General features: G+C 60.3%; 51 protein-coding genes and 1 pseudogene (2 of these 52 running past the window's edge). 17 read left to right on the top strand and 35 right to left on the bottom strand.

The genetic code is table 11. The annotated features are described in order from the left end of the window. Positions 1–2196 carry the 3' portion of an autotransporter outer membrane beta-barrel domain-containing protein gene (locus tag D8U61_RS26935; RefSeq protein WP_130928009.1) on the top strand. It extends 42 nt beyond the left edge of the window, so the window shows 2196 of its 2238 coding nt (coding positions 43–2238); its start codon lies off the left edge, out of view; the stop codon is at positions 2194–2196. 211 nt (positions 2197–2407) lie between these two features. Here D8U61_RS26935 and oadA read toward each other — a convergent pair whose 3' ends face one another. Next, positions 2408–4216, bottom strand: a complete 1809-nt coding sequence (oadA, locus tag D8U61_RS26930) for a sodium-extruding oxaloacetate decarboxylase subunit alpha (RefSeq protein ID WP_125927738.1) — start codon at positions 4214–4216, stop codon at positions 2408–2410. A gap of 11 nt (positions 4217–4227) precedes the next feature. Further along, positions 4228–5643 (bottom strand): acetyl-CoA carboxylase biotin carboxylase subunit, encoded by a 1416-nt coding sequence (locus D8U61_RS26925; protein WP_024014853.1) that lies wholly within the window; start codon positions 5641–5643, stop codon positions 4228–4230. Between the two features lie 190 nt (positions 5644–5833). On the opposite strand from D8U61_RS26925, the gene D8U61_RS26920 reads away from it, so the two are divergent. After that, positions 5834–6796, top strand: coding sequence for a LysR family transcriptional regulator (locus D8U61_RS26920; RefSeq protein ID WP_125916903.1), 963 nt, complete (start codon positions 5834–5836; stop codon positions 6794–6796). Here the strand turns inward: D8U61_RS26920 and D8U61_RS26915 are convergent. The 3 genes from D8U61_RS26915 to D8U61_RS26905 form a co-directional block, all read right to left on the bottom strand. Then, a complete protein-coding gene (locus D8U61_RS26915; protein WP_125916905.1) occupies positions 6738–6941 on the bottom strand; it encodes a hypothetical protein in 204 nt (67 codons plus the stop codon). The two genes, D8U61_RS26920 and D8U61_RS26915, sit on opposite strands and share 59 nt — an antisense overlap. Before the next feature lie 233 nt (positions 6942–7174). Continuing rightward, the gene (gene hexR / locus D8U61_RS26910) at positions 7175–8041 is read right to left on the bottom strand and encodes a transcriptional regulator HexR (protein ID WP_007962240.1); all 867 of its coding nucleotides are present in this window, start codon (positions 8039–8041) and stop codon (positions 7175–7177) included. A gap of 127 nt (positions 8042–8168) precedes the next feature. Beyond that, positions 8169–11042, bottom strand: coding sequence for a GGDEF domain-containing phosphodiesterase (locus tag D8U61_RS26905; protein WP_130928008.1), 2874 nt, complete (start codon positions 11040–11042; stop codon positions 8169–8171). A 256-nt stretch (positions 11043–11298) separates the two neighbouring features. Between D8U61_RS26905 and uvrD the strand changes: the two genes are divergently transcribed. The 3 genes from uvrD to D8U61_RS26890 all read left to right on the top strand — a co-directional run bounded on the left by uvrD (position 11299) and on the right by D8U61_RS26890 (position 15141). Continuing rightward, entirely contained in the window at positions 11299–13482 is a 2184-nt protein-coding gene (uvrD, locus tag D8U61_RS26900) for a DNA helicase II (RefSeq protein WP_016772450.1), read from the top strand. 239 nt (positions 13483–13721) lie between these two features. Beyond that, complete coding sequence (locus D8U61_RS26895; protein ID WP_016772449.1) at positions 13722–14597, top strand: Tim44 domain-containing protein; 876 nt, start codon at positions 13722–13724, stop codon at positions 14595–14597. Between the two features lie 136 nt (positions 14598–14733). After that, the gene (locus D8U61_RS26890) at positions 14734–15141 is read left to right on the top strand and encodes an SMI1/KNR4 family protein (protein ID WP_007954245.1); all 408 of its coding nucleotides are present in this window, start codon (positions 14734–14736) and stop codon (positions 15139–15141) included. A 21-nt stretch (positions 15142–15162) separates the two neighbouring features. Here D8U61_RS26890 and D8U61_RS26885 read toward each other — a convergent pair whose 3' ends face one another. Continuing rightward, positions 15163–16926, bottom strand: coding sequence for a cation:proton antiporter (locus tag D8U61_RS26885; RefSeq protein WP_110599748.1), 1764 nt, complete (start codon positions 16924–16926; stop codon positions 15163–15165). A 278-nt stretch (positions 16927–17204) separates the two neighbouring features. Here D8U61_RS26885 and D8U61_RS26880 point away from each other — a divergent pair, with 278 nt between their 5' ends. Next, positions 17205–17687, top strand: a complete 483-nt coding sequence (locus D8U61_RS26880) for an acyl-CoA thioesterase (RefSeq protein ID WP_094469908.1) — start codon at positions 17205–17207, stop codon at positions 17685–17687. A gap of 115 nt (positions 17688–17802) precedes the next feature. Here the strand turns inward: D8U61_RS26880 and pdxY are convergent, their stop codons facing one another. Beyond that, positions 17803–18675, bottom strand: coding sequence for a pyridoxal kinase PdxY (gene pdxY, locus D8U61_RS26875; RefSeq protein ID WP_042608042.1), 873 nt, complete (start codon positions 18673–18675; stop codon positions 17803–17805). A 117-nt stretch (positions 18676–18792) separates the two neighbouring features. On the opposite strand from pdxY, the gene D8U61_RS26870 reads away from it, so the two are divergent. After that, positions 18793–19206, top strand: a complete 414-nt coding sequence (locus D8U61_RS26870) for a DUF3301 domain-containing protein (RefSeq protein WP_076564658.1) — start codon at positions 18793–18795, stop codon at positions 19204–19206. A gap of 6 nt (positions 19207–19212) precedes the next feature. On the opposite strand, the gene D8U61_RS26865 is transcribed toward D8U61_RS26870, so the two are convergent. Next, positions 19213–20178: a CobW family GTP-binding protein gene (locus D8U61_RS26865; RefSeq protein WP_130928007.1), complete on the bottom strand. Its 966-nt coding sequence runs from the start codon at positions 20176–20178 to the stop codon at positions 19213–19215. A 41-nt stretch (positions 20179–20219) separates the two neighbouring features. Between D8U61_RS26865 and D8U61_RS26860 the strand changes: the two genes are divergently transcribed. After that, on the top strand, positions 20220–20576 hold the full coding sequence (locus D8U61_RS26860; protein ID WP_016772443.1) for a hypothetical protein: 357 nt from the start codon (positions 20220–20222) through the stop codon (positions 20574–20576). Positions 20577–20580: 4 nt separating this feature from the next. Here the strand turns inward: D8U61_RS26860 and D8U61_RS26855 are convergent, their stop codons facing one another. Both D8U61_RS26855 and zigA read right to left on the bottom strand, forming a co-directional pair. Further along, complete coding sequence (locus D8U61_RS26855; RefSeq protein WP_130928006.1) at positions 20581–21231, bottom strand: DUF1826 domain-containing protein; 651 nt, start codon at positions 21229–21231, stop codon at positions 20581–20583. Continuing rightward, positions 21231–22436 (bottom strand): zinc metallochaperone GTPase ZigA, encoded by a 1206-nt coding sequence (gene zigA / locus D8U61_RS26850; RefSeq protein WP_130928005.1) that lies wholly within the window; start codon positions 22434–22436, stop codon positions 21231–21233. The genes D8U61_RS26855 and zigA overlap by 1 nt, the downstream gene beginning before the upstream one ends. A 209-nt stretch (positions 22437–22645) precedes the next feature. Here zigA and D8U61_RS26845 point away from each other — a divergent pair, with 209 nt between their 5' ends. From D8U61_RS26845 to D8U61_RS26825, 5 genes are all read left to right on the top strand, one after another. Then, the gene (locus D8U61_RS26845; RefSeq protein WP_130928004.1) at positions 22646–23023 is read left to right on the top strand and encodes a glutamine synthetase; all 378 of its coding nucleotides are present in this window, start codon (positions 22646–22648) and stop codon (positions 23021–23023) included. 83 nt (positions 23024–23106) lie between these two features. Next, complete coding sequence (gene folE2 / locus D8U61_RS26840; protein ID WP_130928003.1) at positions 23107–24003, top strand: GTP cyclohydrolase FolE2; 897 nt, start codon at positions 23107–23109, stop codon at positions 24001–24003. Then, positions 24000–24668, top strand: coding sequence for an ATP-binding cassette domain-containing protein (locus tag D8U61_RS26835; protein WP_122698756.1), 669 nt, complete (start codon positions 24000–24002; stop codon positions 24666–24668). The genes folE2 and D8U61_RS26835 overlap by 4 nt, the downstream gene beginning before the upstream one ends. Then, positions 24668–25537, top strand: a complete 870-nt coding sequence (locus tag D8U61_RS26830) for a metal ABC transporter permease (RefSeq protein ID WP_123441889.1) — start codon at positions 24668–24670, stop codon at positions 25535–25537. Before D8U61_RS26835 ends, D8U61_RS26830 begins: the two co-directional genes overlap by 1 nt. An 11-nt stretch (positions 25538–25548) precedes the next feature. Further along, positions 25549–26424 (top strand): metal ABC transporter substrate-binding protein, encoded by an 876-nt coding sequence (locus D8U61_RS26825; protein ID WP_130928002.1) that lies wholly within the window; start codon positions 25549–25551, stop codon positions 26422–26424. 81 nt (positions 26425–26505) lie between these two features. On the opposite strand, the gene D8U61_RS26820 is transcribed toward D8U61_RS26825, so the two are convergent. Then, positions 26506–27024, bottom strand: coding sequence for a DUF3617 domain-containing protein (locus D8U61_RS26820; protein ID WP_016772436.1), 519 nt, complete (start codon positions 27022–27024; stop codon positions 26506–26508). Between the two features lie 131 nt (positions 27025–27155). Here D8U61_RS26820 and cls point away from each other — a divergent pair, with 131 nt between their 5' ends. Beyond that, the gene (gene cls / locus D8U61_RS26815) at positions 27156–28595 is read left to right on the top strand and encodes a cardiolipin synthase (protein WP_024014864.1); all 1440 of its coding nucleotides are present in this window, start codon (positions 27156–27158) and stop codon (positions 28593–28595) included. A gap of 10 nt (positions 28596–28605) precedes the next feature. Here the strand turns inward: cls and cfaB are convergent, their stop codons facing one another. The 5 genes from cfaB to D8U61_RS26790 form a co-directional block, all read right to left on the bottom strand. Next, complete coding sequence (gene cfaB, locus D8U61_RS26810) at positions 28606–29793, bottom strand: C17 cyclopropane fatty acid synthase CfaB (protein WP_122612801.1); 1188 nt, start codon at positions 29791–29793, stop codon at positions 28606–28608. 186 nt (positions 29794–29979) lie between these two features. Beyond that, entirely contained in the window at positions 29980–31881 is a 1902-nt protein-coding gene (locus D8U61_RS26805; RefSeq protein WP_130928001.1) for a cation-translocating P-type ATPase, read from the bottom strand. Then, positions 31878–32927 (bottom strand): protease modulator HflK, encoded by a 1050-nt coding sequence (locus D8U61_RS26800; protein ID WP_130928000.1) that lies wholly within the window; start codon positions 32925–32927, stop codon positions 31878–31880. The genes D8U61_RS26805 and D8U61_RS26800 overlap by 4 nt, the downstream gene beginning before the upstream one ends. Beyond that, entirely contained in the window at positions 32924–33973 is a 1050-nt protein-coding gene (locus D8U61_RS26795) for a protease modulator HflC (protein ID WP_125927532.1), read from the bottom strand. The genes D8U61_RS26800 and D8U61_RS26795 overlap by 4 nt, the downstream gene beginning before the upstream one ends. Further along, entirely contained in the window at positions 33970–35931 is a 1962-nt protein-coding gene (locus D8U61_RS26790) for a protease modulator HflK (protein ID WP_130927999.1), read from the bottom strand. The genes D8U61_RS26795 and D8U61_RS26790 overlap by 4 nt, the downstream gene beginning before the upstream one ends. 210 nt (positions 35932–36141) lie before the next feature. Between D8U61_RS26790 and lpdA the strand changes: the two genes are divergently transcribed. Then, the gene (lpdA, locus tag D8U61_RS26785; RefSeq protein WP_130927998.1) at positions 36142–37542 is read left to right on the top strand and encodes a dihydrolipoyl dehydrogenase; all 1401 of its coding nucleotides are present in this window, start codon (positions 36142–36144) and stop codon (positions 37540–37542) included. 100 nt (positions 37543–37642) lie between these two features. On the opposite strand, the gene D8U61_RS26780 is transcribed toward lpdA, so the two are convergent. Next, positions 37643–38116 carry an Lrp/AsnC family transcriptional regulator gene (locus tag D8U61_RS26780; protein WP_024014870.1) on the bottom strand — a complete coding sequence of 158 codons (474 nt, stop codon included), beginning with the start codon at positions 38114–38116 and terminating at the stop codon, positions 37643–37645. Positions 38117–38261: 145 nt separating this feature from the next. Between D8U61_RS26780 and D8U61_RS26775 the strand changes: the two genes are divergently transcribed. After that, positions 38262–38891 carry a LysE family translocator gene (locus D8U61_RS26775; RefSeq protein WP_125927535.1) on the top strand — a complete coding sequence of 210 codons (630 nt, stop codon included), beginning with the start codon at positions 38262–38264 and terminating at the stop codon, positions 38889–38891. Here the strand turns inward: D8U61_RS26775 and D8U61_RS26770 are convergent. Next, positions 38888–41023 carry a hypothetical protein gene (locus D8U61_RS26770; protein WP_130927997.1) on the bottom strand — a complete coding sequence of 712 codons (2136 nt, stop codon included), beginning with the start codon at positions 41021–41023 and terminating at the stop codon, positions 38888–38890. The genes D8U61_RS26775 and D8U61_RS26770 overlap by 4 nt on opposite strands. Continuing rightward, on the bottom strand, positions 41010–42194 hold the full coding sequence (locus D8U61_RS26765) for a DUF3142 domain-containing protein (protein WP_125927537.1): 1185 nt from the start codon (positions 42192–42194) through the stop codon (positions 41010–41012). Before D8U61_RS26765 ends, D8U61_RS26770 begins: the two co-directional genes overlap by 14 nt. Before the next feature lie 101 nt (positions 42195–42295). Here D8U61_RS26765 and D8U61_RS26760 point away from each other — a divergent pair. Beyond that, positions 42296–42688 (top strand): annotated as a pseudogene (locus D8U61_RS26760) (glycosyltransferase); the annotation flags it as partial. A gap of 126 nt (positions 42689–42814) precedes the next feature. On the opposite strand, the gene D8U61_RS26755 reads toward D8U61_RS26760, so the two are convergent. The 16 genes from D8U61_RS26755 to D8U61_RS26680 all read right to left on the bottom strand — a co-directional run. Further along, the gene (locus D8U61_RS26755; protein ID WP_130888854.1) at positions 42815–43441 is read right to left on the bottom strand and encodes a glutathione S-transferase; all 627 of its coding nucleotides are present in this window, start codon (positions 43439–43441) and stop codon (positions 42815–42817) included. A gap of 104 nt (positions 43442–43545) precedes the next feature. After that, a complete protein-coding gene (locus D8U61_RS26750) occupies positions 43546–44472 on the bottom strand; it encodes a LysR family transcriptional regulator (protein WP_130927996.1) in 927 nt (308 codons plus the stop codon). A 75-nt stretch (positions 44473–44547) separates the two neighbouring features. Further along, positions 44548–46380 carry a glutamine--fructose-6-phosphate transaminase (isomerizing) gene (gene glmS / locus D8U61_RS26745; RefSeq protein ID WP_130927995.1) on the bottom strand — a complete coding sequence of 611 codons (1833 nt, stop codon included), beginning with the start codon at positions 46378–46380 and terminating at the stop codon, positions 44548–44550. Positions 46381–46382: 2 nt separating this feature from the next. Then, a complete protein-coding gene (locus D8U61_RS26740; protein ID WP_016772409.1) occupies positions 46383–47159 on the bottom strand; it encodes a DeoR family transcriptional regulator in 777 nt (258 codons plus the stop codon). 206 nt (positions 47160–47365) lie between these two features. After that, a complete protein-coding gene (gene glmU / locus D8U61_RS26735; protein WP_130927994.1) occupies positions 47366–48733 on the bottom strand; it encodes a bifunctional UDP-N-acetylglucosamine diphosphorylase/glucosamine-1-phosphate N-acetyltransferase GlmU in 1368 nt (455 codons plus the stop codon). A 118-nt stretch (positions 48734–48851) separates the two neighbouring features. Continuing rightward, on the bottom strand, positions 48852–49277 hold the full coding sequence (locus tag D8U61_RS26730) for a F0F1 ATP synthase subunit epsilon (RefSeq protein WP_016772407.1): 426 nt from the start codon (positions 49275–49277) through the stop codon (positions 48852–48854). A 45-nt stretch (positions 49278–49322) separates the two neighbouring features. Further along, complete coding sequence (atpD, locus tag D8U61_RS26725) at positions 49323–50702, bottom strand: F0F1 ATP synthase subunit beta (protein WP_016772406.1); 1380 nt, start codon at positions 50700–50702, stop codon at positions 49323–49325. A gap of 27 nt (positions 50703–50729) precedes the next feature. Beyond that, on the bottom strand, positions 50730–51590 hold the full coding sequence (gene atpG / locus D8U61_RS26720; RefSeq protein ID WP_007911960.1) for a F0F1 ATP synthase subunit gamma: 861 nt from the start codon (positions 51588–51590) through the stop codon (positions 50730–50732). Positions 51591–51640: 50 nt separating this feature from the next. Continuing rightward, the gene (atpA, locus tag D8U61_RS26715) at positions 51641–53185 is read right to left on the bottom strand and encodes a F0F1 ATP synthase subunit alpha (protein ID WP_016772405.1); all 1545 of its coding nucleotides are present in this window, start codon (positions 53183–53185) and stop codon (positions 51641–51643) included. 21 nt (positions 53186–53206) lie between these two features. Then, positions 53207–53743 (bottom strand): F0F1 ATP synthase subunit delta, encoded by a 537-nt coding sequence (locus D8U61_RS26710; RefSeq protein ID WP_016772404.1) that lies wholly within the window; start codon positions 53741–53743, stop codon positions 53207–53209. Positions 53744–53755: 12 nt separating this feature from the next. Then, positions 53756–54226 (bottom strand): F0F1 ATP synthase subunit B, encoded by a 471-nt coding sequence (locus D8U61_RS26705; protein ID WP_016772403.1) that lies wholly within the window; start codon positions 54224–54226, stop codon positions 53756–53758. A gap of 58 nt (positions 54227–54284) precedes the next feature. After that, on the bottom strand, positions 54285–54542 hold the full coding sequence (gene atpE, locus D8U61_RS26700) for a F0F1 ATP synthase subunit C (RefSeq protein ID WP_003097235.1): 258 nt from the start codon (positions 54540–54542) through the stop codon (positions 54285–54287). Between the two features lie 133 nt (positions 54543–54675). Further along, positions 54676–55545, bottom strand: coding sequence for a F0F1 ATP synthase subunit A (gene atpB, locus D8U61_RS26695; RefSeq protein ID WP_016772402.1), 870 nt, complete (start codon positions 55543–55545; stop codon positions 54676–54678). Positions 55546–55561: 16 nt separating this feature from the next. After that, a complete protein-coding gene (locus D8U61_RS26690) occupies positions 55562–55969 on the bottom strand; it encodes a F0F1 ATP synthase subunit I (protein WP_016772401.1) in 408 nt (135 codons plus the stop codon). Between the two features lie 148 nt (positions 55970–56117). Beyond that, on the bottom strand, positions 56118–56990 hold the full coding sequence (locus tag D8U61_RS26685; protein WP_007960777.1) for a ParB/RepB/Spo0J family partition protein: 873 nt from the start codon (positions 56988–56990) through the stop codon (positions 56118–56120). 9 nt (positions 56991–56999) lie between these two features. Then, a protein-coding gene (locus D8U61_RS26680; protein ID WP_016772400.1) for a ParA family protein crosses the window boundary here: on the bottom strand, positions 57000–57063 show its end. Its footprint extends 734 nt past the window's final position; the window shows 64 of its 798 coding nt (coding positions 735–798); its start codon lies off the right edge, out of view; it ends in the stop codon at positions 57000–57002.

Here is a 57063-nt window from a genome sequence, read left to right as displayed (position 1 = left end):
GCGATCGCGCTGACGATCGGATCTGCCGAGGCGTCCATCGAACAGCTGCCCGACGTCCAGGTTTCTGCGCAGATCAGCGAAGACAAAACCGCCAAGCCTCGAAAGAAGAAAACACCCACACCGAAAGTGGATCCTGATGACTTGTTTGCGATCAAGGAATTCATCGGCCCGCTGGAGCACACTTCTCCGTCGCCCACGCAGGCCTCTGACGCGCCTTCGGTCGATGCCGTACGCGCGACGGTTGCGATCGAGGATTTCAGTCCGGCCTTTTATGAAGGGCTGGAGTTTCCAGAGTTCGTAGTGGTGGAAACCGGCGATGAGGAATTCGATCTTGTCGACCCGTTTGAACGCGACATGTTGGCGATCACGACGCAGCGCTCTTTTGTCTCGAGCCCGCTCGAGAATATCGACGGCGTATCCCTGCAACTGGGCGATGGAGATGACCTGCTGGTGATCAATAAGGGCGCCCGTTGGGACGGTCGCCTGGACGGTGGCAAAGGTGCGAACGGGTTGCTGTTCAATGCCGTAGAAGGCGGCGAGATCGGTGAGACGCGCAATTTCTCAGCCATGCGTATCGCACGTGGACAGTGGACCCTGCGTCACGCTTTCGAGGGTGATGCTGACGTCAAAGCCGACGCCGTGCTGCTCAACTACGCATCGATCAATGGTGTCGATGTCGACCCGGGAGCGGTTTTTGGCGGTTATGGACACGTGACGGGGCTATATGTCGCAGGAACCCTGCTTGCCAGCCAGCAACACGGCTCTCCCAATATCAAAGGCAATCTGACGCTCCATGAGGACGCTGTGTTTTCTTACGCCGTATCTGCCGACCGCGGCTCAGATCCCGTGCATGTTCAGGGCACCGCGAGCCTGGGAGGTGCGCGTGTCGAGATTTATGGCGTACCGGGCGACTACGCTCGTACCAATGAGTATCGGCTGTTGTCTGCAAACGTCATTGATGGCGAGTTCGGTGAGGTCACCACCAATCTGGCCTACATGACACCAACGCTCTCCTATGAGCCAAGCGCGGTGAACCTGCACTACGTGCGCAACGATGTAGGGTTCGAACAACTGGCCCGAACACGCAGTGCTCGTTCGATTGCGCAGAGCTTGGATAATCGAGGGGCTTCCACTCAAGCTTTCGATATCGGCACCAACAGGGCCGTCGCCGCACTGCTGACCAGCGATAAAACCACCGCGCCCATCGCCCTCGATCAACTTGCCGCAGGCAGCAATGCCAACCTCGCCAAAGCCACGCTGAGCAGTATCACGCCGGTCAGTACGAGCATGCTCTCGGCGATGCGCCAACTGGACAACCGTTCCGGCTCTACTGACGGCTCGCGCAGTTCACCGCGTCAGGCCGCAGGCAGCGAAGACTCCGGGCGGGTGTGGATTCAGGCGTTGGGCCTCGGCGGCAAGGTTGATCGCGACGCTGACGGTATCCTCCAACATGCCACGCAAGGGCTGGTCGTGGGCGCTGACTGGCGACTCGACGAGCACTGGCATGTCGGCCTGATTGGCGGCAAATCGCAGACGAAATTCGATGCCCGCCAGTACGACGGCGATCTCGACAGCTCGCACCTCGGCGCCTACGCCATGCGTCAGGATGGCCCGCTGTCACTGCGCCTCGGCGCGACCTACGCCAGCCATGACGGCAGCAGCACACGGCGGGTCGCGTTCAAGAGTTTCAGCGATCGTCTCAAGGGTAACTACGACGCCCATACTCAACAGGCATTCGCCGAAGTCGGGTTCAATCTGGGCCGGGATAGCGTCACCCTCGAGCCCTACGCCAGCCTCGGCTATCAGCGTTATCAGCGCGACAGCTACAACGAAAAGGGCGGCGACGCGGCACTGAAAATCTACGGCCAGACCCGCGACAACTTCAGCAGCACCTTCGGTCTGCGTGTTGCGCAGGTCAATACGCTGGATAACGGCATGCATTTGACCCCGCGATTGAGCGCAGGCTGGAAACATACCTACGGTGACATCGACAGTGGCACCCGCCAGCAACTGCGCAAGGGCGGCAAGCGCTTTGAAGTGACCGGGGCGGCACTGGATCGGAACAGCCTCGCGGTGGATGCGGGGCTCGACCTTGATCTTTCGGCGGCGCACACACTGGGCGTGGGCTTAACGGGTGAGCTAGGTAATGACAGCCGAACGTATGGCGTAGCGGGTCAATGGCGCATGGCGTTCTGACGGATCAAGCACGCCTCCTGTGGGAGCGAGCCTGCTCGCGAAAGCTGTGGATCATGCAAAGATGCTATTGGCTGACCTGGCGCATTCGCGAGCAGGCTCGCTCCCATATGTGATCCCTGGCAATGACCTGACAAGGTCGGAAAATCACAGGCAAAAAAAAGGGGAGCACATGCTCCCCCGAGGTTTAAAGCGTTGGATCGCGACTGTTATGTCAGCCTTCGATCTCGATGAGGATTTCGCCCGGGTTGACCCGGTCGCCCTTGGCCACATGAATCGCGGTGACCTTGCCGGCAATGGCGGCCTGGACTTCGGTTTCCATCTTCATCGCTTCGGTGATCAGTACCGCCTGGCCAGCCTTGACGCTGTCGCCCTCCTTGACCAGCACATCGACGATGTTGCCGGGCATGGTGGTGCTGACATGGCCTGGTGCCGAGGCCTGTTTGCGTTTGCTGCTGCCGCCGCCAACGAATTCGTTGAGCGGCTCGAACACCACTTCTTCCGGCATGCCGTCGATGGACAGATAGAAGTGGCGCTTGCCTTCAGCCTTGACGCCGACACCGGTGATGTCGACGCGATAGGTTTCGCCGTGGACGTCGATGACGAACTCGGTCGGCACGCCTTCGCCGCCCGCCGAAGCAACGGCGCCCGCTTCCGGGATTGGCAACAGCACTTCCGGCGTGAGGGTGCCGGCGGCACGCTCTTCGAGGAACTTGCGGCCGATGTCCGGGAACATGGCGAAGGTCAGTACGTCTTCTTCGGACTTGGCCAGTGCACCGATATCGGCACGCAGCTTGGTCATTTCCGGCTTGAGCAGATCGGCCGGGCGCACGTCGATGACGTCTTCGCTGCCGATCGCCTGACGGCGCAGTTTTTCATTGACCACGCCCGGTGCCTTGCCGTAGCCGCCCTGCAGATACAGCTTCACTTCGTTGGTGATGGTCTTGTAGCGCTCGCCGGCCAGTACGTTGAAAAATGCCTGGGTGCCGACGATCTGCGAGGTTGGAGTCACCAGCGGCGGGAAGCCAAGGTCTTCACGCACGCGCGGGATTTCTGCGAGCACTTCGCTCATGCGGTTCAGAGCGCCCTGCTCTTTCAACTGGTTGGCGAGGTTGGAAATCATCCCGCCCGGCACCTGGTTGACCTGCACACGGGTATCGACGGCGGTGAATTCGCTTTCGAACTGGTGGTACTTCTTGCGCACGGCATAGAAGTACAGGCCGATTTCCTGGAGCAGCTCCAGATTCAGGCCGGTGTCGTACTCGGTGCCCTTGAGCGCAGCGACCATTGATTCGGTGCCCGGGTGGCTGGTGCCCGAGGCGAAGCTGGAGATCGCGGTGTCGATGTGGTCGGCACCGTTTTCGATCGCCTTCAGCTGGCACATGGCGGCCAGGCCAGCGGTGTCGTGGGAGTGGATGAACACCGGCAGCGACTGCTCGGCTTTCAACGCGCGCACCAGTTCACCGGTGGCGTATGGAGTCAGCAGACCGGCCATGTCCTTGATCGCCACCGAGTCGCAGCCCATGGATTCCATTTGCTTGGCCTGGGTGACGAAAGCCTCGATGGTGTGCACCGGGCTGGTGGTGTAGGCGATGGTGCCTTGCGCATGTTTGCCGGCAGCCTTCACTGCTTCAATGGCAACACGCAGGTTACGCACATCGTTCATCGCATCGAAAATGCGGAACACGTCGATGCCGTTCACCGCTGCTTTGGCGACGAAGGCTTTGACCACGTCGTCGCTGTAATGGCGATAGCCGAGCAGATTCTGCCCGCGCAGGAGCATTTGCAGACGGGTGTTGGGCAACGCCGCACGCAGTTGGCGCAGGCGCTCCCACGGGTCTTCCTTGAGAAAGCGCACACAGGCGTCGAACGTCGCGCCGCCCCAGCATTCCAGCGACCAGTAGCCGACCTTGTCGAGCTTGTCGCAGATCGGCAGCATGTCTTCGGTGCGCATGCGGGTGGCGAGCAGCGATTGGTGAGCGTCGCGCAGGATGGTGTCTGTTACGAAGATTTTCTTGCTCATTCTTGTATTCCTCACAGGCCTGCGTGGGCGGCGATGGCGGCGGCGATGGCCAGGGCCAGCTCTTCGGGTTTGCGCTTGATCGAGTAGTTGGTCAGTTCCGGGTGGCTTTCAACGAAGCTGGTGTTGAACTGGCCGCTACGGAATTCCGGGTTGCGCAGGATTTCCTGGTAGTACGCGGCGGTGGTCTTCACGCCCTGCAGACGCATGTCGTCCAGCGCCCGCAGACCACGGTCCATCGCCTCTTCCCAAGTCAGCGCCCAGACCACCAGTTTCAGGCACATCGAGTCGTAGAACGGCGGAATGGTGTAGCCGGTGTAGATTGCCGTGTCGGTGCGCACGCCCGGGCCGCCGGGGGCGTAGTAACGGGTGATCTTGCCGAAGCTCGGCAGGAAGTTGTTCTTCGGGTCTTCGGCGTTGATACGGAACTGCAACGCAAAGCCACGGTGCTGAATGTCTTCCTGCTTTACCGAAAGTGGCAGGCCGGAAGCGATGCGAATCTGTTCGCGGACGATGTCGATGCCGGTGATTTCTTCGGTGATGGTGTGTTCCACCTGAACCCGCGTGTTCATCTCCATGAAGTACACCTCGCCCTCGGCGAGCAGGAACTCCACGGTGCCGGCATTCTCGTAACCCACTGCCTTGGCCGCACGGACCGACAGGTCGCCGATGTAGGCGCGCTGTTCCGGGGTCAGCTGCGGGCTCGGCGCGATCTCGATCAGCTTCTGATTGCGGCGCTGGATCGAGCAGTCACGCTCGAACAGATGCACGACGTTGCCGAAGCTGTCGCCAAGGATCTGCGCTTCGATGTGCTTGGGATTGACGATGCATTTTTCCAGGAACACTTCCGCCGAACCGAACGCCTTGGTGGCTTCGGAGATGACCCGGGGGAAGTTCTGTTCGAGTTCTTCGCGGCTGTTGCAGCGACGGATACCGCGACCGCCACCACCGGAGGTGGCCTTGAGCATTACCGGGTAACCGATGCGGTCGCCCTCAACCAAGGCTTCTTCGATGCCGGAGACGTTGCCCTCGGTACCGGGCGTCACCGGTACGCCGGCCTTGATCATGCTGCGCCGCGCTTCGGTCTTGTCGCCCATGCGCCGGATGACTTCCGCCGACGGGCCGATGAATTTGATGCCGCGCTCAGCGCAGATTTCCGCCAGCTCGGCGTTTTCCGACAGGAAACCGTAGCCGGGGTGCAGCGCATCGCAGCCGGTTTCCACGGCGAGGTTCACCAGCTTGCGCGGGTTCAGGTAACCGGCTAGTGGCTCGGCACCGACGCTGTGGGCCTCGTCCGCACGCTTTACATGCAAGGCATGGCGATCGGCATCGGAGAAAATCGCAACCGAGCGAATGCCCATTTCGGCGCAGGCTCGTACGATGCGTACGGCGATCTCACCACGGTTGGCGATCAGGATCTTTTTTATCACTTGGAGGTTCCCTTGAGCCGGTGGCACCACGACCTGCTGGAGCTAGGTCGACGCGTGACCAAATGTTTCAATTCAGTCGCAGGTCCACACTAGCGCTGCTGAGGGATTAACAAAAATGAATAAAAATTGGGTCAGGCATAAGTAAACACTTATAGTCAAAGTATCCGTGTTCCGTGAGAGCCTGAATAAAATGCGTAAGTCATTGATGCGTATGACATTGCGTCAGTTGCAGATCTTCAATGAGGTGTGTGATTTACGCTCCTACAGCCGCGCCGCCGAGGAAATGTCCCTCACACAACCAGCCGTGAGCCTACAGATTCGTCAGCTGGAAGAGCTGATTGGCCAGCCGCTGTTCGACTATGTCGGCAAAAAACTCTACATGACCGAGGCGGCCGAAGCCCTTCAACGCGCCAGCCGCGACATTTTCGGACGACTGGAAAACCTCGATATGCAACTGTCGGACATGCAGGGTTCGCTGCAGGGTCAGCTGAAACTGGCAGTGGAATCGAGCGCGAAATATTTCGTGCCGCATCTGTTTGCTGCGTTCAAGCGCCAGCATCCGGAAGTCAATTTGCAGCTGACTGTGGTCAACCGTGGCCAGGTCATTCGCCGCCTCTCGGACAATCGCGATGATCTGGTGATCATGTCGATGGTGCCGCAGGACATGGGCCTGGAATTTCTGCCGTTTCTCAACAATCCGATTGTCGCCGTGGCGCGCCCGGATCACCCGCTGGCGCACATGGGCCCGCTGCGCTTGCAGGATCTGGAGCCGTATACGCTGCTGATCCGCGAGCCGGGCTCGGGCACGCGTCTGGCCTGCGAAGAATATTTCAAGGAAAAGCGCGTGCATTTCACCCAGACCCAGGAAGTAGCGTCCGCCGAAGCCCAGCGCGAATGCGTGGTGGCGGGTCTGGGCCTGGCGCTGCTGACGCGCCACGCCCTGAACCTGGAGCTGGCGACCGGCGGCCTGGTCGAGCTGCCGGTCGAAGAGTTGCCGCTGCTGCGCAGCTGGTGTCTGGTGCAGGCCAAAGCCAAGCGGCTGTCACCGGTGGCGCACGCCTTTCTGGCGTTCATCCGCAGCGAGCGGGCGCAGATTATTGCGATGGTTGAGCGTTTCGACGGGAAGCTGCAGGCGTCGCCTGCCAGTGCGTGATCTCGGGAAAATCGCCGATCTCAGCCTGAAGCTGGCGAAGTTCGAAGCGATCTTCGATTGCGCGGCGAAATTCCATGCGGCGCTGGTCTTCCTGCTGACGACGGGTTTTCGCGGCGCTGTTGCGTTCTTCGTAGGGCTGAGCCATTTCGAGTCTCCCAGGGCGAGTACGGGAGTTTCACGATAGGCGTGGGGGATGACGATTTGGCTGCGCGGGGATGACAATGTGATGAAATGTGCGCAGGGATGTGCTGTTGTTGAAGACGCTTTCGCGAGCAGGCTCGCTCCCACATTTGATTCCGTTATGACCCAGAATTTATGTTCTCAGGAGATCTCCTGTGGGAGCGAGCCTGCTCGCGAACAAGGTCGGAACGACCTTGCTCAATCATCCAGGGCTTTCACGGCTTTCGGAGACAAACGCAAACTGCGCAGACTGCGCTTCACGCTTTTGAGGTGATTGACCAGGCTCGGCCCGCGCGCCATGGCCACGCCCATTGCCAGCACGTCGATCACCACCAGGTGGGCGATTCGCGAGGTCAGCGGCGTGTAGATCTCGGTGTCTTCGTGCACATCGATCGCCAGATTGACGGTCGACAGTTCGGCCAACGGCGTCTGGCTCGGGCACAGGGTGATCAACGACGCCCCGCTTTCGCGAACGAGGTTAGCGGTGATCAGCAAATCCTTGGAGCGCCCCGACTGGGAAATACAGATCGCCACATCGGTAGGCTTCAGCGTCACAGCCGACATCGCCTGCATATGCGGATCGGAATACGCCGCTGCGGTCAGCAGCAAACGGAAGAACTTGTGCTGTGCATCCGCGGCCACCGCACCGGAAGCACCGAAGCCGTAGAACTCGACACGCTGCGCCTGGGACATCAGCGTCACCGCGCGCTGCAGCTCCACCGGATCGAGCTTCTCGCGCACTTCCATCAAGGTGTGCAGCGTGGTGTCAAAAATCTTCAGGCTGTAGTCGGCGACGGAGTCGTCTTCGTGAATCGCGAACTGGCCGAAGCTGGCGCCGGCGGCCAGGCTTTGCGCCAGTTTCAGTTTGAGATCCTGAAAGCCGGAACAACCGATCGCGCGGCAGAAGCGCACGATGGTCGGCTCGCTGATACCGACGCTGTGAGCCAGGTCGGCCATGGAACTGTGCATCACTGCCGCAGGGTCAAGCAGCACGTGGTCGGCGACCTTGAGCTCCGACTTGCGTAACAGGTGACGTGACTGGGCGATGTGTTGCAGCAGATTCAAGGGGCTGGACTCTTCTTGTGGGCAAGGATGTAGCAAGCTTGTAGTTATACTACATGAATGGGCATTTTGCCTGCTCAAAGCGTAACTCGATGTCCCGGCATCAGGCACGCTGAGGAGCATGTAGCCCTTACTGCGGATTTTTCTGATCACGCAAAAGCCCGGCCAGACAAGCAGCGTCTACCGGCCGGCTGATCAGATAACCCTGCACTTCATCGCAGTGTTCGGCGCGCAGAAATGCCAGTTGATCCTCACGTTCGACGCCCTCGGCCACGACTTTCAGGGCCAGCCCGTGGGCCATGGCGATGATCGCGCGAGTGATCGCCGCGTCCGCACTGCCCTCGCTCAAGCCGCGAATGAACGCCTGATCGATCTTCACGTAATCCACCGGAATGCGCTTGAGGTAACTCAACGACGAATAACCGGTACCGAAATCATCGATCGCCAGTTTCACTCCCAGATCGCGCAGTTGCTGGAACGTCGCAATGATGTGTTCGACGCTGTCGAGCAAATGACTTTCGGTCAGCTCCAGCTCGAGGCAGTGCGGCGCCAGCCCGGTTTCTTCCAGCACTTGCCGGACCAGACTGACCAGCTTGCCCTGGCGCAGCTGATGCACCGACAGGTTCACCGACACGCGGATCGGCGCCAGGCCCTGGCGCTGCCATTCGCACGCTTGCCAGCACGCCTGACGCAAAACGAATTCGCCGATCGGCCCGATCAGACCGGTCTCTTCGGCCAGGCCAATGAAGTCCGCCGGCGGCACCTGGCCCATGCTCGGATGATCCCAGCGCACCAGCGCTTCAGCGGCATTCATGCGGCCGGTTTGCAGGCACAGTTTCGGTTGGTAGAACACCGTCAGTTGCTGTTCTTCAATGGCCCTGCGCAAGTGGTTTTCCAGCTGCAAACGCTCGAGTGTACTGGCTTGCAGACTGTCGGTGAAGAACTGGAAATTGTTGCCGCCCAGATGTTTGGCATGCTGCATGGCCATGTTCGACTGGCTGACCAGCGCCGAGATCTCACGCGCGTTGTCCGGCAACAGGCTGATGCCCATCGAAGCGCTGACCACCAGTTCATGCCCGTCAACGCTCAGCGGCAAACGCAGCTTGGCCGACAACCGCGTCGCTACCCGTGCCAGGCTCGACAGATTGCCGTAGGCATCGAACAGCACGGCAAATTCGTCACCGGACAAGCGCGCAATGGTGTCGGCTTCCGGCAAGGCATTGACCAGCCGCCGGGCCATCTTCTGCAGGAGCTGATCGGCGACTTCATGGCCGAGACTGTCATTGAGCAATTTGAAGCGATCGAGATTGATGTGCAGCAACGCCAGACTGCGGCGCCCGCCCTGGCGCACGCGCTGATGGGCTTCGTGCAGGCGTTCGCGGAACAGCGAACGGTTGGCCAGGCCGGTGAGCTCGTCGTAATGGGTCAGATAGCGCAGGCGTTCTTCCGAGGCCCGCCGCGCCGAGAGATCGGCGAAGAAGCCGACGATGTGGCTGACATTGCCACGGCTATCACGCACGGCATTGAGTTGCAGCCACTGCGGATACAGCTCGCCGTTCTTGCGGGTTTCCACGAGTTCGCCCTGCCAACTGCCGTACTGCTCCAGCGCATGACGGATCGCCACATAGTGACGACGGGCATCGCGGCTGCACGGCAACTCGACGACGTTGCGCCCGAGCATGTCGTCTATCTCGTAACCGGTAACCCGGCTGAAAGCCTGGTTGATCGCGATCAGCGCGTATTCCGGGTCCAGAATCACGATGCCTTCGCTGGCCGCTTCGAACACCGTCGCCGCCAGCCGCTGCTGCTCTTCAAGGCTTTTGCTGGCGCTGATATCGCGGCGAGTGCCGACCATGCGGATCACCCGGCCGTTGGCGCTGCGTTCTACGGCGCGGCCACGGTCCTCGATCCATACCCAATGGCCGTCGCCGTGGCGCAGGCGATATTCGACCTGATAATCCTCGGTGCGCCCCTTCAGATGCTCGACCAGGGCGAACTTGAGTGACGGCACATCTTCAGGATGCAGTCGTGGCTTGAGGTCGCGCAGCAGCGCCGTGACGTATTCCGGGGCGAGGCCGAACAGTTCCTGAATCTGCGTGTGATGGACCTCGTCGGTCTGCAGGTTCCAGTCCCACAATCCGAGCTCACTGGCCTTGAGCGCCAGCGCCAGGCGCGCTTCGCTTTTGCTCAGGGCCTGATTGGCGGCATCCAGTTCGCGGCTGCGCTGGGCCACGCGATCTTCGAGATCGACCTGCGCTTCACGCAACTGCGCCTCGGCACAGCGGCGCTGTTCGATCTCTTTGCCCAGCTCCTGATTGAGTTGTTCGCTGCGCGTCTGCGCTTGCTGCAAATGCTCGATCAGGTGCTGATTCTGGAAACGCCGAAGCAATCCACGGTCGATCAGCCGATTGACCTGCCACGCCACCACGCTCAACGAACCGAGCAGGATCAGACCCAGCCAGCCCCAGCCCCGAGCCTGATCGTCGCCGCCCCAGAACAGGTAGCCGATCGCTGGCAGCAGGCACGGCAAGGTAAACGAGAGGAACGCCGGCAGGCTCACCGCGTAGGCGACGCTGGCGGACAGCGTTGCCGCGCCGATCAGGCCAAACACCCAGGCTTGCTGCATGAAGTTGTCAGCGGGTACCAGAGCGATGCCGGCTCCCGCCAGCGTCAGGCCGGTCATGGTCGAACCGAGCAGGAACATGCGGAACCAGATCGGCTGGGCCTGACGATCGGGAATCGCCGAATCGAACGCAGCTACCTGAATCACCCGCAGCGCGACCAGCGACAGCAGCCACACCAGCCAGACGCTGACCACGAAGTAGCGCTGCGGGCTCCAGAGCAAAGCGGCGCAGACCAGACCATTGATCAACATGAACAGCGTGGGCAACAGCGAGCCCTGATACAGCAGACGCGTGCGCTCCACCGCCATTTCGACGGCATAGTGCTTGCGGATCACCCGGGGGTCCACGGAGGGCCCCGACAGTTCGGCGCTGAGGATCATGGGCAACGTTCTTGTTCTTATAGGAGGGCGTGCGCCCGAAACGTGGACGGAGCATACACAAGCCGATCCCGATGCCAAACTGCTGCGGATCACAATTGCAGGGAAATTTTCCGCCGCTTGCGCACCGCTGCAACCCCTCAGGCGAGACGGGCCGAAGCCTGCAGCCAGTGACCGACCGGTCGTCATCGGCAGCACTTTCATCGGCTAATGCAACGCACGGTTTGCCCGGGCCTGCGGCGCACCCTAGAATGCCCCGATGCGCGATGATCTCTCCCTTCTGCTGAACTCCCTCAACGATGCCCAACGCCAGGCCGTAGCAGCCCCCGTTGGCCGTCAGTTGGTCCTGGCCGGCGCCGGTTCCGGTAAAACCCGAGTGCTGGTGCACCGTATCGCCTGGTTGATCCAGGTCGAAAACGCCTCGCCTCACTCCATCCTGTCGGTGACCTTCACCAACAAGGCCGCTGCCGAGATGCGCCATCGCATCGAGCAGTTGCTGGGCATCAACCCGGCCGGCATGTGGGTCGGCACCTTCCACGGCCTCGCGCACCGCTTGCTGCGGGCGCACTGGCAGGAAGCGGGCCTGAGCCAGACCTTCCAGATTCTCGACAGCGATGACCAGCAGCGTCTGGTCAAGCGGGTGATCCGCGAGCTGGGCCTGGATGAGCAACGCTGGCCGGCGCGTCAGGCGCAGTGGTTCATCAACGGCCAGAAAGACGAAGGTCTGCGGCCGCAACACATTCAGGCCAGCGGCGACCTGTTCCTGGCCACCATGCGCGGCATCTACGAAGCCTACGAGGCAGCGTGCCTGCGGGCTGGCGTGATCGATTTCTCCGAACTGCTGCTGCGCGCACTCGATCTGTGGCGCGATCACCCGGGCCTGCTGGCGCACTACCAAAAGCGCTTCCGGCATATTCTGGTCGACGAGTTCCAGGACACCAACGCCGTGCAGTACGCCTGGTTGCGCCTGCTCGGCAAGGGCGGCGACAGCCTGATGGTGGTCGGCGACGACGACCAGTCGATTTACGGCTGGCGCGGGGCGAAGATCGAGAACATCCATCAGTACTCTTCCGACTTCCCGGACTCCGAGACGATTCGTCTGGAGCAGAACTACCGCTCCACCGCCGGGATCCTCAAAGCCGCCAACGCGCTGATCGCCAACAACACCGGGCGTCTCGGCAAAGAGCTGTGGACCGACGGCGGCGACGGCGAAGCGATCAACCTGTACGCCGCGTTCAACGAGCATGACGAAGCGCGCTACGTGGTAGAAACCATCGAAAGCGCGCTGAAAACCGGTCTGGCCCGTAGCGATATCGCCATTCTGTACCGTTCCAACGCCCAGTCGCGGGTGCTTGAAGAAGCCCTGCTGCGCGAGCGGATCCCGTACCGCATCTATGGCGGACAGCGCTTCTTCGAACGCGCGGAAATCAAGAACGCCATGGCGTACCTGCGTTTGCTTGAGGGTCGCGGCAACGACGCGGCGCTGGAGCGAGTGATCAACGTACCGGCGCGGGGCATCGGCGAGAAAACCGTCGAAGCGATTCGCGAGCATGCGCGACACAGCGACGTATCGATGTGGGAAGCGATGCGCCTACTGGTGGCCAACAAAGGCCTGACCGGTCGCGCCGCGAGTGCGCTCGGTGCGTTCATCGAACTGATCGAGAACCTCGCTGCCAAGTGCGCCGAGATGCCGCTGCACCTGATGACGCAAACCGTCATCGAGCAGTCCGGTCTGATCGCTTATCACGAAGCGGAAAAAGGTGAGAAAGGCCAGGCCCGGGTGGAAAACCTTGAGGAACTGGTCAGCGCCGCACGCAACTTCGAGAACACCGAAGAGGACGAAGAACTGACGCCACTGGCGGCCTTCCTCGGCCACGCTTCGCTGGAGGCCGGCGACACTCAGGCCGACGAGCACGAAGACAGCGTTCAGCTGATGACCCTGCACAGCGCCAAAGGCCTGGAATTCCCTTACGTGTTCCTCGTGGGCATGGAAGAAGGCCTGTTCCCGCACAAAATGAGCCTGGAAGAACCGGGGCGTCTTGAAGAGGAACGGCGTCTGGCTTACGTCGGTATCACCCGGGCGATGCAGAATCTGGTCATGACCTACGCGGAAACCCGGCGCCTGTACGGCAGCGAAACCTACAACAAGGTGTCGCGTTTCGTCCGCGAAGTGCCGAAAGGCCTGATTCAGGAAGTGCGCCTGTCCAATAGCGTCAGCCGACCGTTCGGCGGCAACCAGTCGATGAGCGGCAGCAGCCTGTTCAGCGGCAGCGAGATTCCGGAAACCGGTTTTGTGCTCGGTCAGGCCGTACGTCACTCGATCTTCGGCGAGGGCGTGATCCTCAACTTCGAAGGCTCCGGCGCCCAGGCCCGGGTGCAGGTGAACTTCAGCGAAGGCAGCAAGTGGCTGATGCTCGGCTATGCCAAGCTGGAAGCGATCTAACCACCGGCACTGACCCCATGTGGGAGCGAGCCTGCTCGCTCCCGCAGGTTATGCGACGCAAGTACATCAATCCCTCTGAACCTATCGCCTTTTCCTACAGACAAAAGTACATCGGCTGATTGCCTCGCCAAGCTGAACGCGACCTGTCAGGCAAAAGCCCGAAACACTCTCTCGCTAGCCAGTAACACTTCAGCTGTGCAACATGGCGCGCGTGTCTCCACAAAACGGGAATACCCTTTATGAAACGTTTTCTTAGCATCGCCATGGCGTTGTGCATCGGCCTGACGATGAGCCTCGACGCCAACGCCAAGCGCTTTGGTGGTGGCAAAAGCGCCGGCGCTGCGCCGACGCACCAGACCAGCCAGATGGCTCCTTCTTCTCCAGGCGTGGGCGGCGCAGCAGCGACCGCTGGCGCTGCCGGTGCTGCTGGCGCCGCAGCCAAGGCCGGCGGTGCGTCGCGCTGGCTCGGCCCGCTGGCGGGCATCGCCGCCGGTGGCCTGCTCGCGTCGATGTTCATGGGCGACGGCTTCCAGGGCATGCAGATCTTCGACATCCTGATCATGGCCCTGATCGCGTTCGTGATCTTCCGCTTCATCGCCGCCCGTCGTCGCAAGCAGCAGGAGCAATTCGCTCCGGCCGGCGCGCCGATGCAGCGTGAAGTGTTCGAGCAGAAGCCTGCCGCCATGGGTTCGATCTTCGGTGGTTCGGCCGCTCCGGCTGCTGCCCGTCCGGTGATCAATGCACCGGCCTGGTTCAACGAAGAGCGCTTCCTTGAAGCCGCGCGCAGCCACTTCCAGTCGCTGCAGCAGCACTGGGACGCCAACGAAATGGACAAGATCGCCGAGTTCGTGACCCCGCAAATGCTTGAGTTCCTCAAGCGTGAGCGTGCGGATCTGGGCGACGGCTTCCAGTCGACCTACATCGACAACCTGCAGGTGCAGCTGGACGGCGTCGACGATCGTGCCGACAAGACCATCGCCACCCTGACCTTCACCGGCGTGTCGAAAACCTCGCGTTTCGACCAGGGCGAAGTGTTCAGCGAAAGCTGGAACATGGAACGTCCGCAGGGCGACAACCAGCCTTGGCTGGTCGCCGGTATCCGCCAGAACGGCTGATCCCTGCTGCGCTTCACTTGCAGTAACAGAACCCCGGCCTCGGCCGGGGTTTTTCATTTCACGGTTGCATCTATGGCGAGCTACTGTATAAACCGGCCCATATAAACCGCGCCATTCAAGCAAGAGGATCCCGGACGTGGAAGAAATCATCGAACAACTGCGCGAAGCCAACGAACCCGTGCCGGTTCCATTGGAATTGCCAGACGAAGACCAATTGGTGGAGATCGAAGAAGAACTCTTCATCAACATTCCGTTCGTCTTCAAAGAGTTTTTGCTGACCGTCAGCGACGTGGTCTATGGCAGCCTCGAGCCGGTGACCGTCACCGACCCGCAATCGCACACCTATCTGCCGGACGTTGCCGCCAATGCCTGGGACGCCGGCGTGCCGCGTGACCTGATCCCGATCTGCCAGGACGGCGACGACTACTACTGCGTTGAAGAAGACGGCACCGTGGTGCTGTGGTCCGGCGAAGAAGAGCTGATCACCGAAGAATCATGGGAATCGGTGTGGCACTGGGCGCGGGACGTCTGGCTGGAAAGCTGATCCGCCACACGCCCCGGCAGGTCAATGCCCCGACGACTCCTTGTGGTTGTCGAGGGTTTCCAGCAAGGCCACCTGCATCCGCGTATGCACGCGGATGAACCAGCGCCACAGCAGCGCCGCCACGGCGGCCGCGACGACGGCGATCAGCACCAGCAGCTTGTTGGTCGGCAGGATACTGGCCGACAAGGCTGCCAACAGCAGGAAAATCACCAGCAGCGAGAGAATCGGGATCACTTCGGCGATCACCCGGCGCACTCGCTGCGTGTGACGCCCGGCCATCTCCGGCTTGACGCCCATCTCCGCCAGCAGCATCGACAGCGCCTTGAGCTTGCGGTAAGCGGCAATCAGGAACGGTAGCGAGACCAGCAACGCACCGCCCCAAATGAGAGCCTTCTGCCAGCTCGGATCGCTAATCCAGTCCTGCAGCCACAACGACATGCGCTCGGCGAAGTATGCGCCGGCAAAGAAGATCGCAATCACCAGCGCCAGATTGACCCCGACCTGCAACAGGATCCGCCGGATCATCGACGCCAGCAGCGCACCCTCGCCCTGCGGTTGAATACTGCGCAACCATTCGCCATACATGCCGAGCACCCGCCCGAGCCGCTTGGGCACAGCGGCCGAGAGCTTGATCGACAGCGGGTCCGCCGCACGGATCAGATACGGCGTCAGCAGCGTGGTGATCACCGACACGGCCACAGCGACCGGATAGAGGAAGTTGCTGGTGACCTGCAAGGTCATGCCCAGCGCGGCGATGATGAAGGAAAATTCGCCAATCTGTGACAGACCCATGCCGACTCGCAGCGAGGTCCGTCCGTCATTGCCGGCGATAAACGCACCGAGGCCGCAGGACAGCATCTTCCCGAGCACTACGGCGACGGTGATCACCGCAATCGGCCAGGCGTATTCGATGAGAATCAGCGGATCGAGCATCAGCCCGATGGCGACGAAAAAGATTGCGCTGAATAGATCGCGAACCGGCTCGACCAGCCGTTCGATTTTCAGCAATTGCCGCGACTCGGCCATGATCGCGCCGATCAGGAAAGCGCCGAGCACCATGCTGTATTCAAGCTTGACCACCAGCAGGCAGAAGCCGAAACACAGGCCGAGTACGGTGATCAGCAGCATCTCGTTGCTTTCGAATTTCGCCACATAAGCCAGCAGACGCGGTACCAACAGAATGCCGATGACCAGCGCGACGATCATGAACAGCGACAGCTTGCCGACCGTGGAGAAGACTTCGCCCGAGCTCACCGTGCCGCTGACGGCGATACTCGACAGCAGCGCAATGATGCCGATGCCAAGGATGTCCTCGACAATCAGCACACCGAAGATCAACTGCGCAAAGCGCTCGTTCTTCATCTTCAGGTCATTCAGCGCTTTGACGATGATGGTGGTGGAGGAGATCGCCAGAATCGCGCCGAGGAACAACGAATCCATGGTGTTCCAGTCGAACCAGCGGCCGATTTCGTAGCCGATCCAGATCATCAGGATGATTTCGAGAAACGCGGCAATGAACGCCGTTGCCCCAACCTTGAACAACTTGCGCAGGCTGAACTCCAGGCCAAGGCAGAACATCAGGAAGATCACCCCGAGTTCGGCCAGGGTCTTGATGGTTTCTTCGTCGTGAATCAGGCCGAACGGTGGCGTATGCGGGCCGATGATGAAGCCGGCGACGATGTAGCCGAGCACCACCGGTTGCTTGAAACGATGAAACAGCACGGTTACCACGCCCGCGACCAGCATGATCACTGCCAGATCCTGAATGAAACTGATGGCATGCATGGCGTGGGCTCCTTGATGACGAGGCGCGCGGACAGACGTCAGACGTTCTGCGCGAGCAGGGTAAAAATCCGCTTTTAATGTAGGAATTGCCCTTGGGCAGGGCTTTTGCAGGTTAACACCGCGACTTCGCTCTGGAAGCCGGTGCAATATATGGAAACAGATCGCTACCGGCGTGACGGCGGCCCGCCGCGCGGCGTCCCGATAACGGTGCTTTTTGAAAAGCCACCAGGTGCCCGCAGAGGCGCTTCCTGCAATCAGCCTTGATCCGTGAGAACGTTATGGAACCCGGAAACGCCCAGCTGTCGATGACGGTACTGATGACCCCCGACATGGCCAACTTCTCTGGCAATGTCCACGGTGGCACCCTGCTCAAATACCTCGACGAAGTGGCCTACGCCTGCGCCAGCCGTTATGCCGGGCGCTACGTGGTGACCCTGTCGGTGGATCAGGTGATTTTCCGCGAGCCGATTCATGTCGGCGAACTGGTGACGTTCCTCGCCTCGGTCAACTACACCGGCAACACGTCGATGGAAGTTGGCATCAAAGTGGTCACCGAAAATATCCGCGAACGCTCGGTGCGCCACACCAACAGCTGTTTCTTCACCATGGTCGCGGTGGATGATCAGCGCAAACCGGCCGCCGTGCCACCGCTGCAACCGCAGAACAGCGAAGACAAGCGCCGCTTCATACAGGCGCAGCAGCGCCGACAGATTCGTCAGGAACTGGAGAAGCGTTATCAGGAGATCAAGGGCGACGCCTGATCAGCCTTGATTGATGTTGCCTGACAAATGGCTTTCGCGAGCAGGCTCGCTCCCACATTTGGAATGCATTCTTCCTGTGGGAGCGAGCCTGCTCGCGAATAAAGACGACCCGGTCTCAGAGACTGATCGCTGTAGCCTCGAATTTCACCCGCGGATGCGCAATGCGATCCTGCGCCCGCACCAGTTGCAGCTCATAACTGGCGCACGCCTGGGTTTCCAGCAACACCTCATGCACCGCTGCTGCGGTGAATTCGAATGCCGCCAGCAGGCTGTCGCCCAGCAGTACCCGCGCCAGGAACAGACCAGAGGTCAGATCGCCGACGCCCACCGGCTGACGCGGAAACGCCAGCAACGGACGGCGCAGATGCCAGCTGCCCTCGGCGGTCACCAACAGCATTTCAAACCCATCCGCCGGTTTGCCCGGGTAATCCAGGTGCTTGACCAGTACCGCTTTCGGTCCGCGCGCCAGCAGCGCTCGTGCCATCGCCAGGCAATCGAACAACGACTGCGGCTTGCGCCCGGAAAAACTGTCCAGCTCCAATTGGTTCGGGCACATGATGTCCGCCACGGCCGCAGCTTCATCGAGGAGGAAATCGCTGACCTCGGTGGGCACGCTGCAACCCTTTTCCGGATGACCCATGACCGGATCACACAGGTACAGCATCTTCGGATTGACCGCTTTGATCCGCGCCACACCGCTGAGAATCGCCCGTCCCTGCGCGGCGCTGCCGAGGTAGCCGGACAGCACCGCGTCGCAATTGCCCAACTCGCCAATTGCGGCGATGCCTTCGATCAGCTCGGGAATCTGCTGCGGCGCCAGCACTTCCCCGGCCCACTGACCATACTGGGTGTGGTTGGAAAACTGCACGGTGTTGAGCGGCCAGACGTTGACCCCGACGCGCTGCATCGGAAAAACCGCAGCGCTGTTGCCGGCGTGGCCAAACACCACGTGGGACTGGATGGCGAGCAGATGAGGCGTACGTTTCATTCGGGTCATTCCGTAAAACGATTGAAATTCAAGCCGCGCAGTATGCGACGAAACACAGCCTGTACGACAGACCGGCGAGACAGTTAAGCTGACGCCATCATTTGGAGTTCGATGTAGATGCTGACCCTGGAAAACATCTTCGTGCTGATGCTGTTCGCCGCCGCTGGTGCCTGGCTATGGCACAACCACGGCTTGCGCGAGCGCGCGCTGGAGCGGGTCAAACAGCATTGCACCAATGTCGGCGTTGAACTGCTGGACGGTAACGTCGCGCTGAAAAAGATCGGGCTGATCAAGGATGCCAATGGTCGCCGGCGGCTGGCGCGGGTCTATAACTTCGAGTTCACCGTGACCGGCGAAAGCCGCCACAACGGCACCGTCACCCAGTTCGGCGCGCACAGTGCGCAGATTGAACTGGCGCCCTACCCGGCGCCGTTCGACGATACGCCGCCGGTGGTCGAAGTCCACAAGCCTCGCGCCGAAGTCATCGAGCTGAGCCAGTGGCGCCAGGAACATACCAAGTGGAAGCCTTGAGCTGACTCACTGAATCCGGCATTCAGCCAAACCGGCTTGCAGCTGTTCGATGTTCTGCGGTTCAGCGAAGATCAGCTCGATTCTTGAGTCTTTTCGCCATTCGCTGGCTTGCCAACTCAGCTCGGCATGCTCCAGCGCATTGCCCGCAACCCAGCCATCCGTGCTGTGGATAACGAGTTTCGCCCGCTTCCAGTCAAGCGCGCTCAGCCAATAGGCGATGCGTACTTGATCAAATACCTGCCGCGGATGCCAGCGCCAACCGATGCTCCACCCACCCTCCTGCGCCTGACTCAGGCAAATCGGTTCGGCCGGATCGCTCCAGACCGCTGGCAGCTGTGCCAATCCAGTGGGCAGCGGCAGATGCCCTGCGCCTTCGTTTGCTTTTGCTTTCAGACCCGGCAGCTCGCTCAGAGGCAGTTGCGCTTGCTGCGTCCAGATCAGCCTGACGGGCGGCAACTGGCTGGCGATTTTCTCTCGAACCGCTTCATCGAGATCTTCGGCCTTGTTCAACAACAGCAAACCCGCGCTGGCCAACGCTTGCTGCTGGGCGTCCGGCAGGGTTCTACCCGCGTGCAGTGCCTGAGCGTCCAGAACCAGCACACAGGGCTGGACCGCCAGCACGCCCAGCCACGGCGCCTCGTTCAATTGCTTGAGCAACTGCGCCGGATGGCCCAGCCCGGATGGCTCGATAAACAGTCGATCCGGCCTGGCCTTGCGCAGCAGGCGGCCGAGGCCGATCTGGAATGGCGCGCCATTGACGCAACACAGGCAGCCCCCGGCCACCTCACCCAGTGCGATACCATCGGCGTCATTCGTCAGCAATGCAGCATCCAGACCGATCTGGCCGAACTCGTTGATCAGCACCGCCCAGCGCTCGTCCGCAGGCCGTTGCGCCAGCAACTGACGAATCAGGCTGGTCTTGCCGGCGCCCAACGGGCCGGCGATGACGTGGGTCGGAATGTTCTGCAACATGGCGGGCACTTTTCTGCGGACAGTTATTGAGGAGATCGAAGATGCGCTGGTCGGGATGGTCGTTGCTGTTGGCGCTGCTGTCGAGTGAAGCGTGGGCTCAGGCCTGCGTGGTGCACACACAGGGCGAACGGCTCGACGTCAAAGTCTGTCAGCAGAACCGGACGATTCCGCAGAAATTGTTCAATGACGGCTTCTGCCAACCGACGCTGGCCGGGCAGAAGGTCGAGGTGCAATACGTCGACCAGTGCCCCAGCGGTGCTTTCGGCGTGTGCAGCAACGCGCAAGTCGCCAATATGCCCTATCGCCAGGATATCCACTATTACGGCGTGGCCACTGATGCGGCGTATCTCAAGCCGTATTGCGAAGGCCAGAGCCAGGGCGCCTGGCGCAAGCCCTGATGTGTCAGCCGAGCCAGTCGAGGGTCAGCAACAGACGGCGTTCACCGGGTGCCGGTTGCGGCGAACGATGGATCAGGCCGAAGCCTTCATTGCCGTGCCATTTTTCGCCTTTGAGCAGCGCGACGTCGCCGCTGTTGAGCTGACGAATCGACGCTGGATCTTGCGGTTCGGCATTGGCCTGGCCAAGTTGCAGGCGATCCATCGCGCCCTCCTCAAGCCATTGGCTGCCGATGCCAGCGTAAGTAGTGATCAAGCGCACCGGCACGTGATCGACGTGGAAGCGCGGACACATGGCCTTGTCCAGCACACGCAAACGCACGCCGATACGCCGCGCACCGAGCAGGCAGGCGAAGGCACTGATCAGCCATTTGAGATCGCTCATGAAACCTTCGAAACCTTGCAGATCACGCAGCCCTGCAGCCAGACCGGCGAGATCCGGTTCGGCATCTTCGTCGGGCAATTCCAGACACAACGACTCGGCCAAGGGCTCGTTGAGCGACAGCACCAATTGCGCAAAATCGGCAATGTGCACGGGCAGCTGACGTTGCCAGACGGCGAGATTGGTCTGGTCTTCGAGGATTCGCGTCAACGTTTCCGGTGTCAGCCCCTGGTGCTGATGACGGGTAAGCAGCGGCTGATCTTGGAGTGCGAGCATCAGGCGGCCTCTTCGTGCCAAGGGCCGAATGGATCAGGCAGCGAACGCCAGCCTTCTACACCCATGGCCATTTCTTCGTCGGTCAGCAGACAGGCATCGAGTTCGGCGGAGAGCTGTAGGAAATCTATGTTCTGACCGATGAAAACCAGCTCCTGGCGGCAATCTCCTACGCTTGGAATCCAGTTTCCCATGATCGCCTGGACACTTTCCTGATCCTGCGGCCATTGATTCTTTGGTACAAAACGCCACCAGCGACCGGCGAATCCATGCCGCATCAAGCCGCCTGCTTGGGACCAGCTACCGGCATCGGTGGGTTTGCTCGCGAGCCAGAAGAAGCCTTTGGAGCGCAGCAGCTTGCCGTTCAGCCAAGGCCGATCGATGAAGGTGAAGAAGCGTTGCGGGTGAAATGGCCGGCGCGCGCGGTAGGCCGTCGAGGCGATGCCGTATTCCTGTATCTCCGGGACGTGCTCACCGCGCAATTCTTGCAGCCATCCGGGCGCTTGTGCGGCTTTCTCGAAATCGAAACGACCGGTGTTGAGGATTTTCTCCAGGGGGATTTCGCCCATCACCATTGGAATGATTTCAGCCTGGGCATTGAGGCGCTTGAGGATGGCGGTGAGTTCTTCACGCTCGTGCTGGCTGATCAGGTCGATTTTGCTGATCAGCAGGACGTCGGCGAACTCGATCTGCTCGATCAACAGATCGGTGATGGAGCGCTCGTCTTCTTCACCGAGAATCTCGCCGCGAGAGGCGAGGCTTTCGGCCGCCTGGTAATCGAGCAGGAAATTCACACCGTCGACCACGGTGACCATGGTATCGAGGCGAGCAATGTCGGCGAGGCTTTGCCCCTGTTCATCGCGGAAGGTGAAGGTTTCAGCAACCGGAAGCGGTTCGGAAATGCCGGTGGATTCGATCAGCAGGTAATCGAAACGATCCTCGCGAGCGAGTTTGCTGACTTCTTCCAGTAAATCTTCACGTAACGTACAGCAGATACAGCCATTGCTCATTTCGATGAGTTTTTCCTCAGCGCGGTTCAGGCTGACATCGCGCTGGACTTCACTGCCATCGATGTTGATCTCGCTCATATCGTTGACGATCACCGCAACGCGCAAGCCGTCTCGGTTACGTAGTACGTAATTCAAAAGTGTACTTTTTCCGGCACCGAGAAATCCTGAAAGTACGGTTACGGGTAATTTGGCTGACACTGGATAATCCTCATAAAAGGCAGCCGATTTACGCTTTTAGGTGTGCGCTTGGCGTGTTGCGCTTCATTTAACCGGGTCAAAGAAGGCATACGATTGTGATCGGCAGCTCAGGCTGGTTGCGATTTATGTTATAGTATAACAACTTAAGTTTGCCAGTCCGACACAGGAGATTTCGCAAATTGCTGCACCACCGATCGTGGAAACTCGCAATGAACAAGGGGTTGAAATGCCTGCTTTTGAGCTTTGCCATGTCGCTGGCCAGCCAAGCACAGGCGCACATGCCGGGGCCGGCGCACTGCACACGCAGCGCTAATCTGCTGGCGTGTGTGGACGCCGACGGCAATGCCTATAGCGTCAATACGGTAGGCACCACGCTTTACCTGCGCGGATTCGAGAAGGACGGCCATCGCTATTGGGCGCAGACCAACAGCCGCTTCGGCCAATTGACCTTTTTTACCGGCATCGCCTCCGATGGCGAGGCTTGGGTTGGCTACACCCGCCGTGTCGGCTGGACAACCATCAACCGCTTCTCCAGCTCGGGAGGGAGCAGCGCAAGGTTCACTTGCAGCCGGCTGACGGGCTGCTAGTGAAATCCTTTTCATGAAAAAAGCATCGCTGAATGGATTGTTATAATGTAACGTAAATAGAGATCAACACGACGGTCTCAACCATGAATGCTCTTACTCTCCCGGATATCGCCGCCCAATCTGCACGCTTGGCACTGCCCCTCGACTGGGTAGGCATGCGTGGGATTGCTCTACCCGTTGTGCTTGAAGGCCAATGCCTCAGCGCCAGAGTCGACGCTGGCGTGAGTCTCGATGATGGTGAAGCGCGTGGTATTCACATGTCGCGCTTGTATCTGGCACTCGAAACCCTCGAACAGCGAAGCCTTTCTCCCGCTTTGCTGCATCAGGTACTCAAGTGTTTTCTGACAAGCCATCAAGGTCTATCCGCCTGCGCGTATCTGAATATTCACACCGAATTGTTGCTGAAACGACCCGCGTTGGTCAGCCCCTTGGCCGGCTGGAAATCCTATCCGGCGTCCATTTCAGCGAGCCTGAAACAGCAAATGTTCCACGTGGAACTAAAAATTGAACTGCCCTATTCCTCGACGTGCCCATGCTCCGCAGCCTTGGCAAGGCAATTGATCCAGCAGCAATTCGCCGACGATTTCGCCAACAAGGCTCTGCAACATGCAGATGTTTTAGCATGGCTTGGCTCAACCAAAGGGATCGTAGCGACGCCGCACAGCCAACGCAGCTATGCGCAACTGCACCTGCATCTCGACAATTTCATCGACGAGCTACCGCTGACCGCGATCATCAATGACGCTGAAGCGGCCCTCGGCACCGCCGTACAGACCGCAGTAAAGCGACCCGACGAGCAAGCCTTCGCACTCGCCAATGGGCAAAACCTGATGTTCTGCGAAGACGCCGCGCGCCGCCTCAATCTGGCACTGCAGCGCAAGCCCGGCATCAACCAATTCCACATCCGCGTGATCCACGCCGAAAGCCTGCATGCCCATGACGCCGTCGCCGAAAGCAGCTGGCGACGGGAGCAAAAATGATCCGCTGCCAATCCTTGGTATGGGGCGCACCCGGCCAACCGCTGACGACGCCTTTGAGTCTTGAGTTCGAAAGCGCCAGCCTGACCGCAATCATCGGCGCCAACGGCTGCGGCAAAAGCAGTCTGCTGAAAGTCATCGCCGGTTTGCAGAAGCCCTTGGCCGGCAAGGTGGAAATGGCTGTTCCACGCCAAAGCGGCATTTCCTTTCTGCCGCAACAGCAACATTTGGATCGGCAGTTTCCAATCAGCCTCGAAGAGCTCATCGCCGCAGGTTTCTGGGGCCGTCGGCTCTCGACACAGCTGCGCACGCAGCGACTGAAAAACGCATTGGAAGACTGGCATTTGAGTGGACTCGAACAGCGCCCGTTGATGGCCCTGTCCGGCGGTGAGCTACAACGTGCCCTGCTCGCGCGACTGAGCCTTGCTGACGCCCCGGTGCTGTTGCTGGACGAACCGCACGCCGCACTCGACGAACTCGGCCAGCAATTGCTCTGGCAGCACATTCACCACTGGCACGCCGAAGGCCGGACACTGCTTGTGGTCTGCCATGACCTGGCGGCTGTCCGCCAACACATTCCGCATACCCTGCTGATCAAAAACGGCCACTGCGTGTACGGAACCAGCCGAGAACTGATCCAGCCAACACCGCACATGCAGGTCGCCTGATGCTCGCCACCGTCAGCCATTTCTGGCAGCCGTTCAGCGAATTCGTGTTCATGCGCCGCGCCTTGCTCGGCGGCCTGGTGCTGGCATGCAGCACGGCGCCCTTGGGTGTTTTTCTGATACTCAGGCGTATGAGTTTGATCGGTGACGCCGTCGCCCACGGCATTCTCCCTGGTGCAGCGCTGGGATTCTGGTTTGCCGGTTTGAGTCTTCCCGCACTCACCCTCGGTGGCTTGGGAGCCGGGCTGAGCATGGCCGGACTCGCGGCCTGGATCACCCGGCGAACGGGGTTGCGAGAAGATGCCAGCCTCGCCGCGATCTATCCGATCTCACTGGCCAGCGGCGTTTTGATCCTTGGCATCGCCGGCAAGCGCCTCGACCTTCTGCACTTGCTGTTCGGCTCAGCGTTGGCCGTAGACGGGCCGACACTGACCGGCATGCTGTGGGTCTCGGCGGTCAGCCTCATGGCGATGGCGGCGATCTACAAACCTCTGCTGCTGGACACACTGGACCCATTGTTCTTGCGCACGGTCAGTCGCCTCGGGCCGCTGGCTCATGGCGTGTTCCTGACTCTGGTCGTGCTGAATCTGGTGATCGGCTTTCAGGCCATCGGCGCACTGATGGTAGTCGGCCTGATGATGCTTCCGGCTGCTGCGTCGAGATTTTGGAGTCGCCGCCTACCGCTACTGATTGCCGTCGCCGCGGTCATGGGCTGCGTGTCTGTGTGGCTCGGCTTGCTGCTGTCGTTCTACTACTCGCTGCCCAGCGGACCGGCCATCGTGCTGGTCGCGGGGGTCGGCTATCTGTTGTCGGTGGTGTTCGGACCGGTTCACGGTTTGCTGCGCCGCCCGCCTTTGCTCACATCCCAATGAGGTGTTTCCCGATGCGCGCTCTACTCGTGCTGTTCAGCCTGATGCTGTCGATGTCATTGTCAGCCGCCGAAAAACTGCCGGTGGTCACCAGCTTCAGCATCCTTGCCGACATGGTTCATCAGGTCGGCGGCGAGCACGTTGAGATCACCAACATGGTCGGCGCGGATGCCGATGCGCATACCTACGAGCCGACCCCGGACGATGCCAAGGCGTTGCTCAAAGCCAAAGTGATCATCAAGAACGGCCTCGGTTTCGAGCCTTGGCTGGATCGCCTGGTGACCAGCACCGAGAGCAAGGCAACGGTGATCAGTGCCAGTCGCGGGGTGATTCCACGTTCGCTCGATGAGGACGGCGAAACCGTTCCCGATCCACACGCCTGGCACAATCTGGCGAACGCCGAGTTGTACGTCGCCAACATCACCAAGGCGCTGATCGCCGCCGACCCGGCCAACAAGGCTGACTACGAGCGCAACAGCCAGACCTACCTCAAGCAGATCTACGCCCTGCTCACCGAAGCCAAAAGCAAACTCGGCGCGCTGCCGCCGGGCAATCGCAAGATCGTCACCAGCCACGACGCCTTTGGCTATCTGGGTCAGGCCTATGGCATCGACTTTATCGCGCCACAGGGTTTGTCCACCGAACGCGAACCCTCTGCCGCCGAAGTGGCTGCGCTGATCACGCAGATTCGCCAGGCCAAGGTCAAAGCGGTGTTCATGGAAAACATCAAGGACGCGCGCCTGCTCAAGCAGATTGCGGATGAAAGCGGCGCGCACATTGGCGGCACGTTGTACTCGGATGCACTGGCGGCGAGCGGACCGGCGAGCACCTTTACCGGGCTGTTCGAATACAACCTCAATACGCTGTACAAGGCGTTGAGTCAGCCATGACTTGAGGTGCACTTCCGATCTATTCGCGAGCAGGCTCGCCCACAGTTGGAATGGGTTCCAACTGTGGGCGTCGCAGAGGGTTCAAGCGCGGGGTTTTACCGTGCCGCAATCCTGACCCAGCCACACCGCACGGGTTTCCAGGCTGCCCTTCTGGTTGATGCCGATGGCGTTGAAGGTGCCATTGGCGACGGTGGTGAATTCGCGGTCACTGAGGAATGTCGCCACACCGGTGCCTTGGGCCTTCGGGCAGCTGAAGCGGAATTTCCACTGGTTGCCGGTGCGCTCGGTGATCTGCTGCTTGCAGCCCGATTGCGGGTCGGCCAACGGGATGTCGTTGGTCGCCACCTGCTGCGGCGTCAGGCAAGCGCGGATGCCTTTGCCGCCGATGTTGATGCCGTTTTTCTCCAGCGCCGCGCGCTGCTGCGGGGTGATCTGGCCTTGAATCTGGCCAAGAATCGATTGCACATCCATGGCCTGATCATCGACCTTCAGATTGCTCGAAGACATTTCCCACAACCCCGGCTGCAGCATTTGCGCCTGCGCAACCACCGGCAATGCCAAACCCAGGCCCAGCGCCAAACCCAGCAGACGAACGTTCATCGAGTAACTCCTGATCAGTTGTGGCCGTTAGACGCCGGCCGGTTGCGTCGGTTCATGCACCGATTAAATAGAGACATTCGCCGCAGAACATGGTCTGTTAAGCATTGCATCTCGCGGAGCAAGGCTGCCCCATGGATTTTTTCGGACCGCACATTTTCGGTTACCTGATCGCCCTGTTGCACACACTCGGTTCGATCGCTGCGATCCATGCGGTGCTCACCGTGCGCACTGCGCAAGGCTCGATCGCCTGGGCATTGTCGCTGATCTTCATTCCCTACCTCACGCTTATTCCATATCTGGTATTTGGTCGCAGCACCTTCGATGGCTACATCAAGGCGCGGCGCCAGGCCAACGAGCAGATGCGTCTGGCCATTTCCGAATTGAACTGGCGCCCGTGGGTGGAAGAAGCCTTGGCCGCTCGCGCGTCGAGTGCCTACGCCTCACTGCGCGCAATGCCGAAACTGGGGCGCATGCCGTGCCTGGCGAACAACGAGGTGCAACTGCTGGTGAACGGCACCGCGACCTTCGATGCGATTTTTCAGGCGATCGCACAAGCGAAGGAAGCCGTGCTGATCCAGTTCTTCATCATTCACGACGATCGGCTCGGCCAGCGCTTGCGTGATCTGCTGTTGAAGAAAGCCGCCGAAGGCGTATCAATTCATTTGCTCTACGACCGCATCGGCAGCCATGCCCTGCCCCATCATTACGTGCAGGCGCTACGTGATGCCGGCGTCGAGGTCAAAGCCTTTGCCACGCGCAGCGGCTGGCTCAACCGCTTTCAGGTCAACTTCCGCAACCACCGCAAAATCGTTGTGGTTGATGGCGTAGTCGGCTTTGTCGGCGGGCATAACGTCGGCGATGAATACATGGGTGAGAAGCCACCATTGGCGCCGTGGCGTGACACCCACGTCAAAGTCCGCGGGCCGGTGGTGGCCTGCATGCAGGAATCGTTCGCCGAAGATTGGTTCTGGGCTGCTCGTACTCTGCCGCCGTTGATCCTTCCGGATGCGTATCCGGAGGACGGCGTGCTTTGCCAATTGCTCGCCAGCGGCCCGGCGGATGCCTACGAAACCTGCTCGCTGTTTTTCGTCGAAGCCATTCACGCAGCAACGCAACGCGTATGGATCACCAGCCCTTACTTTGTCCCGGACGAAGCGGTATTTGCCGCGCTAAGGCTGGCAGTGTTGCGCGGTGTTGATGTGCGCCTGCTGTTGCCGTCGCGGCCTGATCATCGCATCGTCTATGCCGCCTCCAGCCTGTATGCCTTCGAGGCGGTGCGTGCCGGCGTGCGGGTGTTCCGCTATCGACCGGGTTTTCTGCATCAAAAAGTGGTGCTGATCGACAGCGAAATCAGCGCCATCGGCAGCGCTAATCTGGATAATCGCTCGTTCCGCCTGAATTTCGAAGTGATGTTACTGACCGTCGACAGCGAGTTCGCCGCCGCTGTGGAACACATGCTCAATGACGATTTCGCCCTGGCCGATGAAGTGGCCAAAGAAGAAAGCCGGGAGATCCACCGCCTGCAACAGGTCGGAATGCGGATCGCCCGGCTGATTTCGCCGATACTCTGAGCGCCCCGTTTCAGGGGTGGTAGATGTCGTCGCGGGTCCAGGGCAGTTCGTGGCTGCCATCCGGATGCGCTTTCACGGCGAGGATCTGATGCAGATTGATCCAGCCCCGGGCAAAGGCGTACGCGCAACCGGCCAGATACAGACGCCAGATACGCAGTGCTTGCTCAGGCACCAGTTTCGCCGCAGCTTCGAGGTTATCCTCCAGTCGCTCACTCCAGTGATCGAGCGTGCGCGCGTAGTGCAGGCGCAAGCTTTCGACATCGACGATTTCCAGCCCGGCTTCACTGATCTCGGCTGAGATCATCGCCAGATGCGGCAACTCGCCGTTGGGGAACACGTATTTTTCGATAAAGTCGCCAGCGCCGCGTCCAACCGGGCGGCCATCGGTGTGTTTGGCGGTGATGCCGTGGTTCATCACCAGGCCGCCCTCTTTCACCGCGCCAAACAGCGTTGCGCAATACTCGGCGAGATTGGCATGACCAACGTGTTCGAACATGCCGACGCTGACAACCTTGTCGAAGCGGCCGTCCTGCGGCAGATCGCGATAGTCGAGCAATTGCAGTTCGACCTGATCTTCCAGACCCTCGGCCTTGACCCGCTCCTGCGCCAGCGCCAACTGCTCCTTGCTCAAAGTAATACCGAACACCTTTACGCCGAACTCTCGCGCCGCATACCGCGCCAGACCGCCCCAACCGCAGCCGACATCCAGCAAATACTCGCCCGGCTGCAAGCGCAGCTTGCGGCACAGATGGCGGAATTTGGCTTGCTGCGCCTGTTCGAGGGTTTCGCTACCGGTTTCGAAATAGGCACAGGAATACGCCATGTCGCTATCCAGCCAGAGCTGGTAGAACGCATTCGACAGGTCGTAGTGATAGGAAATGGCTTTGGCGTCGGTGTCTTTGTCGTGATGCGCACGCACCGGCTGACTGCCTTCGTCTTCGTCGAGCAGCGCATTGCTCAACTCGTCGCAAACCCGAATGACCTCGCTGATCGAGCCCTCCAGTTCCAGCTTGCCTTCGACGAACGCCGCACCCAGCGCATCCAGGCTTGGGTGGGTGAATTGAGTAACCATCTGCGGGTCCTTGACGACGATGGTTACGCTGGGCGTCGGGCCCAGATTGAACTCGTGGCCGTCCCAGAGTCGCAGGCGAAGCGGTAACTGCAGATTCTGTAAGGCCGGTGGAAGTTGCGCGAGCATGGAAAATCCCCCCTTGTTTCAGACGTCTGATCTGAGGGTAGACCAACCTGGAAAAATAGCAGGCTATCGATTCGATCGGCCTTGTCTATCGTGATCGGCACATCGGCTGAACGCCACAGACGACGCGTCTTACGATAGATGACTGCCTGCGCACTCGGCGGTTCGATGAATTTTCTTTCATTTATCCTAAGCGTCGAGCCTGAGCAATGGCTCCTGAAAGCGCAGCAAACGTCCGGCGTTGCCCAATACCAACAAGGTACTCAGGTTATGCAGCAGCGCCGCGATCATCGCCCCGGCCGCACCAAGCCAGCCGAACGCCGCGAAGACCACGATGGCCAGGGTCCAGCCGAGGCCGATGATCACATTGACCTGCAAAGTACGCCGGCACTGACGACTTAAGCGCACGCAGGTACCCAGGCGGCGCAAATCGCTGCCGATCAAGACGATGTCCGCCGACGCCAGGGCAATGTCAGCGCCGCCAGCACCCATCGCCACGCCGACCACGCCGGCCTTGAGCGCGAGTGAATCGTTGATGCCGTCGCCTACTACCATCGGGCGGAAGCCGTGATCGATTTCCTTCAGTACGCGATTGAGTTTGTCCTCCGGAAGCGCTTGCGCTTGGACTTCGTTCAGCCCGACTTCCTGCGCCAACGTTCGCGCAACGCTCTGGCGATCCCCCGTCAGCAGGAGTTGGCGTCCCAGCCCCAATTCGCGTAACTCGTTCAAGGCAAAGCCCGCTTCCGGTTTGATGCTGTCGGCGAGCAAAAGCCAGGCGAGAAATTCACCGTTCAAAGCCAACCCGGCAATCGGCCCATCGTGCTCAGGAACAAGGGTGGTTGTGATACCCAGTTGCGCGAACAACTCTGGACGACCGAGCGCGGCATCGCCCTTTTCTGTCGTCGCCACTACGCCCAAGCCTTGGCGCTCATGGATGTTGGTCAGAGGCCAATACGCTTCCTGGTCAACCAGCCCAGCGAGTGCTCGGCTCACCGGATGACTGCTTGCCGCGCCAAGACTGGCGGCCAGTGTCTGCACTTCGGCGGTGTCCGCATCCGGGCTGTCGATCGACTGCAAACGCAAGGTGCCGTACGTCAGCGTGCCGGTCTTGTCGACCACCAGCGAGGTCAGATCGGCGAGTTCTTCGAGGAACGCCGAACTGCGAATCAGAATCCCGTGACGCGCGGCGACGGCAACACCGGCAATCGCCGTGGCCGGCGCCGACAGCACCAACGCACACGGACACGCCGCCACCAACACCGCGAGCATCGCCTGTGCATCATGGGTGACGAACCAGGTCACCGCCGCCAGCAACAAGACCAGCACCATGTAGCTGCCGGCATAGCGTTCGAGCAATCGCGTGATCGGCGGTTTCGAGCGCTCGGCGTTTTGCATCAGGGCGATGACTTTGCCCAAAGTGGATTCGTCGCCGGTGCGAGTGACTTCGACGCGCAGCAATCCATCGAGGTTGATCGCGCCGCCGAACACCAGCATCCCCATCCCCGCCTCCATCGGCACCGACTCACCGGTAATCGACGCGGTATCAAGGCTCGCCTGCCCCGATAAGACCCGACCGTCCGCCGGCACACGATCACCGGCCCGCACCTCGACAACATCGCCAGCGCTGAGCGTGCCGTTGTCCACTTCAATGATCGAACCATCTGCTTGCAGCTTGCGCGCATGGCTGCGGGTCAACTGGCCAAGCGCATTGATCGCTTCCTGGGAGCCGATCACGCTGCGCTCCTCGAGCACATGGCCGAAGATCATGATGATCGGCAACAACGACGCGGTGAGCAGATCACCGGTCGCCCATGCACCGAGCATGGCCAGCGCGATCAACTGATCGGTGATGCCGTGCAGGCTCGGGTAACGCAGGCTGTACCAAGCCGAACGCATCACCGGAACCGCTACGAGCAACGAGGCGAAACCGAGCAGCAACTGGCTGACACCGGTTTGCTCCGGGAGCATCCAGCGCCAGAGCAAACCCAGACCCAGCAACCCGAGCGCAAGCATCGCCAGGGTCAATTGGCGCGCGGCGCGACGTTGTTCGGCCGAGGACAACAGGCCTGGGGCAGCGGTGGTCGCCGTCATTGACTGGCTCCTTGAATGATCAACCGGGAATCGTCTTTCGGATTGACGGTGGTGACCGACCCGGCCTGACCGAGAATTTTCGGCAGGCGTTCGCGATACAGACGCAGGAGCATTTGCGGGTCGGTAGACGTGGCCAGACTCGAGACGGTTGCGGTATCGGTCGAGGCTTTGGCAAGACGCTCGCCCGCCTGCGCGTGAGCTACCTGCAGCGTGCGGTCTGCCTGTTCGTTGGCGGACTGGGCAAGTTTCTCGGCATCGGTGCGCGCGTTAGCCACTGCTTTGTCAGCCTGCTGACTGGCCGTCAGAACCGCATTGAAGGCACTGACCGCTGGCTCCGGCAGACTTGATTGCACATCCACCCGCGACACCTCAATGCCAATACCCTGGCCGCTCGCCTTCAGTTCAGCGAGTCGCGCGTTGATGCCTTGCACCAGATCACCGCGCAATCGCTCACGACGCTCGGCCGCCTGATTGTCGGCGCCGATCAGTTCCGGGCGAGCGACCAGAATGGTGTCGAGATCTCGCGCGGCGGTCAGGGCCACGGCGCTGCGCGTCACCAGCCGATCGAGTGCTGGCAGCACATGTTCGCCCTGCAACACGAACGCATAGGGATCGGAGACTTGGTAAAACACTCGCACGTCCAGTTGCACTACGCCGGCATCGCCGGTCAATAAGTAACCAGACCCGGCGAGTGCATCACTCAATGGCGTGGCGAAGGACGCCACCCGGTCAGCCGTCAACGCCTCGTCACTGCGCAACAGATTTTCCACTCGGCGCTCGATCATCCGATCCGCCGCCGGCAACAGAACCACCTGTTCAAAGGGTTGCGGCCACGCCCATAACAGCCCGGCATTCTGAACGCGATCCAGCGCGCCGAAGTGCAGCACCACGGCGCGGTTCTGCGGATCAATTTGCCGGACATTCGAGAACACCCATGCCAGTGCGGCCAAAACAGTGATCGCATACAGGGCGATGAAGGTCAGACGACCGGCCTGAATCCACGGACTGTTCAACGCATGTGTTCCACGTGGAACTTCTTCGCTCATGGCTGCGATCCAGCTTTGTTGTCGAGCGTCGGTGGGCCGTCGACCAATACGCGGAAAGGTGCGGCATCGGTGCGCAGAATCAATTTGGTGTCCGGCGTGACGATGGTGCCGAGGGTATCGAGGGAGCGCAGCAAGTTGTAAAGCTGCGGCGAACTGGCGTAAGCGCGCCCATAAATCTGCGCAGCCTCGACCCGGGATTGCGCTTCGATATCGGCGGCTTTCACCGTCGCATCGGCCTGGACGATCCGCGCATCGCGCTCGGCGGCGGAGCGAATTTGCGCCGCTTCGCGTTTGCCGATCGCTGTACGTTCCGTAGCAATAGTTTCACGCTCGGCACGCATGCGGTCGACCGTGGCGCTGAGCGTGACCGATGGCAAAGTCAAACGCTCGATACCCACCTGCACAACGCGCACGCCATATGTAGCAAGCAACTGTTGATCGATCTGCTGACGCAACTGCGTTTCAAAATCGCCGATGCGCACTTGTTTGGCATCAGTGTTGACCAGATTCGCCAGATCGAAACTGCTGGCCGTGGTCTCCAGCGCTGAGCCGACAAAGGTTCGAATCTGCCGCGCCGCTTCGTCCGGCTGATTCTGCACGGCACGCATGAAACGCTGCACGTGTTCAGGATCACCCTGCACCTGCCACGCCACGTAGGCCTGAACGATGATGCGCAAACCGTCCTTGGTGCCGACGTCCTGCAAACCACTTGAGGTGGTACGTAGACGCAAGTCCACCGGGATTGCCGCTTCGAACGGTGCCGGCCAGCGCCAGCTCAAACCGGGATCAAGCAATACCCGCGAAGGATTACCGAAACGGGTGATGACCGTGGCTTCACCGGAGCGCACTTGCACCAGACTTGCGGCGGCAATGGCAAACGCCACCAGCAACGCAGCCCAGCCCATACGCCGCCACGGAAATGGTCCGACTTCTGGCACCTCGCCGTGATGGTGGTGATGCCCATGATGATGGTGATGCCCGCCGTGGCCGTGGCCGTGGTCGTGGCCGCTGTGGTCGTGAACGTCATGAACAGGCGACTGGCTCAATGGGTGGCTCCTGGTTGAGCGGTGGTACGGGCGGGCGACGGATCAGTCGGCAGTGTGAAAGTACGCAGATCGATGGTTGGCGCATTTGCGCTCCCGCCAAGTCGATGATCGAGTATCAGCAACCTGGCTTTACTCAAGCCCTGACTGAGCTGGCTGAGATATTGCTCCAGCACGAAGGCCTGGCCAGCACTGGCGAAGGCTTTCTGTTCGGCGCTGAATTTCAGGTCTGCTGTTTGCGCAACGGCGTTGATCTCCCGCGCGTTTGCCGTTGCCTTATCCCGCGCCGTACTCGCCTGCAACTGCGCCTCGTTAGTGGCCTGCGCAGCCGCCCCGCGTTCGCGAGCGATCAACGCCTGCGCGCCGATCTGCGCCGCTTGCACACTGTGGTAGGCATTCGCCGCGCCGGCCGGTGGATGAATCGCTTCGACGACTGTGGCAAGGATCTCCACGCCACTGTTCAATCTGTTCAGATCGCTTTGCACTGCGCGACCGATTTGCCCAGCCAGTCCAGCCCTGTCGTCGCCGAGCAGACCGTCGAGGGTGCGCGAGGCAAAATCGTGAACCAGGATGCGGCTGGCGGTGCTGCGAATCAGTGTCGGTACATCGGCGCTGTTATAAGTCGCGGCGAGTGCCGCCTCGTCGTTCAAACCGATGCGATAAACGAAGCGCACGTCCATGTTGACGATTTGCAGGCCCTGTTGCGCGCTGCGGCTGCTGGCGATGACCTGGGATTTGTCGTTGACGTGGCTGGCGTCCCACAAACGGTTGGCGGTCAGCGGCGCCGGGCCTTCAGCGGAATCGGACTGCACGGCGATTGGCTTTTCGCCAACACTGGTTGCCAGTTCATGGACCACACCGTTTTCAACGGAGATCACACGCCCCAATGGCCAGGGCAAACCGGCATGCAAACCCGGGCCGAACACCTGTACCGGTTTACCGAAGCGCTCGTAGATGCCGCGACCGTGCAGAGGAATCTCATGTACGCCGGTCAGCAGCCAGCCGCTCAGGGCGACCACCGCCAGCACCGGCAACAAGGCCCGACGCATGTAACTGAAGGCCCAGATCTGCCGCAGATCGATGCCGAACCGATTGTGCATTTCATGCTGCAACGCCAGCCATGGCTGCGGCGGCCAGCGCAGCATATCGGCGATAAAACTGCGCGCCAGCAGGGGCGGTTCCAGTTGTTCACGCCGCGGGCTGAAGACAGACACTAACGCGCGCAGCAGCAGTTCGACGGCAACCAACATTGGCAGGACTGCGCTGAGCACCGCCACGCGTACCGGCCAGACTGCGCTTTCGCTGGCAAACAACAGACACAGCGCACCGATCAAGAGTGTGATGATCACCACCCGGGTCAGTTGCGCCAGCGCAGCCGCTTCCGGCCATTGCGCCGGCGGTTCCTGCGCCAGGTGCCGCTCCAGCACCAGCAGGGCAAACGCCAGCAACAACGCCAATGCCGCACCGATGCTCGCCGACAGCCCCAAGGCCGCCGCAGGCAACGTGAGATTCCACACCTGCTCAATACCAAGCAGAACCAGCAACGCCCAGCCGCCGAGCCACAACGTCTGCGCACCGATTTGTCCAAGCAGATGGCGGCTCTGCTGACTCAATCGCTCCAGCAGCCTTTCGTACCAGCCCTCGGCAGCGGCGCCCTCCTCCACGACGGTCGATTGCGAAGCGGGCGGATGCATCACCCGCGCGCGCCATTGCGTCACCCACCAGGCCGATTGCAGACCGGCGACGAGCACCAGCAACGCCGCGCTCTGATTGACCAACAACGGCAACCACAGGGACTGCGGCGCAAACAGGCCGACGAAAAACGCTAGCACCCAGCCCAACCCGGCCACTGCGCCAAGTCCATACGCCAACCGACGCAATTTGCGTGACTGCGCGGCTGCCTGCTGAAAGCGCGGCAGTCCAGTGACTGGCGTGGCGTCCAACTCAAGATCGACTTGCATAACACCCCGAAAATGTAGGCTCTGCGTTCATAGCGTTACGATATAACGCAAACTGTGAAATATTCGTACACAATTGTGCTTATTCAAAGATGCCGCAGCTGTCGCTTGCCTGAAGCCTTGACCGAAATGTTCGGCACAGCTCATATTACGCACATAATTTTTATCGCGACTAATCTTGGCTATCCCCTTCGAGCAATCTGGAGCAAGCGCATGAGCAACTATGACGTGGTAATTCTGGGCGGTGGCCCCGGCGGTTATAACGCAGCGATCCGCGCCGGTCAGCTTGGGCTCAAGGCCGCTTGCGTCGAAGGACGTGCAACCCTCGGCGGCACCTGCCTGAATGTCGGCTGCATGCCGTCCAAAGCCTTGTTGCATGCGTCAGAGCTGTACGCCGCTGCGGTGGGCACGGAGTTCGCCAATCTCGGCATCGAGGTCAAACCGACGCTGAACCTTGCGCAGATGATGAAACAAAAAGACGAGAGCGTCGCCGGCCTGACCAAGGGCATCGAGTTTCTGTTTCGCAAGAACGAAGTCGACTGGATCAAGGGTTGGGGCCATATCGACGGCCCGGGCAAAGTGACGGTGACCGACGCTCAAGGCAACAAGAGCGAGCTCAGCGCCAAGGACATAATCATCGCCACCGGTTCCGAGCCCACTCCCCTGCCCGGCGTAGAGATCGACAACCAGCGCATCCTCGATTCCACCGGCGCGCTGTCATTGAGTGAAGTACCCAAACATCTGGTAGTGATTGGTGCCGGGGTGATCGGCCTGGAGCTGGGTTCGGTATGGCGCCGACTCGGCGCGCAGGTCACCGTGGTCGAATACCTTGATCGCATCTGCCCCGGCGTCGATGGCGAGGCCGGCAAGACCTTGCAGCGCGCGCTGAGCAAACAAGGCATTGCCTTCAAATTGAGTTCCAAGGTCACCAGCGCCACCAGTTCCGCCACAGGCGTGCAGCTGAGTGTCGAGCCTGCCGCTGGCGGCACGGCTGAACTGATCGAAGCCGATTATGTGCTGGTGGCCATCGGGCGCCGGCCGTACACCCAGGGCTTGGGGCTGGAGAACGTCGGCCTCAGTACCGACAAACGCGGCATGCTCGCCAACAAGCAACATCGCACCGAAGCCGCCGGGGTCTGGGTGATCGGCGACGTCACGTCCGGCCCGATGCTCGCGCACAAGGCTGAAGACGAAGCCATGGCCTGCGTCGAGCAGATCCACGGCAAGGCTGGCGAGGTCAATTACGCGCTGATCCCCCACGTCATCTACACCCAACCGGAGCTGGCCAGCGTCGGCCAGACCGAAGAACAGCTAAAGGCCGAGGGCCGTGCCTACAAGGTCGGCAAGTTTCCCTTCACTGCCAACAGCCGGGCGAAGATCAATCACGAAACCGAGGGCTTTGCCAAAGTCCTCGCCGACGAGCGCACGGACGAAGTGCTTGGCGTGCATCTGGTCGGGCCGAGCGTGAGCGAGATGATCGGCGAATTCTGTGTGGCGATGGAGTTCAGCGCCTCGGCCGAGGACATTGCCCTGACCTGCCATCCGCACCCGACGCGTTCGGAAGCGTTGCGTCAGGCAGCGATGAATGTCGAGGGGATGGCGACGCAGATGTAGGTTCCAAACCTTGCCGCCGTCTTCGCGAGCAGGCTCGCTCCCACTTTGGAATGCGTTCCCCATGTGGGAGCGAGCCTGCTCGCGAATGGCGCCACCCGGTCTACAGCGGCAGATGGCCTAACGGCAACGCGCCCGGCGCTTTCACTGTGTGAATGGCAAAGTTGCTGCGAATATCGCTCACCCCCGGCAGTTTCAGCAGGTGCGCGCTGACAAAGCGGTCATAAGCGCGCAAGTCAGGCACCACTACCTGCAACAAAAAGTCCGATTCGCCGGACACCAGAAACGCTGAGACCACCTCAGGCAACGCAGTGACGGCCGCATAAAAAGCCTCGGCGCGTTCTTCGTTGTGCCGCTCGACCTTGACCCCGACAAACACCGTCAGCCCCAGCCCGACTTCATCGCGATCCAGATTGGCCTGGTAGCCTCGGATCACCCCCGCCTCTTCCAGCATGCGCACCCGGCGCAGACACGGCGAAGCCGACAGGCCGATTTCTTCTGCGAGCTCGACATTGCTCAAACGCCCGTTGCGTTGCAGCGCGGCGAGAATCTTGCGGTCATAGGCGTCGAGTTTCATCTTTGGCAGATTCCGATAGTCTGACGGTTGAAAACCAGCAGGTTATGCCAAAACCGCCATGGTTTGAAGCTGACTACGCAAGCACCTGCCCCGCCCCCTCGCTCTAGACTGGCGCGAGCAAATAAACAACGAATGGGGGTGGGATGTGGCAAGTCTGTGGCTGTTTATCCTGACGCTGGCTGTGGTTCTGCTACTGCCGGGACCGGACATGATCCTGCTGTTGCAAACCGGTGCGCGGCAAGGTCGAGGTGCGGCGCTGGCCACCGCGCTGGGCCTGGCCATCGCCCGCGGCTGCCACGTGGCTCTGGCGGCATTGGGGCTGGCTGCGCTGTTCAAAACGGCGCCGTGGACGTTTGACGTGGTGCGCATCGCCGGCGCGGCCTATCTGCTGTGGATCGGCATCCAGTGTTTCCGCAGCTCGCTGGTGCCGAGCCTGCAAGCCCAAGAGCAGGTACCTGCCCACGGCCAGTGGCGCGGTGCGATCCGTCGCGGTTTGCTGACCAACCTGCTTAATCCCAAGGCGTTGCTGTTCTGCTCGGTACTGTTGCCACAGTTTATCGTCAGCGGCGGCGCGCCGGTGCTGACACAGTTCGCCATGCTCGGCCTGGTGCTGGTCAGCGTCGGCCTGCTGTTCGACAGTGTTGTCGCCATGACCGGCGCGGCACTGGGCCGTTGGCTGCAACACAGTCCAACCGCCCAGCGCGCTCAGCAATGGCTGTTCGGCAGTCTGTTGATTGGCTTCGCCGTACGCCTGAGCTTCATTCAACAGGCCTAGCCTTTGCGCACCTTGCGCTGACGACGGGTGATCAGCAGTAACGCAGCAACAGCGACCAGGATGATCGCGCCGATGTGCACCGGCCACTTGTACGGTCGCAGCGTTTCACGCACGGCATCGGTCACCTGGGTGACGTAGCGCTTGTCGGCATTCTCAAAATCCGGGTAGGGGCATTGATTGCCGAAGTCTTGCGCCCACGGCACATAAGGGCCTTCCTTGACGTAGCGCTGATACAGCGCACTCTGGTCTTCAAGGCTGCTGTTCCAGCCGGCGGCATTGCACAACACCGCAGCAAACGCCTGACTGGTGTGCGGCAGGTTATCGGCGGCGCGACTGGCCAGTGCCGTGGCGACAAAACGATAGTGATAACGCAGATCCGGTTGCGCGGCGCTGGCCTGCTGGCGCTGCACTTCCGCCGTGGAAATCAGCGGGCCGACATCCAGCTTCGTGCTCTCCAGCGTGTAATTGCCGCCGAAGGTGGCGTAATCAGGGGCCATCTCATAACCGAGGATGTCCATGCCCCACTCCCGGGCCGTCCATGCGGCGTTGTACAACGCACTGGCGCGTTTGCTCGGCCACCACGCCGACTCGGCCTTGAGCCGTTGCTCGCCATAGAGCCGGGCCTTGTGCTGCAGATCGTCACTGGCGAAATAACCGACCGCTTCCTCGTATCGCCCCTCACGCAGCAAGCGTCGACCGAGCAGATTGCGCAGATTGGCGGCCACCGACAGCGGCACATAGTTGTCGCGCTCCTGCTGCGTCAATGGCGGCGGCGCCGGCACATTCTCATCGACGTACTGCTTGAGCTCATCGACCGTCAGCACCCGCTCGGCAACGGTGGCGGCATCGAACCAGTAAAGGCTGTTGCTGCGATACAGCTGCACGAACGCTTGCAGGTATTCGCCGCGTTGCAGCGCCAGGATCGCGCTTTCGCCCTCGACCCGGCATTTTGGCTGCACCGTTTCAAACGCCCAGTCCGGCGTGCGGCGATAACCCCAGTCTTCATTCTGCGGAAAGGCCTGGGCGGCTTTGGCGTAGGCGGCGGCAGCGGCAGTCGTGTCGCCGTCACGCACTGCCAGTTTTGCCCGCAGCCACCAGGCCAGTCCGCCGTCCTCGGCGTTTACCAGAAAGGCCTTGGCAGACGCGTAGTCGCCCTGTTGATAACTCATCGCCGCCAGTCGATCGGCATTGTCGAGGCTGCCACGGGTGCTGTTTTGCAGGAGTGTGACGAGTTTCTTTTCATTCGGCGGCTGCTCACCGAAAGACCAGCCCTGACGGCTGACCAGCGACGCCGTGACCAGTTGCTGCACTGCTGGCTGCTGGAGCAGTTTGGCCAGGTGAGATTCCGGCAATTCGGCCAGTTCGTTCATCAGTTGCTTGAGCGAGGTGTAACCGACGGACGAACCGTGCAGGTTCTGTGCTTCGTACAGTTCGATGGCGCCGCTCCAGTCGCCCGCGCTGCGCAACGCCCGCGCCTCTTCACCAAGGCTGGCAACGCCCAGTTCCAGCGGATCGCTGAAGCCGTCGATGCTCAGTTGCCGTGCCTGGCGAAAGGCATCGCGCGCCTGTTCCAGCGCTTCGATGCGATCGTGTGCCGCGTTGCTCATGGCAAAGGCGATGCGCCCGAGGGAATACGCCGCCCACGTGCTGCGCAACGGACGCTGGTCTGCCGGCAGCGCCAGCACCTTGTTGAAATACTCCGAGGCCAATTGATGGTCGCCAGTGGCAAAGGCCACCGCGCCGGCGACGTACAAGCGGATTTCCACCGGCAGACTGGCGCCCTGTTCCTCGGCCTGACGTGCATCGCTGAGCCCGCGCAGGCGCTTGACCACAGCGTATTGCTCGACGCTCAGGCCCACCTGCTCAGCCTGTTCGCGCGCCAGTTCTGACGCGTTGTCTTCGGCATAATCGTTGGGGTTGTGGGTCGCCGCTGTGACATTTTTCAGCCCGGCAATGGTTTTACCGAGGCGACTGACTTCGAAGCTGAAACTGCCTTCGGGCAGATCGGCGAGGGTCTGCGCGCGGTTGTCGAGCAGGCGCATCGGGAAGTCCGGGCCGCAGGCCAGCGCCGACCCCAGCGGCAGGCTGAGGCTCAGGCAAAGCAGATGGCGGGGCCAGTTACGGGTCAACATGCGAACCTCCTTGATCAATATGTGCACAACGCGCCCAACCGACAGCGCGCTGTCCGCCCGCCGGCAAGCGGCCGTCACGCAGGCGGGTGAAGGTAAGCAGATTGGCACTTTGTTGCAACGAGTAACCGGTGAGCGCATCGGCGCCTGCACAATCCCGCGCCTTTAGGGTGATTTGCGCGGGCCACGGGCTGTCGAGATTGCCGCGGTTATCGAGCTGGATGTCATACAAACCGCCCTGCTCTTTGAATGACAGGCGCAACTGACTGTTCAGCACATCTCCGCGAGCCACCGCGCGTAAAGTAGCCAGGCTCCAGGCGCGACGATCGTTGGCCAGCGGCAGGCGAAACCAGATCAAACCGGTCAGATGCTCAGGCGGATCCTCGCGCAAAGTCTTGGCCAATTGGCTGAGTTGCTGCGGATCGGCGAGCAACTCCCGGCGCTGCCCGCCGCGCTCCAGTTGCACTTCGCTTTCCACTACCGGCGCGCCACCGTCATCGCTCAACAGCGCAACGCCGTAGGCCGGCAGCGCCAGATAGAACGGTTTGTCGCTGACATGTGCCCAGGCCTTGGCCCACTTCAACGCCTGCCTGGCGTCGAAAAGACCCAGTCGCGGATCGCTCACGGCGTGGACTTGCAGCACGCTGCTGTCGACGCTTCGCAACAGCGCCGGCAACTGCGCGCTATCGAGCCAGGCCGGTAGCGCGGTGATGCTCAAAGGCAACGATGGCGGCAAGACCGCACGCAAGTGTTTGAGGAATTCAGCGTACACGGGCAGCCGTGCATTGCCGGCATCGTGGTCGATTTCGATACCGTTCAGCGTGAGGCCTTGCGCTTGCCAATCGGCAATGACCTGCAGAATCTGCGCGGTGACCTGCTGCTGGTCCAGCGACTGCAACTGGCCATCGAGGCGAATCACTGCGATCAGAGCGCGACCATCAGCTTTCAACAACGCCGGATCAACCCGCGCCCTGCTCCACCGCTCGCCGGGAAAGGCCTGCAACGCCAGCACGCGCAGGGTGGAGAAATCATGGCGACTGTCGCGCAATGCCGGCTCATGCGCAGGTGTCCATTGGCGTTGCCAGACGTAGAGCTGCTGGTCGAGGGCCGGTGCGGCGTGTTGCTCGCAACCTGCCAGCAAGACGCTAAGGATCAGACCCGCAATAAACCGCATACCTTGAAAAATCCCTGAAACCACAGGGCTGCAAGGTTACACAAAACATGGCGTGAGCGAGTCGATCGTGCTGAACTCCCAGGCAAAGACCGGCAAGGTCGCGACTGTTCATGTTCAACGACCTCAGCGACACTAGCCTTGAATATGCATACGCTCATGCCAGTGCACTGGTGTTTCCATCGTTCGTCGAAGGCTTCGGTTTACCATTGGTGGAAGCCATGCAGCGAGGCTTGCCGGCTATGGGGAGCGATATAGCAGTGTTTCGTGAAATCGGCGGAGATTTTATGGCGTACTTTGACTTGCAGGACCCGCAAAGTCTCGCCAATCTGATTTGCTGCTTCCAGCGCAGCGGGCAATTTCCTGCTGTCCGCGACGTTGTCGATTGGCAATGGATTAGCTGGCGTGAAGCCAGCCTGCAACTAGTCGAACGCAGCGTACACCATTTGTTGGAAGTGCCTGAGGCGCTTCCCATGCAGTACGCATCTTGCCCTTGACGCAACGGTTCAACAGCGACTGCGCACCGGGATGCGCCATTCACCCCATTCCTGCAGATTTTGCTTGCCCGCTCAGCATTGCTGAACAACCTGTCTGGCGCGGCCTCCAGAGTGCGGCTGCGTAAATCAGACTGCGGTTTGCAACCCGGCCACCGTACGCGGCATTGCGACAAAACCCGGCAAGGCTTCGATCCGTGTCAGCCAGGCGCGAACGTTGGTGTAGTCGTCCAGCGAGACATTGCCCTCCGGCGCATGGGCGATGTAGCTGTAGGCAGACACGTCAGCGATGGTCGGTTCTTCGCCCGCCAGATACGCCGTTTTGCCCAACTCCAGTTCCATGACCTTGAGCAGGTTGTGCGCACGGCCAATGACTTCCTCGGCATTCAGTTGCGCACCAAACACCGTGATCAGGCGTGCCGCCGCCGGGCCAAAGGCAATCGGTCCCGCCGCTGCCGACAACCAGCGCTGCACATGCGCTGCGCCCACCGGGTCGGTCGGCAGCCAGCGTCCGTTGCCATATTTCTGTGCCAGATAAACCAGAATCGCATTGGAATCGGCCAGCACCACGCCATTGTCATCAATCGCCGGCACTTGGCCGAAGCTGTTGATCGCCAGGTACTGCGGCTGCTTGTGCTCACCCTTGGCCAGATCGACGAAGATCAGCTCGGTCGGCAGTTGCAGCAGCGACAGCATCAACTCGACACGGTGGGCGTGGCCGGAACGGGGGAAGTTGTAGAGTTTGATCGCTTGCATGGTCGACTCCGCTGAAAAGTGACGTCGCTACGGGGATGAGCGCGCCGATGGAGCCATCATCTATGGGTTGCCGGAACAACAGAATAACCAGCAGCTGCAATCGATTATTTCATCTCGTGCAATAACGCCGCTGCGCTCAAGGCCGGATGCTCGCGCAGCGCCTTCACGGCGAAGTCGACAAAACTGCGGATCCGCGCCGGTGCCTTGCGCCCGCCCTGATACACCACATGGATCGGCAACGGCGGCAGTTCAAACTCGGCGAGGACGATTTCCAACTCCCCCGCCGCGACTTTGTCCGCCACTTGATAGGACAGCACTCGCGTCAGGCCCAGGCCTTTGCGCGCAGCGGTGATCGCCGACTGATTGGCCGTGACGGTCAGGCGCGGTTCGGTGCGCACATTGAGTGCTTCACCGCCGTCGAGAAACGGCCAGTTGCGTTGCTGACCGATCGCCGACGTCGCCACCACCGGCAGCCCGGCCAAGGCCTGCGGATGCTCCGGTCGGCCGTGTTCAGCCAGAAACGTCGGCGAAGCGCAAATCACCCGTCGCACTTCCCCGACGCGGATTGCATGCTGATTGCTGTCCGGCAGCTCACCGATGCGCACCGCGACATCAATGCCCTCCTCGACCATGTTGACGACCCGGTCCAGCAACAGCGCATTGATCGACACATCAGGGTAGCGACAGAGGTAATCGGCCATGACCGGAGTGACGAACAGATCGCCAAACAGCACCGGCGCAGTAATCGTCAACTGCCCGCGCGGCAAGGCATGGCTGCCTGCCGCCGAATCCTCGGCCTCCTGCACTTCGGCAAGAATCCGCCGGCAGTCATCGCAGTAACGTTGCCCGGCTTCAGTCAGATGCACAGTGCGCGTGGTACGCACCAGCAACTGCGTACCGATATGCTGCTCCAGCGCCGCCACCGCCCGGGTGACACTCGCCGCCGACAGACCCAGACGCCGCGACGCCGCCGAAAAGCCTTGCTCCTGGGCGACAACAACGAAGATCTGCATTTCCTGAAAGCGGTCCATGGAATTCCTCGGCGGCGGATACGACAATCGCAGCCGAGGCTGCGATTGGGGAAGCGTAGATCATCTGTGGATAACTTATTCCACGGTCACCGATTTCGCCAGGTTGCGCGGTTGATCAACGTCGGTGCCCTTGAGCACGGCAACGTAGTACGACAACAGCTGCAACGGGATCGTATAAAGGATCGGCGAGAGAATGTCGTGGATGTGCGGCATTTGCACCACGTGGGTACCTTCTCCGTTGGTCATCGCAGCCTTCTCATCCGCGAACACGATCAACTCGCCGCCGCGAGCGCGGACTTCCTGCAGGTTGGACTTGAGCTTTTCCAGCAGTTCGTTGTTTGGCGCGACGGTCACCACTGGCATGTCGTTATCCACAAGTGCCAGCGGGCCGTGTTTGAGCTCGCCGGCCGGGTAGGCTTCGGCATGGATGTAGGAGATTTCCTTGAGCTTCAAGGCACCTTCCATCGCGACCGGGAATTGCGCGCCACGGCCGAGGAACAGGGTGTGGTTTTTCTCAGCGAACAGCTCGGCGATTTTTTCCACGGTGCTGTCCATCGCCAGCGCTTCGCCGAGACGGGTCGGCAGGCGACGCAGTTCTTCGACGAGTGTGGCTTCGACGCCGTTAGCCAGAGTGCCGCGCACCTGACCCAGCGACAGGGTCAGCAGCAACAGGCCGACCAGTTGTGTGGTAAAGGCTTTGGTCGAGGCCACACCGATTTCGCGACCGGCCTGGGTCAACAGGGTCAGATCGGATTCGCGCACCAGCGAGCTGATGCCGACGTTGCAGATCGCCAGGCTGGCGAGGAAGCCCAGCTCCTTGGCATTGCGCAGCGCCGCGAGGGTGTCCGCGGTTTCGCCAGACTGCGAGATGGTCACGAACAGCGTGTCCGGCTGCACCACCACTTTGCGATAACGGAATTCGCTGGCGACTTCGACCTGACACGGAATACCGGCCAGTTCTTCGAGCCAGTAACGCGCGACCATGCCGGCGTGATAACTGGTTCCGCAGGCGACAATCTGCACATTGCGCACTTTGGCAAACAGCTCGGCAGCTTGTGGACCGAAGGCCTCAACCAGCACCTGATTGTTGCCCAGGCGACCTTCGAGGGTGCGTTGGACCACGGCCGGTTGTTCGTGGATTTCCTTGAGCATGTAGTGGCGGAACTCGCCCTTGTCGGCGGCTTCGGCACCGTCGGTGTACTGCACGGTCTGGCGTTCGACAGCGTTGCCGTTCACGTCCCAGATCTGCACGCTGTCGCGACGGATTTCAGCGATATCGCCTTCTTCCAAATACATGAAGCGGTCAGTGACCTGACGCAGAGCCAACTGGTCGGAAGCGAGGAAATTCTCGCCCAGGCCCAGGCCGATCACCAATGGACTGCCACTGCGCGCGGCGACCAGACGATCCGGTTGCTGTGCGTTGATCACTGCCAGACCGTAGGCGCCATGCAGCTCCTCGACGGTCGCTTTGAGCGCGGCAGTCAGGTCCGGTTGTTCCTTGAGCTTGTGGGTCAGCAGGTGGGCGATGACTTCGGTGTCGGTGTCCGAGCTGAACGCATAGCCCAGCGCTTTCAGCTGTTCGCGCAGGGCTTCGTGGTTCTCGATGATGCCGTTGTGCACCACCGCAATGTCACCGGAAAAATGCGGGTGGGCATTGCGCTCGCACGGCGCGCCATGGGTAGCCCAACGGGTGTGGGCGATACCGAGGCGCCCGGCCAGCGGGTGTTCGGCCAGCGCGGTTTCCAGTTCGCTGACCTTGCCCGGACGGCGCATGCGTTCCAGGGTCTGGTCGTTGGTATAAACCGCCACACCGGCGCTGTCATAGCCGCGGTATTCGAGGCGCTTCAGGCCTTCGAGAAGGATGGCGGTGATATTACGTTCAGCTACTGCGCCGACAATGCCACACATGGTTATTTCTCCTGACTGACAGCCGCACAGATCAAAGTGATCCCACGGGCCTGAAGCTGATCGCGTGCCTCGACAGACAGGCGATCATCGGTAATGAGGGTATGGATGCTGCTCCAGGGCAGCTCCAGGTTGGGAATCTTGCGACCGATCTTGTCGGCCTCGACCATGACGATCACTTCTCGCGCAACGTCGGCCATGACCCGGCTGAGGCCGAGCAGTTCATTGAAGGTGGTGGTACCGCGCACCAGATCGATACCGTCGGCGCCGATGAACAGTTGATCGAAGTCGTAAGAGCGTAGTACCTGCTCGGCGACCTGGCCCTGAAAGGATTCCGAGTGCGGATCCCAAGTGCCGCCGGTCATCAGCAGCACCGGCTCGTGTTCCAGTTCGCTCAAGGCATTGGCGACATGCAGCGAGTTGGTCATCACCACCAGGCCCGGTTGCTGGCCCAGTTCGGGAATCATTGCGGCGGTGGTGCTGCCGCTGTCGATGATGATGCGCGCGTGCTCGCGGATGCGCTTGACCGCCGCGCGGGCGATCGCCTGCTTGTACTTGGAAATACTCTGCGCCGTTTCTGCGACCAGCTCTTGCGGCATGGTGATGGCACCGCCATACCGACGCAGCAAAAGACCATGGGTTTCCAGCGCAGCAAGATCCTTGCGAATCGTAACTTCGGAAGTTTCGAAACGCTTGGCCAGCTCATCCACACTGACTTCGCCCTGCTCATTGAGCAAGGCGAGGATGTTATGACGACGTTGGGGAGTGTTGCGTTTGGACATGGCGGCTTAAGTTTCGATTCGAAAGATAACGCAAGCAATGAAACTCTATCGAAAGGTTGCCGTCAAGACGCGGGGAGAAAAATTCAGAAAGATTGAAGTCAGGGTGGGAGCGAGCCCAATCGCGAAAGGGGAGTCTTAGCCACTGAAGACGTGACTGACAGACCGCATTCGCGAGCAGGCTCGCTCCCACAGGAATTGTGGATAAGTCAGGGCTTTTTGATTTTTTCCGGCCGCTTCCAGCCGTCAATGTTCTTCTGGCGAGCTCGGCCAACTGCCAGCTGATCGTTATCCACATTTTGCGTGATGGTCGATCCGGCCGCAGTAGTTGCACCGTTGGAGATATCCACAGGGGCAACCAGCGAGTTGTTGGAACCGATGAACACATCAGCGCCCAAAACAGTTTTCCACTTGTTGGCGCCATCGTAGTTGCAGGTGATGGTGCCGGCGCCGATGTTGGTGCGTGCGCCGATTTCGGCATCGCCCAGATAGGTCAGATGGCCAGCCTTGGCACCCTCGCCCATGTGGGCGTTTTTCAGCTCAACGAAGTTACCGACATGGGCGCGCGCTTCGAGCACAGTGCCCGGGCGCAAACGCGCGAAGGGACCGGCGTCGCTGCCTTCACCGAGAATGGCACCTTCGATATGACTGCTGGCCTTGATTACCACGCCTTTGCGCAGGGTACTGTCCTTGATCACGCAGTTCGGGCCGATCTGTACGTCGTCTTCAATGATCACCTTGCCTTCCAGGATCACGTTGATGTCGATCAGCACATCGCGGCCTACGCTTACTTCGCCACGCACATCGAAACGCGCCGGGTCACGCAGGGTCACGCCCTGAGCCATCAGGCGACGGCCGGCGCGCAACTGGTAATGACGCTCCAGTTCAGAGAGCTGCTTGCGATCATTGGCGCCCTGCACTTCCATCGGGTCGTGCGGTTGTTCGGTGGCAACCACCAGACCATCGCTGACCGCCATTTCGATCACGTCGGTGAGGTAGTACTCGCCCTGCGCATTGTTGTTCGACAGGCGGCTCATCCAGTCCGCCAGACGATCGGCCGGCACAGCGAGGATGCCGGTGTTGCCTTCGGTGATCGCACGTTGCGCTTCGCTGGCGTCCTTGTGCTCGACGATTGCCGCGACCTTGCCGTCAGCATCACGCACGATGCGGCCGTAACCGGTCGGGTCATCCAGCTCGACAGTGAGCAAACCCATCTGGCCCGGCACGACATGCTTGAGCAGACGTTGCAGGGTTTCCACTTCAATCAGAGGCACATCGCCGTAAAGAATCAGCACAGTGTCGGCATCAATGAACGGCACCGCCTGGGCGGTGGCATGGCCAGTGCCCAGTTGCTTGTCCTGCAACACGAAATTCAGGTCATCAGCTGCCAGACGCTCACGCACCACATCGGCACCGTGACCGATCACCACGTGAATGCGCTGTGGATCAAGTTGCCGAGCGCTGTGGATAACATGGCCGAGCATGGAGTTGCCGGCAATCGGGTGCAGCACTTTGGGCAGCGCCGAGCGCATGCGAGTGCCTTGACCGGCCGCGAGGATAACGATTTCGAGAGACATGACTGGCTACCAATCCTGGGTGGTCAGCAACTGCGACCGGTTTGTGGGAATTCGGAAAAGAAAAAAGGGTAGCCGAGGCTACCCTTTTTTATCAATCGCACAATAAGCGGCTGACGGATTAACCGCCAAACTTCTTGCGGATCTGCTGGACGGTGCGCAGCTGGGCTGCAGCCTCGGCCAGACGTGTGGCAGCGGCGCCGTAATCGAAGTCCGCGCCTTTTTCGTTCAGGGCATTCTCGGCAGCCTTGAGAGCTGCCTGAGCCTGAGCTTCATCCAGGTCGGCGGCACGTTGCACGGTATCGGCAAGTACCTTGACCATGTTCGGCTGAACCTCGAGGAAACCACCGGAGATGTAGAACACCTCGGCTTCCCCGCCTTGCTTGATCAGGCGGATCGGACCAGGCTTGAGATTAGTGATCAGCGGCGCGTGACCCAGAGCGATACCAAGATCACCCAGTGCACCGTGCGCAATCACCATCTCGACCAGGCCGGAAAAGATTTCCCCTTCCGCGCTGACGATATCGCAATGGACTGTCATAGCCATCTGATTGCCTCAACCTAAATTAGCGCCCGTTGCCGGGCGCCGGGATTACAGTTTCTTGGCTTTCTCGATCGCTTCTTCGATGCCGCCAACCATGTAGAACGCTTGTTCTGGCAGGTGGTCGTAGTCACCGTTGAGGATGCCTTTGAAGCCAGCAATGGTGTCTTTCAGGGAAACGTATTTACCCGAAGCACCGGTGAAGACTTCAGCCACGAAGAACGGCTGCGACAAGAAGCGCTGGATCTTACGAGCACGGTTAACCAACTGTTTGTCGGCTTCCGACAGCTCGTCCATACCCAGGATCGCGATGATGTCTTTCAGCTCTTTGTAACGCTGCAGAACATACTGAACGCCGCGAGCGGTGTCGTAGTGGTCCTGACCGATCACGTTCGGGTCCAGCTGACGCGAAGTCGAATCCAGTGGATCTACCGCCGGGTAGATACCCAGGGAAGCGATGTCACGGGACAGAACGACGGTGGCGTCCAAGTGGGCGAAGGTGGTCGCTGGCGACGGGTCGGTCAAGTCGTCCGCAGGTACGTATACCGCTTGGATCGAGGTGATCGAACCTTCCTTGGTCGAAGTGATACGTTCCTGCAGAACGCCCATCTCTTCAGCCAGGGTCGGCTGGTAACCTACTGCCGAAGGCATACGGCCCAGCAGTGCGGATACTTCAGTACCGGCCAGGGTGTAACGATAGATGTTGTCGACGAACAGCAGAACGTCGTTACCTTCGTCACGGAACTTCTCGGCCATGGTCAGGCCAGTCAGTGCTACGCGCAGACGGTTTCCCGGCGGCTCGTTCATCTGACCGTAAACCAGTGCCACTTTGTCCAGAACGTTGGAGTCCTTCATCTCGTGGTAGAAGTCGTTACCCTCACGAGTACGCTCACCCACACCGGCGAACACGGAATAACCGCTGTGCTCGATGGCGATGTTACGGATCAGTTCCATCATGTTTACGGTTTTGCCTACACCGGCACCACCGAACAGACCGACTTTACCGCCCTTGGCGAACGGGCAGACCAGGTCGATAACCTTGATGCCGGTTTCCAGCAGGTCGTTGCCGCCTGCTTGCTCGGCGAACGAAGGTGCTGCGCGGTGAATGCCCCAGCGCTCTTCGGTGTCGATCGGGCCAGCTTCGTCGATCGGGTTACCGAGGACGTCCATGATCCGGCCCAGGGTCGCTTTACCGACCGGTACGGAGATGGCTGCGCCAGAGTCGGTGACTTCCAGACCGCGCTTCAAGCCCTCGGTGGAACCCATCGCAATGGTGCGCACCACGCCGTCGCCCAGCTGCTGCTGAACTTCCAGGGTGGTTGCGGCCGCGCTTTGTACAGTCAGCGCGTTGTAGATGCTCGGTACGCTGTCGCGTGGAAATTCCACGTCGATAACGGCGCCGATGATTTGAACGATACGTCCGCTACTCATAGCTGGATCCTCTGAATATTTGAACCGTTAAACCGCGGCAGCGCCGCCGACGATTTCCGAGATCTCTTGGGTGATCGCAGCCTGACGCGCCTTGTTGTAGATCAGCTGCAAATCGCTGATCAAATCACCGGCGTTGTCGGTAGCGTTCTTCATCGCGATCATCCGCGCAGCCTGTTCAGCCGCGTTGTTCTCGACCACCGCCTGGTAGACCTGCGACTCGACGTAACGGACCATCAAGCCGTCAAGCAGCTCTTTGGCGTCCGGTTCGTAGAGATAGTCCCAGTGGTGCTTGAGATCCTGATCCGGGGTTGCCACCAGTGGAATCAACTGCTCCACGGTAGGCTGTTGCGTCATGGTGTTGATGAACTTGTTGGACACCACGGACAGGCGGTCGATACGGCCGTCCAGGTAGGCATCCAGCATCACCTTGACGCTGCCGATCAGGTCATTGATCGACGGCTCTTCACCCAGGTGGCTGATAGCTGCAACGACGTTACCGCCGAAGTTGCGGAAAAAGGCCGCACCCTTGCTACCGACTACACACAGATCAATCTCGACGCCGTTTTCGCGGTTTACCGCCATGTCCTTGACCAGGGCCTTGAACAGGTTGGTGTTCAAGCCGCCGCACAGACCACGGTCACTGCTCACGACGACATAACCGACGCGCTTGATTTCGCGGTCGATCATGAACGGGTGGCGGTATTCCGGGTTGGCGTTGGCCAGATGCCCAATTACCTGGCGGATACGCTCCGCATAAGGACGGCTAGCAGCCATGCGCATTTGTGCCTTGCGCATTTTGCTGACCGCCACTTTTTCCATGGCGCTGGTAATCTTTTGCGTGCTTTTGATGCTCGCAATCTTACTGCGAATCTCTTTTGCGCCTGCCATGTAACACCTATCAGGTTAGCAAGCGGGAGCCTCGCGGCTCCCGCTGCGGCTTACCAGGTTTGGGTGGCCTTGAACTTCTCGATACCGGCTTTCATGCCAGCGTCGATTTCGTCATTGAAGTCACCTTTAACGTTGATCTTGGCCATCAAATCGGCGTGATCGCGGTTGAAGAAAGCGATCAGCGCTTGTTCGAAGCTGCCGACCTTGGCGATTTCAATGTCAGTCAGGAACCCACGCTCAGCGGCATACAGCGACAGCGCCATGTCAGCGATCGACATTGGTGCGTATTGCTTCTGCTTCATCAGCTCGGTAACGCGCTGACCATGCTCAAGTTGCTTGCGGGTCGCTTCGTCCAGGTCAGAAGCGAACTGGGCGAATGCCGCCAGTTCACGGTACTGAGCCAGAGCGGTACGGATACCACCGGAGAGCTTCTTGATGATCTTGGTCTGAGCGGCACCACCCACACGGGATACCGAAACACCGGCGTTCACTGCAGGGCGGATGCCCGAGTTGAACATGGCCGATTCCAGGAAGATCTGACCGTCGGTGATGGAAATCACGTTGGTCGGAACGAACGCGGAAACGTCGCCAGCCTGGGTTTCGATGATCGGCAGTGCGGTCAGGGAACCGGTTTTGCCGGTCACTGCGCCGTTGGTGAACTTCTCTACGTATTCTTCCGAAACGCGGGATGCGCGCTCCAGCAGACGGGAGTGGAGATAGAACACGTCGCCTGGGTAAGCTTCACGGCCTGGTGGACGGCGCAGCAGCAGGGAAATCTGGCGGTAAGCCACTGCTTGCTTGGACAGATCGTCATAAACGATCAGCGCGTCTTCACCGCGGTCGCGGAAGAATTCACCCATGGTGCAACCGGAGTACGGTGCCAGGAATTGCAGCGCAGGAGATTCCGAAGCACTGGCAGCCACGATGATCGTGTTGGCCAGGGCGCCGTTTTCTTCCAGCTTGCGAACCACGTTGGCGATGGTCGATTGCTTCTGACCGATGGCTACGTAGACGCAGAAAATGCCGCTGTCTTTCTGGTTGATGATCGCGTCGATCGCCAGAGCGGTTTTACCGATCTGACGGTCACCGATGATCAGCTCACGCTGGCCACGGCCGACAGGGATCATGGCATCGACAGCCTTGTAGCCAGTCTGTACAGGCTGGTCTACCGACTTACGCCAGATCACGCCTGGAGCAACTTTCTCGACCGCGTCGGTCTCGGTGTTGCCCAGTGGACCTTTGCCGTCAACAGGGTTACCCAGAGCATCGACTACGCGGCCCAGCAATTCCTTACCAACAGGAACTTCGAGGATGCGGCCGGTGCACTTGGCGCTCATGCCTTCAGCCAGCGACTGGTAGGAGCCCAATACCACGGCACCTACGGAGTCCTGCTCCAGGTTGAGGGCCATACCGTAGACGCCGCCCGGAAACTCGATCATCTCGCCGTACATGACGTCGGCCAGACCGTGAATCCGCACGATGCCGTCAGATACGCTGACGACAGTGCCTTCGTTACGGGCTTGGGAGGTCACATCGAGCTTGTCGATGCGGCCCTTGATAATTTCACTTATTTCGGAAGGATTGAGTTGCTGCATTGCTCTGCTGCCCCTTCAAACTCAAGATTTCAATGCTTCGGCAAGTTTCGCGATTTTGCCGCGAATCGAGCCATCGATAACCAGGTCGCCGGCGCGGATCACGACACCACCAATCAAGGCAGCGTCCTCCGCAACTTGCAGGCGCACTTCCCGGTTGAGTCGTGCACTGAGAACCTTGGCGAGTTTGTCTTGCTGTTCTTGGTTCAATGCAAATGCACTGGTTACTTCAACGTCTACCGATTTCTCTTGTTCGGCCTTGTACAGGTCGAACAGAGCGGCGATCTCCGGCAGAAGCAGGAGACGGTCGTTCTCGGCAACGACGTTGATGAAATTGCGTGCCTTTTCATCAAACTTGTCGCCGCACACGTCAATGAACGTGGCGGCCTTTTCTGCGCTCGTCAGTCGCGGGGCCTTGAGCACGCGCTGCAGGGTGTCGTCTTGCGACACCGCTGCTGCCAGGCCGAGCATGGCTGACCAATTGGCCAGTTGCTGGTGGGCCTGAGCGTGCTCGAAGGCCGCCTTAGCGTAAGGTCGGGCCAACGTGGTCAGTTCTGCCATGATCGCCCTCGCTTAGATTTCAGCAGCCAGTTGGTTAACCAGCTCTGCGTGCGCGTTTTGATCGATTGTGGCACCCAGGATCTTCTCGGCGCCGCCAACAGCCAGCAAGCCCACTTGGGCACGCAGCTTGTCTTTGACGCTGTTCAGTTCCTGTTCGATCTCGGCTTGAGCCTGAACCTTCACACGGTCAGCGTCGATACGGGCTTTTTCAACAGCCTCTTCGACGATCTGGTTACCGCGTTTCTTGGCTTGCTCGATGATTTCAGCTGCCTGAGCTTTCGCTTCGCGCAGTTGCTGACCCGCTTTCTCTTGGGCCAACTCCAGGTCGCGAGCTGCACGGCTGGCAGCGTCCAGACCATCAGCGATCTTCTTTTGACGTTCGTGCAGAGCAGCGATGACCGGAGGCCATACATACTTCATGCAGAACAGTACAAAAATCAGGAACGCAACGGACTGGCCAATCAGGGTCGCATTAATGTTCACGCCAACACCTCGCAGTTACGTTGTCCATCACACCAAATTACCCGGAAGATCCGAGTAATCAGCCAGCGATCTGACCAACGAACGGGTTCGCAAAGGTGAAGAACAGAGCGATACCAACACCGATCATGGTTACGGCGTCGAGCAGACCGGCAACGATGAACATTTTCACTTGCAGCATTGGAACCATTTCTGGCTGACGCGCTGCGCCTTCCAGGAACTTGCCGCCCAGCAGGCCGAAACCAATTGCGGTACCCAGTGCGCCCAGGCCGATCAACAGTGCAACAGCGATAGCGGTTAGACCAACTACAGTTTCCATCTTTCCTCCCGACTTTTACGTCGTATGGTTTAGGTTTTTTAGATTAAAGCGGTAAAACAAATCGTTTCAGCTGCCCCGCAAGGAGCTCCCTCCCGTTTGACCGGGAGGAACATCAGACTAGTCGAGACTGGTCTTAATGGTTTTCTTCGTGCGCCATCGACAGGTAGACGATGGTCAGCATCATGAAGATGAACGCCTGCAGGGTGATGATCAGGATGTGGAATACAGCCCACGCCCACTGCAGAACAACGCCCAGGCCGCTGAGCCAGAGCAGGCCGCTGCCGAACATCACAGCGATCAGAATGAACACCAGCTCGCCGGCATACATGTTGCCGAACAGACGCAGAGCCAGAGAGATCGGCTTGGCGATCAGGGTGACGAATTCCAGCAGGAAGTTCACCGGGATCAGCAGGGCCTGAACGAAGATGTTCTTGCTGCCGAACGGGTGCAGGGTCAGTTCGCCGATGAAGCCGCCGATGCCCTTGACCTTGATGCTGTAGAAAATGATCAGTGCGAACACCGAGAACGCCATGCCCAGAGTCGCGTTCGGGTCGGTAGTCGACACGGCGCGGAACGGGATGTGGGCATCGCCGGAGATCAGGATGGCCAGCTGAGGAATCCAGTCGACCGGTACCAGGTCGACGGCGTTCATCAGGAACACCCAGACGAAGATGGTCAGCGCCAGCGGTGCAATCACCGGGCTACGGCCATGGAAGCTGTCTTTCACGCTGCCATCGACGAATTCGACCAATACTTCAACGAAGTTCTGCAAGGCACCCGGCTGACCCGACGTCGCTTTCTTCGCCGCCATGCGGAAAAGAAGAACGAAGATCAGACCCAGCGCGACCGACCAGCCGAGGGTATCGACGTGGAAAGCCCAGAAGCCCATTTCCTTGGCCTCTGCTGCGGTGTGGGCAAAGCCCCAGCCGCCGTTGGGTAGCTGACCGAAAGTCAGGTTCTGCAAGTGGTGCTGGATATAGCCCGAAGCGGTTGTCTCTGCCATGGTTGCCTCAAACGCCCTAAGGTCTCGAAAGTCTTGTTCTCATCAGCAGGGGAGCGAACCAGCTGACCGACTGCGTCAGCACGAACACGCCGAATACTGCGATCGGCGCCAGTGGCTTCACACCTGCGAACACCAGTGCAAACAGCACTGCCGTCAAAATAAGTTTGCCTGCCTCGCCGGCATAAAAAGACCGGACGATGGACTGGGCTGCTCGGGCGCCGGAAAACCGAAATGCCCTGTGAGCGAAATAAACATTGGGCAGCAAGGCTATCAGGCCTCCGCAAAGTCCCGAGTATCCGGCAACGACTCCATGCCATTGCCAGAGCGCCAAAGCGGCAATGAGCAGAATGACAAATTGAGCCATCAACACCGGAAAAACCGCCAGGCGATGGAAAGGCAAGCGGTTTGGCGTGCGGGTTTCCATCACAGTTGCTCTCCAATGGTCGGCTGCCGAAATTCAATAACTTGGCATAATTTGTGCCGACAAAATGCGCGCAGAGTATAGGGGCGGTTCTGCCCCTATTCAACTGTCAGGTAGTGATTTCCGACTGCGCGCTACATGAGGAAATGTTTCAGCGGATGTGTGCGAGCACACCTTGAAGCTCGTCGAGCGAGTTATAACCAATCACCAATTGGCCTTTGCCCTTCTTGCCATGGCGAATCTGCACCGCAGAGCCTAGGCGCTCGGCCAGACGCTGCTCAAGGCGAGCGATGTCCGGGTCGGGTTTTGCAGCTTCCACAGGCTCCGGTTTGCCACTCAACCACTGGCGAACCAGTGCCTCGGTTTGGCGCACAGTCAGCCCTCGTGCGACAACATGTCGCGCCCCTTCGACCTGCTGATTGTCCGGCAGACCGAGCAAGGCACGCGCGTGACCCATTTCCAGGTCACCGTGCGACAGCATCGTCTTGATCACTTCAGGCAGTGCAATAAGTCGCAACAGGTTAGCCACAGTCACCCGCGACTTACCCACAGCCTCGGCAACCTGCTGCTGAGTCAGCTGGAATTCCTGCTGCAAGCGCTGCAAGGCGACGGCTTCTTCGATCGGATTGAGGTCTTCACGCTGGATGTTCTCGATCAGCGCAATCGCAATGGCGGTTTCATCCGGCACATCGCGAACCATCGCCGGGATGGTTTCCTGCCCGGCCTGCTGACTGGCGCGCCAGCGGCGTTCACCGGCAATGATCTCAAACCGACCGCCGCCAATCGGGCGTACCACGATCGGCTGCATCACGCCCTGAGCCTTGATCGACTGCGCCAGCTCTTCCAGGGCCTGCGGGTCCATGTCGCGGCGCGGCTGATATTTGCCGCGCTGCAGCAGGTCCAGCGGCAGGTGTTGCAGTTCGCGGGTGTCGGCCTGCGCGGCTTGTTCTTCCAGCGCGCTGACCGTCGGACCACTCAGCAGTGCATCCAGTCCACGTCCGAGACCTCGTTTCTTGACGGCCATGGGGATTCCTTAAGTTGGCTGAGCAGCAGCAATGCGTGAATTTTTGCGCTGACGACGAACCATCTCGCCCGCC

The organism is Pseudomonas sp. Sample_14, assembly GCF_004307515.1.
Lineage (GTDB): Bacteria > Pseudomonadota > Gammaproteobacteria > Pseudomonadales > Pseudomonadaceae > Aquipseudomonas > Aquipseudomonas atacamensis.
This window is presented reverse-complemented; position numbering and strand designations above follow the sequence as displayed.

What these genes read in the sequence shown, in the direction of transcription:
- oadA (WP_125927738.1), bottom strand. Translation starts at nt 4,216, where the DNA reads ATGAGCAAGAAAATCTTCGTAACAGACACCATCCTGCGCGACGCTCAC.
- D8U61_RS26920 (WP_125916903.1), top strand. Translation starts at nt 5,834, where the DNA reads ATGCGTAAGTCATTGATGCGTATGACATTGCGTCAGTTGCAGATCTTC.
- D8U61_RS26915 (WP_125916905.1), bottom strand. Translation starts at nt 6,941, where the DNA reads ATGGCTCAGCCCTACGAAGAACGCAACAGCGCCGCGAAAACCCGTCGT.
- D8U61_RS26905 (WP_130928008.1), bottom strand. Translation starts at nt 11,042, where the DNA reads ATGATCCTCAGCGCCGAACTGTCGGGGCCCTCCGTGGACCCCCGGGTG.
- uvrD (WP_016772450.1), top strand. Translation starts at nt 11,299, where the DNA reads ATGCGCGATGATCTCTCCCTTCTGCTGAACTCCCTCAACGATGCCCAA.
- D8U61_RS26895 (WP_016772449.1), top strand. Translation starts at nt 13,722, where the DNA reads ATGAAACGTTTTCTTAGCATCGCCATGGCGTTGTGCATCGGCCTGACG.
- D8U61_RS26885 (WP_110599748.1), bottom strand. Translation starts at nt 16,926, where the DNA reads ATGCATGCCATCAGTTTCATTCAGGATCTGGCAGTGATCATGCTGGTC.
- D8U61_RS26880 (WP_094469908.1), top strand. Translation starts at nt 17,205, where the DNA reads ATGGAACCCGGAAACGCCCAGCTGTCGATGACGGTACTGATGACCCCC.
- pdxY (WP_042608042.1), bottom strand. Translation starts at nt 18,675, where the DNA reads ATGAAACGTACGCCTCATCTGCTCGCCATCCAGTCCCACGTGGTGTTT.
- D8U61_RS26870 (WP_076564658.1), top strand. Translation starts at nt 18,793, where the DNA reads ATGCTGACCCTGGAAAACATCTTCGTGCTGATGCTGTTCGCCGCCGCT.
- D8U61_RS26865 (WP_130928007.1), bottom strand. Translation starts at nt 20,178, where the DNA reads ATGTTGCAGAACATTCCGACCCACGTCATCGCCGGCCCGTTGGGCGCC.
- D8U61_RS26860 (WP_016772443.1), top strand. Translation starts at nt 20,220, where the DNA reads ATGCGCTGGTCGGGATGGTCGTTGCTGTTGGCGCTGCTGTCGAGTGAA.
- D8U61_RS26855 (WP_130928006.1), bottom strand. Translation starts at nt 21,231, where the DNA reads ATGCTCGCACTCCAAGATCAGCCGCTGCTTACCCGTCATCAGCACCAG.
- D8U61_RS26845 (WP_130928004.1), top strand. Translation starts at nt 22,646, where the DNA reads ATGAACAAGGGGTTGAAATGCCTGCTTTTGAGCTTTGCCATGTCGCTG.
- folE2 (WP_130928003.1), top strand. Translation starts at nt 23,107, where the DNA reads ATGAATGCTCTTACTCTCCCGGATATCGCCGCCCAATCTGCACGCTTG.
- D8U61_RS26835 (WP_122698756.1), top strand. Translation starts at nt 24,000, where the DNA reads ATGATCCGCTGCCAATCCTTGGTATGGGGCGCACCCGGCCAACCGCTG.
- D8U61_RS26830 (WP_123441889.1), top strand. Translation starts at nt 24,668, where the DNA reads ATGCTCGCCACCGTCAGCCATTTCTGGCAGCCGTTCAGCGAATTCGTG.
- D8U61_RS26825 (WP_130928002.1), top strand. Translation starts at nt 25,549, where the DNA reads ATGCGCGCTCTACTCGTGCTGTTCAGCCTGATGCTGTCGATGTCATTG.
- D8U61_RS26820 (WP_016772436.1), bottom strand. Translation starts at nt 27,024, where the DNA reads ATGAACGTTCGTCTGCTGGGTTTGGCGCTGGGCCTGGGTTTGGCATTG.
- cls (WP_024014864.1), top strand. Translation starts at nt 27,156, where the DNA reads ATGGATTTTTTCGGACCGCACATTTTCGGTTACCTGATCGCCCTGTTG.
- cfaB (WP_122612801.1), bottom strand. Translation starts at nt 29,793, where the DNA reads ATGCTCGCGCAACTTCCACCGGCCTTACAGAATCTGCAGTTACCGCTT.
- D8U61_RS26805 (WP_130928001.1), bottom strand. Translation starts at nt 31,881, where the DNA reads ATGACGGCGACCACCGCTGCCCCAGGCCTGTTGTCCTCGGCCGAACAA.
- D8U61_RS26800 (WP_130928000.1), bottom strand. Translation starts at nt 32,927, where the DNA reads ATGAGCGAAGAAGTTCCACGTGGAACACATGCGTTGAACAGTCCGTGG.
- D8U61_RS26790 (WP_130927999.1), bottom strand. Translation starts at nt 35,931, where the DNA reads ATGCAAGTCGATCTTGAGTTGGACGCCACGCCAGTCACTGGACTGCCG.
- lpdA (WP_130927998.1), top strand. Translation starts at nt 36,142, where the DNA reads ATGAGCAACTATGACGTGGTAATTCTGGGCGGTGGCCCCGGCGGTTAT.
- D8U61_RS26780 (WP_024014870.1), bottom strand. Translation starts at nt 38,116, where the DNA reads ATGAAACTCGACGCCTATGACCGCAAGATTCTCGCCGCGCTGCAACGC.
- D8U61_RS26770 (WP_130927997.1), bottom strand. Translation starts at nt 41,023, where the DNA reads ATGTTGACCCGTAACTGGCCCCGCCATCTGCTTTGCCTGAGCCTCAGC.
- D8U61_RS26765 (WP_125927537.1), bottom strand. Translation starts at nt 42,194, where the DNA reads ATGCGGTTTATTGCGGGTCTGATCCTTAGCGTCTTGCTGGCAGGTTGC.
- D8U61_RS26755 (WP_130888854.1), bottom strand. Translation starts at nt 43,441, where the DNA reads ATGCAAGCGATCAAACTCTACAACTTCCCCCGTTCCGGCCACGCCCAC.
- D8U61_RS26750 (WP_130927996.1), bottom strand. Translation starts at nt 44,472, where the DNA reads ATGGACCGCTTTCAGGAAATGCAGATCTTCGTTGTTGTCGCCCAGGAG.
- glmS (WP_130927995.1), bottom strand. Translation starts at nt 46,380, where the DNA reads ATGTGTGGCATTGTCGGCGCAGTAGCTGAACGTAATATCACCGCCATC.
- D8U61_RS26740 (WP_016772409.1), bottom strand. Translation starts at nt 47,159, where the DNA reads ATGTCCAAACGCAACACTCCCCAACGTCGTCATAACATCCTCGCCTTG.
- glmU (WP_130927994.1), bottom strand. Translation starts at nt 48,733, where the DNA reads ATGTCTCTCGAAATCGTTATCCTCGCGGCCGGTCAAGGCACTCGCATG.
- D8U61_RS26730 (WP_016772407.1), bottom strand. Translation starts at nt 49,277, where the DNA reads ATGGCTATGACAGTCCATTGCGATATCGTCAGCGCGGAAGGGGAAATC.
- atpD (WP_016772406.1), bottom strand. Translation starts at nt 50,702, where the DNA reads ATGAGTAGCGGACGTATCGTTCAAATCATCGGCGCCGTTATCGACGTG.
- atpG (WP_007911960.1), bottom strand. Translation starts at nt 51,590, where the DNA reads ATGGCAGGCGCAAAAGAGATTCGCAGTAAGATTGCGAGCATCAAAAGC.
- atpA (WP_016772405.1), bottom strand. Translation starts at nt 53,185, where the DNA reads ATGCAGCAACTCAATCCTTCCGAAATAAGTGAAATTATCAAGGGCCGC.
- D8U61_RS26710 (WP_016772404.1), bottom strand. Translation starts at nt 53,743, where the DNA reads ATGGCAGAACTGACCACGTTGGCCCGACCTTACGCTAAGGCGGCCTTC.
- atpE (WP_003097235.1), bottom strand. Translation starts at nt 54,542, where the DNA reads ATGGAAACTGTAGTTGGTCTAACCGCTATCGCTGTTGCACTGTTGATC.
- atpB (WP_016772402.1), bottom strand. Translation starts at nt 55,545, where the DNA reads ATGGCAGAGACAACCGCTTCGGGCTATATCCAGCACCACTTGCAGAAC.
- D8U61_RS26690 (WP_016772401.1), bottom strand. Translation starts at nt 55,969, where the DNA reads ATGGAAACCCGCACGCCAAACCGCTTGCCTTTCCATCGCCTGGCGGTT.
- D8U61_RS26685 (WP_007960777.1), bottom strand. Translation starts at nt 56,990, where the DNA reads ATGGCCGTCAAGAAACGAGGTCTCGGACGTGGACTGGATGCACTGCTG.